The organism is Streptomyces sp. NPDC087428 (genome assembly GCF_044744085.1).
Taxonomy (GTDB): domain Bacteria; phylum Actinomycetota; class Actinomycetes; order Streptomycetales; family Streptomycetaceae; genus Streptomyces.
In genome coordinates, this window is record NZ_JBIUXR010000002.1 from 625050 (window position 1) to 681005 (window position 55956).

Here is a 55956-nt window from a genome sequence, read left to right on the forward strand (position 1 = left end):
CAGCCCCGCACCACGGTGCGCGCGGCGCCGAGCGCCCGGTGCACGTCCGCCTCGGTCAGCCCGGTGCCGCGCGCCCTGATGCCGAGCGCCGCCGCCCGCGCGTCCTGCGCCTGCACGGCGAGGCACCGCTCCAGCACCTCGGGCACCGATGCCGCGCGCCGGTCGCCCGCCACGCCCTGCGACCACGCGCGCAGCAGTCTTCCCTCCGACGGACCGAGTTCGCGCACGTTCCTTCCCTCCCCCTGCGTCATGGCTGCTGACGGTTCCGAACCGTAGCCGGTCACCGTCCCGCACGCACGGTGCGTGAGCGCTCAGCGAGTTGGGGCTCGGCGAGGGGACCTGAGCAGACAGGGAGGAGACAGGCCCCGAACCGCCGCGACCGCACAGCGTCCGGGCGACGCGGTGAAGCGACTGCGGGCAGCGGGGCTTCCGCCCCGGCCGGCGGAAACGGGGCCACACGGCTGATCACCGCTTCCGCCAGCGTGTACACCACGCGTCGCGGACCGGGGGCGTTCTATCGTTCCCCGGTGCGCTCTGTCCCCTGGTGGGTCCTGTTCTCCTCGGTATGCGCTCCGATCCTTCTCGTCGGGGGCTGGTCGGTCGCGGCGGAACTTCAGGGACCCGGATACGACCCGGATTCGACGACGATCAGCATCCTCGCCGCCGACGGTGCCGCCGGCTACTGGGTGATGACATCGGCCCTGCTGGCCCTCGGCGTGTGCCATATGGTCACCGCCTGCGGGCTGCGCCCGGCCGCGCCCTTCGGACGGGTGGCGCTGGCGGGCGGCGGGGTGTCGGCGATACTGCTCGCGCTGTTCCCGGCGCCGGCCAGCGGCGGCTCGTTCGCGCACGGTGCCGTGGTCGTGGTGGGATTCGCGCTGCTGGCGATGTGGCCGGTCCTGGCCGTGCGACGCGGCGCCCCCGCCGTGCGACTGCCGACCGAACGAGCGACCGCGTCGCTCCGGCGGGCGTCCGAGCCCCTCGGCAGGACCATGCCGTGGGGCCTGCGTCCCATGCCGTCCGCCGGAGCCACCGTGGTGATGTGGCTCGCGGGAGCGTGGTTCCTGCTCGCACTCCTGGCGTTCGGCTCGGCCGGGGCCGCCGAGCGCGTCGTCACGTTCGCGCAGTCGTTCTGGCCTCTCGTCGTGGTCGTCTCATGCGCCCGGTGGGCGGGCGAAGACGGACAGCCGGCCTGATCACCGCACGGAACAGCCCTTCAAATCGGTCACGGCGTCGACGGCCGGCTCGGTCACACCTCGCCGGCGGCAGGAGGCAGGGGCAGCCGGAGAGCCTCGCTCCAGGGCAAAGCCGCTGGTAGCGGCAGACGAGTCGGGCTGTACGCCGGGGTTCTGTCGCACTCAAGGAGCAATCACGCTCTGACCTGCACGTATACCGGCACCCGGTTGGCGTTCTTCGCCCTCTGGGACTTCTCAGGGACTTTCAGCCAAGATCCGCGAACCACGCCTCGATCGCGGACAGCCCACGAGAGCCGGCCTGCGGCATGAAGTGAGTGTAGGTCCGGAGTGTGAACGCCGGATCGGAGTGACCCAGCCACTTCGCGAGCGACACGCGGTGATCCTCGGGGCTCCGTAAGTGCCGTCCGATTCCTGGTGCACCGCCCGTATCCGGGCGGCCGGCCTCGCGTCGGCCGCCTCCCGGGCGGCCCGGTCCGCGGCTGTCCGGCGCCAGTGGTAGAAGCTCGAGCGGCTGACGCCGAGGATGCTGCACAGCCGCTTCACGCCGTAACGGCGCTGGAGGTCGGCGACACACTGGAAGCGGTTCACCGGCGCGTCTCCCTGGCGAAATACTTCGCCGCCTTCCGCAGGATCTCGCGTTCCTCCTCCAGCTCACGGACCTTCTTCCGCAAGGCCGCGTTCTCCGCCTCCAGCGGGCCCGGCGGCCGGGCCGCTTCCTGCGTCCTGCGTCCCCGCGGACGACTCGCTCCGGCCGCCCTCACCCAGTTCCGCAGGGTCTCCTGGTTGCTCCCCGGATCGGCGGCGCCCGACCTGATCGTCGCTTCGGGCCGCGACTCGTACAGCGCGACGGCGTCCGCCTTGAACTCCGGCGGGTAGTTCTTCATGACCACGAGATGTCCGTTCTCAGATCCGCAGGATCCAGTGTCCCGTGTGTCCAACATCAGGGGTCAAGGCCCCTCGCCGACACGGCCACTCAAGCGGCCACACCGGGCATTCCGCAGCCGGGTCGGCGACCTCGCGAGCGGAACCAGCGGGGTCCACTGCGGACCCTGGCCGGGTACGTCACGGGCAATGAGCGTGACCGTGCCGTCCCCGGCGGCGGTCACCAGCTCGCTCCAGCGCTTGCGGGTCTCCTCGATGCCGCCTGCTCCAGCTTCGCCCGGCCTTCACCGGTCGCCTCGGCCTCGACGGTGCCAGCCCGCTGAAACGCTTCTGCCGCAGCCAACCAGGGCGCCCACGCTTCTTCGGTGTACGGCCCGGCCGCCGGGGCAGCAGCTGGGCGGTGCCGGACTGCCGGTGGGTCCACTCGGTCGCCGTCAGCCGCCCGTGGCGGTGCGACCGCGCGCGCCGGGCACTCCGTCGTCCACGGCTGGCTTGGCCAGGACCACGTCGTGGTCGGGCGAAGTCCCAGAACGCTTTCTTCTCCTCGTGGGTGAGGACTCGCAGTCATCCGCGTGACCTGCCAAGCAGCGTGCGCCGCCGCAGCGGCCCGGCAGGCTGTGCCCGTAGCAATACCGGTCAGAGCGGCCACGGATCGGCCCGTCGGCCCATCACGGGCAGGGTCAGGGCGACTCCCGTCTGTTCGGCCTTGCGGGTCAGGAATCCCATGGTGGCCGTGAAGTCGTCCAGGAAACCGCGGAAGGGTCTCAGAGAGCGGTCGAGGGGGCGGAAGAAATCGTCCCAGTGGATGGGGACAACGCGCCGGGCGCCCGTGGCTGTGACCAGCCGGTGCCAGTATTCCTCCCGGAACGCTTCGTCCTGCTTGCCGAGCGCGCCGATCCCCAGGTACACGGTGTCGGCGAAGTGACCGTCGAGGGCGCCGGGCAGACTGTGCGCGCTGGCGTGGACCAGGAGTTCGCGTCCGCCGTGCCGCACGTGGAGGGTGTAGCAATCGCCGGTCCTGTAGTCCGTGGCGCGGACCGGCGGCCGCAGTGGCCGGTCGATCCGGCCGGGGGCAAGGTCGCCGGGGCTGTGCCGGGCGGGCAGGGCGGTGAGCGTGAAGCGCCCGATCGTGAACGGTTCGCCGGTGACGGCCGGTTGGAAGCGATCGTCGGGAAAGTCCTGCCCTCGGGCGATGTTACGGGTGGATGGTGAACCGATGAGCAGGGCGCCCGTGGCCGCGGCCACTTCGGGGGCGTCCAGAGCGTGGTCGTAGTGCGAGTGGACGACGAACACGGCATCGAGGCGATCGATGCCGGCCCGATGCAGGCCGGCGGCGATGCGCATGCGGTCCGGGCGCAGACGCCCGAACCGCATGCGCAGGAGGCCGGGGCGGCTGAAGAACCCGTCGGTGAGGATCGCGGTGTCACCGTCGTCGAGCAGGATCGTGGAAACGCCGAGGAACACGGTGCGCAGCGCTCCCGGCCGGGGCGGCGCCGGTGGCTCGCGCAGGTGCGTCCACGGCGCGAGGCTGGGCGCTCGCAGGCCCCGGAGCACGGCCGTCACGCGCGGGCGGTGGTATTCGGTGTCGGTGCCCATGCCTCGCCCTCGCTCAACTACCCATCCGGACGGTCTGAATGTCGCCTCGTCAGTATCACCGTGGGCGGGCCGGGCCGCAGCGGCCAAAAGGCGTCGATGCTCGGCAAGCGGCCGGCTGTCGATCTGAGGAAGGGCGGGTCGTCCCGAGCCTGGACCGCTACGGCCGCAGCCTCCAGGACCTCATCAACATGGGTCGCCGAACTGCGTGAGCGTGGGATCGGCTTCACCTCACTGCACGAGAACCTCGACACCACCACCCCCGGCCGTATGGCCTGGAACCGGACGGCACACCGACGTATCCATGGTAGTCGTCCGTGTCCGTAGCACGGAGGGAACACGGACCGCCGGGCCCGTCATAAGGATGCCGCCGTTTGCGGTGCGGCTGGTGACGATCCTGCTGGGTGACGAATAAGCCAGCAGGATCGGTGACAGCGTTCTTACCGGCACCCCGACCAGGAAGGGCACCGCCCCTCAGTTCGCTGCCACGCTGCGCACAGTCATCCAGGAGTGGGAGGAGCAGCACAATGGCACCGGCGCCTCGCGGCCGGACACTGCCTGAGACCGGCATTTCCCCCGCCCCATCCGGCAGGGAGCTGGCTGATCCTCCTGCTGACACGGTCTCAGCCCCCGTGACAGGGTGCGGTGATGGCATCAGCAGACGGAGGGTTACAGCTGCTGTGTCAGTCGGACGCCTTCTTCCATTTGGCGCCCTCTTTCTGCCACCGTTCGAGGGCGGGCGGGGAGAGAATCGCGCCTCCGTGCTGTTTTTCGTGAAGGCGCTGCGCCTCGCTCAGCTTGTTCGCAACGGCCTCCCAGTCGACAGCGGGCTCGTTCGCCAGACTGAGTGCTTCATTCAACTCGCTCGACCGTGGCGTCATCGCGCCCGAAAGCGCGTAGTTGAAGTCGGTTCCGGATCCCGGGTCGCCTTTCCTCGTGTCACTTGCCGGTCCCATTTCCAGATTGGCTGGCATGTTGTGCAGGGATTTTTTGTCCGCCGCGGTCGAGCTGAGTACCTCCCGTATCTTGTCCAGGAACTCGAACAGCGGTTTCGCGTTCGCCCTGTCCCTCTCGGCCGAGGCCAGTACCGCGTCCAACTCGCTACGGGAGATCTTATGATGGAGCGTTGTCCTGTCACCCCAGAATGGGTAGTCAGCCCGCATCGCATCATGTGCTGAAGTGACCGCGCTCGCTGCCCAGTCACTCTTGCCGCCGCCCATACCCGCGAAACCGGACGCGTGCTTCGCGATTTCGATCTCCGCAAGGAAATCGTTCAGTATTGACTCGTCTTTTTTTACGTCGTCGAGTGTGAAAAGCTCGCCTTCGGGTTCGATTCCGATTCTCCCGAGGATGTGCTCCTTCTCGTTCTGCTTTTTTGCTTTGAATTCTTCGCTGCATCCCTCGAAGTGCTCCATTATTTCCTCGAACGGGGTCTTCGAGGAAGCGGCTGCCGCTACGGGCGGGTTGCCCCCTGTCGTCGGTTTCTTTTTGGGCATGCGCTGTAGCTCGGCCGACGCCTCCACCGGCCGGTGCGCGGCGTTGGCGGTGTGGTCCGCGACTGAGCGATGGGTGTCCGCTCCGCCCCGCATCACCTGCTCCGCCTTGCGTTCGGCCGACTTTTCGAACCGGTCGGAAGGGTCGCTGATGCTCAGGCCGCTGCCGTCGCTGGTACCGGCCACAGCTCCTGCACGCTGCTGACGGACGTGCTCCAGTTCGTGCGCGAGGGTTTTCTTGTCGATCATGCTGCGGAACACGATGTGACGTGTGCTGGCGGTATACGCCTCGGCCCCGACCGCCTCGGCGGAACGCCGAGCAGCGGCGCCGGTGTGGATCGCAACGTCGGAGAAGTCCTCGCCCGAGAAGCGGGCTTCCATCTCCCGCTGCAGCGAGGCGGGCAGCCGACTGCCGGTGGACCGCAGCGCGGAGTTCACCGCGTCGGCGGCGCGTGGCTGTGCCGCGGCTTCCCGGCTCTGTTCCGCGCCGTGCTGATGCTTCGAGTGAGGCTCCTCGTGCACCCCGGCGTCCGGCTGCTCCTGGGCGGACGCCGGGCGGGCGCGGCGGGCGATCATGGCGGTGACCGCGGCGTTGCCCACGGTGCGCTGAGCCGCCCCGAGCGCGTCGGCGGTGAGTGGCAGCGGCGGCACGGCGGCGCCGCCTGCGGACGTCTCCGCACGGGCGGCGACCGAGCCGCGCCTGGTCTTCCGGTTTTCGGTCTGCTCTGCGTGCGTCCCGGACGTCCGCAATTCGCTGCCTCCTGGTCGGCCACACCCCTGCTGCGGCCCCCAGTGGAGCGCCCGAGCGATCGGGGTGTCCAGGACGGCAGGGGCAGTCAGAGGGCAGCGATCCTGCCCCTGGCCAGGCCAACGACCTCTGGCACAGCACGGCACCGCGCGTGCGTCGCCACGCCTACGGCACCATCAGACCCATGCACCTGCCCGGATGGACACCCCGCCCGGCCTGGATCACGGTTATGGGCTGGCAGTCCCTCCACACCCCGGGCTCCGCGTCGTCACCGGAGAACCCGCCCCCGGCTCGCACGAACCCGTCCTCCCCGACGTACCCGCCGAGCCTGGCGGGGGCTGACCGGTCAGCGCGGCCGGTTCTTCTGCGACAGGAGTGCCCGGCAGTCCGCGCACAGGGGGTTTCCGCCGTGCCCGTACCGGTGGGCGGGCTGCCGGCATCGGGTGCAGAGGCCGGTCTGGGGGCTCACTCTCCCGGCGTACGACCGGTACGAAACGATCCTGCGGAGCCCGGAACGCAGCAGTTGCGGCCCGGGGCGGGGTGGGGCAGCAGTCCCGTCATGGGCCACTTCCCCCAAACTGGCTGCCGGGTGCACGGTGCCGGACCAGACTGGGCTCCATGACGCAGGCGCCCCGGTTGTACGGCACCGAGCACGGCCTTCCAGCGACCGGGCCGCAGCCTGGCCGCAGCTACCGTTAGCTGACCGGCGGGCCACTGGACGGGCAGCTGATCGACGTCACCGGATGGACGGACGAGGAGATCACCACCGGCGCGTACCTGATCACCCCGCACAGCGCGTAGGGCCTGGCGGGCGCGCCTCGTACGCGCCGACCATCAGCTGCCCCGATGGCCCGCGGGTGGGAAGATGCGGGCGGGACGGTGACCGTGGGCCTCGACGGGGTGCTGGTGATCGCGCACTCGGACAAAGAGGAAGCCGCACCCACCTGGAAGCGGACCTCGGCCATCACCCGCTGATGGGGTTCGTCGACCACGGGCCGGGCGGCACGGGGGAACCGGTCGCGGCCCTGCTCAGAGCGGGGAACGCGGGCTCGAACGCGTCCGACCACATCACCCCCACCCGACTGGCCCTGGCCCAGCTGCCGAAGAAGTACCGGCGCGGGCGCCGGACCCTGATCCGCACCGACTCCGCGGGCGGCACCCACGACTTCGTCGCCTGGCTCGCCCGGCGGGGACGGCGGACGGCGGACATCGTGGCGCGGCCGTTCTGGCTGCACTGCCGGGAGGCCGGTGTTCGTCAGGGTGTCTTCGGGTGCGGGGCGTCTGCCGGCCTGCTGTGTGCTGTGTCGGTGGGTTCGGTCTGTGAGAGTGCGGCGAGGAGTTGCAGCTTCTCGCCGCTGTCGCTGTCCTTGTCGGGGTAGTAGACAACGAGGATGACGTCGTCGATGGGGAGTTTGTCGCGGTGGAGTCGCAGTTCACCGACTATGGGGTGGTGGACTGTGGTGGTGCCTCCGTCGAGGTTGCGGACGTCGTGTCGGGCCCACAGGGTGCGGAACCGCTGACTGGACAGTGCGAGCTCTCCGACGAGTTCGACGAACCGGGGGTTGTCGGTGTCGTCCCCGATGGTGGTGCGAAGAGCGGCGATGAAGCTGGCGGCGGCTTTGGCCCAGTCCTGGTGAAAGGCTTGTTCCTCGGGATCGAGGAAGAGGGAACGAATCCGGTTCTCACCGGGCCGCAGGCGCGGGGAGAGCGCGACGGCCATGGGGTTGGAAGCCAGGACATCGAACGCACGCCCTTCGACGAACGCGGGAATCTGAAGGTGGGCGAGGAGCTGGTGCACCCGTGCCGGTACGTGCTCGGGTCGCCTGCGGCGCGGAGCCCTGGGGCGTGCTGCCGTGAGGCCGAGCAGATACGTCCGCTCGACGTCGTCGAGGCGCAGGACACGGGCGAGTGATTCGAGGACCTGAGGTGAGGGGTTCTTGTCGCGGCCGCGTTCCAGTCGCAGGTAGTAGTCGGGGCTGATTCCGGCGAGCAGGGCGACTTCCTCACGGCGCAGGCCGGGCACGCGGCGGTTGCCGCCGGGCGGGATTCCTGCCTGCTCCGGGGAGATCAGCTCGCGCCGGGCGCGCAAGTAGCTGGCGAGCCGGTTGCCGGATTCCTCATCCTTCATACCGACACCGTAATGCGGTGTGCGTGACTCAGAGGGGCCCTGGCAGGACCAGGGAAGACGGGGGCGCTTTCCCGCTCAGCGGATTCCGCCAAGACTGCGAGAGCAGCGTTCCGCGAAGAACTACGGAACATCAACGAAGGCGCCGCGGGACAGAACATCCTCGCCCGCCCTGAACTGAAGGGAAGATCTCGTGGATCTCTCCAACCGCACCGTTCTCATCGTCGGCGGGACCTCGGGTATCGGGCGAGAGCTGGCCCGCCGGTTCGCCGCAGCGGGCAGCACCGTGGCCGTTGGCGGCCGCAGTCCGGAGGCACTCTCGGAACTCGCCGAAGAAGGCTTCGGCACCGCCAGGATTGACGTCACCGACAGTGCCTCCGTCGCATCTGCCCGTGACGCCGTGCTCGCCCGATACCCCGAGTTGGACACCGTGGTGACGATGCCTGGCGTCATGCTCCTTGAGGACCTGCGCGACCCCTCGCACTTCGAGGCGGCGCAGACGACGATCGACACCAACCTGGTGGGCACCATCCGGGTGATCGACGCCTTCACCCCGCACCTGGTCCAACGCGGCGAGGGCACCTTCATCACCGTTACCTCCGGCATCGCCTTCCTGCCCTTCCCGCCCATGCCCACCTATGCCGCCTCGAAGGCCGCGGTGCACGCCTACTCCGAGGCACTGCGCGCACAACTCGACGGCACCGGCGTCAGCGTCGTCGAACTCGTCCCGCCGGCCGTCGCCACAGCAGGCCAGGAAAAGGTGAACCCGCACGCGCTGCCGCTCGACGACTTCGCCACCGAGGTCATGCAACTGCTCTCAGAGGACCCCACCCCCCGCGAAATCCTGGTGAAGGGGGTCCTCATGCACCGCTGGGCCGAGCGCGACGGCACCTACGACGACCTCGTCGCACAGCGTTCCCGGGCCCTGGCCATGCTCCCCAGCCGCGAAGGCTGACCCCCTTCCCCCATCAGGGGCCGCATGGATCACCGCCCCCGGGCGCCAGCGAGCAGCCACGCGTCCTGGACACGAACCCCGTCACCCGAACGGCTCCGCAGAGCTGCAGGCCCGCATCCCGGTGCGCCAGGCCGTGCGCAACGCGTGGGCGGAGGGCATCGAGCACACCGTGCAGCTGCGGGTACTCGGCGACGCGGGCCTGCCCGACACCGCCTCGCTCGCGGCCGCCGACTGGGAGCCGGCGCTGCTCGCCGCGATCGACCGGGGCCAGGGCTGGGGTCGGCCCTCGAAGGCATTGAACGGCGCCGACTCCCCAAGGCCTTGGTGTCCCTTCCCGCCAATCCCTGGGCCACTTCTACTGCTTGAGGTACGCGTACAACGCTACCCACACCCCGATGGCCAGTCCGATTGCTGGTACCAGGCTGGGGTGCAGATACCCGATGTAGCAGACGAACGCAGCGGCCAGGGCGGCGATCACACCGACTTGGTTGTTGTTGGGCATTGGGCTGCTCCTGTTTTCGGGCGCACGGAACCAGGGGCCGGACGCTTCTGAGACGAATCCATCCGCAGGCAGCGGAGTTGGTTGCTGCTGCCATATCACCGTGGCGGTGCGCATTTATGATTTCGCGCGTGCCAGGTGACCCGCCGTGGGCGGCGAATCCTCCAGACGGTGGTAGACCGTGATCATCCCGTTGATGAGGACGCGTCCCTCGGCGGTCAGCAGGGCCGATCCGGCCAGTGCGGGGTCCCGGCCTGCGCATTCGTGCTCGCCGACCAGTGAACCGACCGGCTGAACCCCTACCTGATCGCGTGCGCCGGCGACCATGCCGCGGCGCTCGCGCTGTACGGGTGGAACAGCGACCTCACGGTGACCGTGACGCCCTGTACGTCCTTGTCCGGCTGATGTGCGAGACGGAGCGGATGCATGAAGCCCTGAAGGTGATCCAAGACATCGCCCCGGAGAACAAGTACGCACACCAGATTGTGGCCAGTGATTGCCGGCCCTAGGTGTCCGGCTATGGCCTTCTCGCGAAGATGCCGGTGTCGACCTCGGTGAGGATGTCGAGCTTGACCGGGCGTTTCAGCTTGGCGCGGGTGCCTTCGACGTTCTTCGGCAGCAGCTCGTGGCCGAGGGCTTGGCAGACGTCCCTCGCCCGTTGTGGTCCGGTCGCGTGGTTGAAGGCGCCACAGACCCGCCCTATCTCGCGGCAGTTGCAGAGCCCCAGAATGGGACAGCGGCGCCATGTCCCCTCGGTCCGGACCAGCTCAGAAGCATCGACAGCTCCTCCTCAGGGACTTTTCAGGGACTTTCAGCGCTGTCCGAGGGACTTCAGGGGGATTTTTCGCTGTCTAACGTGGCAAGCGCCAGAGAGGGCCTCCGGCACAGGTCAGAGACCCTCTCCAGAGCGAATCCGCAGGTAGCGGCAGACGAGTCGGGCTGTACGCCGGGTTCTGTCGCCCGGTCGCCTCGCGGCGGCCGGGGAGACGGCCATCCATCTAGGACCGGCATTGCTGCCGGTCTCGTGCGGTCTACCCGCGAACTCGGGCGGGCAGCCCTCGAACGTTCGCGCAGGGCCCTCTTGCGACGGCCCCTCTTGACCTTGCTCCGGGTGGGGTTTACCTAGCCGCCTGAGTCGCCTCAGGCGCTGGTGGTCTCTTACACCACCGTTTCACCCTTACCGAGGACCGAAGTCCAAGGCGGTCTGTTTTCTGTGGCACTGTCCCGCGAGTCACCCCGGGTGGCCGTTAGCCATCACCCTGCCCTGTGGAGCCCGGACGTTCCTCGGGAGGGTCCGAAGATCCTCACGCGGCCGTCCGCCCGGCTCGTCTGCCGTGGCGCCCATGCTACCTGCCCCGTGGGGGCGCGGAACCGCGCGGAGCTCTCAGGCGCGGGGCGCGCCGAAGGCCGCGGCGCGTTCCTCCGGGTCCGGCGGGAGGGGCGGACGGTGGTGGGGCGGCAGAGGCGGTGGCGGGGCGAGGGCGTGGGTCCGGTGGGCGGTGGCCAGGGCCGGGAAGCCGCCCGGGGCAGCGGTCTCGGCCGGGCCGCTTGACCTTGCCGCAGCGTCAGGGTTTCTACTGGCGCCATGCGCATCGGAGAGATCGCCGCGCTCGTCGGGGTCACCCCCCGGACCGTTCGGCACTACCACCACATCGGCCTGCTGGCCGAGCCCGCGCGCCGGGCCAACGGCTACCGCGCCTACGGCGTGCGCGACGCCGTGCTGCTGGCGCGCATCCGGCGGCTCACCGAGCTGGGGCTCGGCCTGGACGAGGTGCGCGAGGTCCTCGCCGGTGACGCCGGGCGCGACCTCGGTGACGTACTGCGTGAGCTGGATGCCGATCTGGCCCGGCAGGAGCGGGAGATCCGGGAGCGGCGGAAGCGGCTGGCCGGTCTGATGGACGGGCCGCTGGACGGTACGGAGTCCGTGTCGCCCGCGCTGGCCGAGCTGCTGGCCGCGGCGCCGGTCACCGGCTCGCCGGCCGCCGCCAAGGACCGTGAGCACCTGATGCTGCTGGACACGATCAGTGGCGGCAGCGAGATCTACGCCGCGCTGCGGCCGCTGGCGGGCGATCCGGCCGTGCTCGCCCTGTACGAACAACTGGACGCGCTCGCGGCGGCGTCCCCCGACGATCCCCGGATCGGACCGCTGGCCGACCGGATGGCCGCCCTCGCGCCCGATGAGGTACTGGACGCGATTCCGGCGGACGGACCGGCGATGACCGGCTTCGGGGAGGCCCTGCTCGCGGACTACACGCCCGCGCAGGCCGAGGTGGTGCGCCGGGTGATGGTCGCGCTGACCCTACGGAGCAGGGACAGGGACAGGGACAGGGACAGGGACGGGGACGGGGACGGGGACGGGAAGACGAAGGGGAAGGGGGCGCGGTGAGTGGGGTGCGAGGGGCGCGGCTGGTGGTCGCGGGGGTGGTGCCCGCCGAACTGGCGCTGGCGGTCTGTCTGTTGGCCGGGGTGCGGATACCGGCCGCCGTGCTGATCGGCGCCGAGGGGGCCGTTCTGGCCGCCCTGGTCCTGGAGGCCGTCGTGCTGGGGCGGCTCTGGCACGCGGGCCGGCGGGCGGGCGCGGGGCGGCGGGCGGCGATGGGTGCGGCGCTGCGTACGGTCGTACCGGAGAAGGCGCGCCGGCTCGTCGGGCACGAGACGCGCGCCCTGCACAGCCTGGGGCTGTGGGTGCTCCGGCGGCGGCACGCCGTGCCTGAGGGGGCGCTCGCCGCCCCGTACACCGGGCCGCAGACCGCGATGATGTACGGGCTGCTCTTCGTCTCCGTGGTGGAGACGGTGATGTTCGCGCTGCTGATCCCCTGGCCGGCCGTGCACCGGATTCTGCTCGTGGTGGATGTGTACGGGGTGCTGCTGGTGCTCGCGCTGCACGCCTCGTGCGTGGTCCGGCCGCATGTGGCGGGCGCGGACGGCTCGCTGCGGATTCGGTACGGGGCACTGTTCGACCTGCGGGTCCCGGCCGCCGCGATCAGCAGGGCCCGCGTCGAACGGCGTTACCCCGCAGGGAAGTTGGTGCAGCTGCACGCGGACGGCGTGCTGGATCTCGCCGTGGGCGGCCAGACGACGGTGACCGTGGAGCTGACCGCACCGCTCGGCTTCGTGCGCCCGCTCGGCGGACGCGGCGAGGCGCACACCGTCCGCTTCCACGCCGATGACCCGCGGTCCGTCGTCGCCGCGCTCACGCCGGTGCGAACAGCACCTTCGCCGAACCCGGATCCGCCTGTGTGAGCCGTACCCGCAGCCGTTCCCCGAGCGGGAGCCTCGTGGTGCCGCCCTCGATCCGGCCGACGATCGCCGGGTCGTCGATGTGGACGGTGCCGGTGGTCGGCTCCTGCTCCTTCACGTCCACCACGTATCCGTCGAAGACCGCGCCGATCCGGTCCTTGAGCAGCGCGGCCTCGACGAGGTCCACGCACTCGCGCTCCACCGTGCCGGCCCGCCGGGTCCCGTCCGCCATCTCCTTCGGCAGCGCGGGCAGTGCGGCCAGCACCCATGCGGGCGGCTCCCGGTCCGCGGCGGCGGCGACGCACAGTTCGGCCGCGTACCGGTCGACGAGGCGGCGCAGTGGCGCGGTGCAGTGGGTGTAGAGGTCGGCGACGGCGGCGTGGACGGCGGGGGTGGGCAGTTCGCCGTGCTCGAAGACGGTGTACCCGGCGCCGCGCAGCAGTGTGGTGCAGTCCTGGAGGAAGGCGGCGTGGCTGGTCTTCCTCGGGTCGAGCGAGCGGACGATCCGCGCGTACGGCACATGGTGCGGCCAGTCGATGCGCAGGGCCTCGGCCGAGCGCCGGAGGCGGGCGACGGCGCCGTCCGGGGCGACCGGGAGCGTACGCAGGATGCCGGTGCCGCTCTCGGTCATCAGCCGGGCGGCGGCCATGCCGGTGAGCAGTGAGATCTGGGCGTTCCAGCCGTCGGCGGGCAGCGGGGCCCGGTACTCGAGGCCGTAGGTGCCGTCGCGCTCGACGATCTCCTGCTCGGGCACGTTGAGGGAGATGCCGCCGCGGGCGAGCTCCTGCTCCTCGCGGAGGGTGCCGATGTCCCTGAGCAGCGCGAGGGACTCCTCGGCGGTGCCCGCGTCGATCCGCCGCTGCACGCCCGCGTGGTCGAGCTTGGCGCGGCTGCGTACGAGGGCCCGGCGCACCCGGGTGGCGACGGCGCGGCCCTCGGTGTCGAGGTCGATCTCCCACAGCACGGCGGGGCGGGTCTGCCCGGGGAGGAGGCTGGCGGCGCCCTCGGAGAGCGACGTGGGGTGCAGGGGCACCCTGCCGTCGGGGAGGTAGAGGGTCGTCACCCGGCGGTGGGCCTCGGTGTCGAGTGCGCCACCGGGGCGGACGAAGGCGGCGACATCGGCGATGGCGTAGTGCACGCGGTAGCCGTGGGCGCGGCGTTCGAGGTGCATCGCCTGGTCGAGGTCGGTGGAGGCGGGCGGGTCGATGGTGAGGAACGGCAGCTCCGTGGCGTCCTCGTGTCCGGCGACCGCCGGGTTCCTCGCCGCTTCGGCCGCTTCGGCGAGCACGTCGGGCGGGAAGTCGTCCGGGAGCCCGAGTTCGGTGCGCAGCCCGCGCAGGGCCGTCCGCAGCGGGGTGCCGGCTGCGCCGGTCATGTGGAGATGGCGGCGGGGCATGGACCGAGCGTATGGCCGGGCGGGGCGGGCGGCATCCCGGGTGGCGGGGATCGGGGGTGTGACTCCCCCGTACGCTGGCGCGAGGGGTTTTCACGGAGCCGGGCGACACCGCCGGGAGCCGCGGACCGGTCCGCAACGCCTGTCGCCCCCTTTCCGTACGTACGAAGGAGAACCGCCGTGCTCGTGCTGTTGCCGCCCTCCGAAGGAAAGGCCGCCTCGGGGCGGGGAGCACCCCTGAAGCCCGAGTCGCTGTCGCTGCCGGGCCTGGCCGCGGCGCGGGCCGCCGTGCTGGAGGCGCTCGTGGAGCTGTCCGCGGCGGACGAGGAGAAGGCCCGTGTGGTGCTGGGGCTGAGCGAGGGGCTGCGCGGCGAGATCGCGAAGAACGTCGAGCTGCGGACGGCGGGCACCCGCCCGGCCGGGGAGCTGTACACCGGGGTGCTGTACGACGCGCTGGACCTGGCGTCCCTGGACACCGCCGCCCGTCGCCGGGCCGGGAAGTCGCTGCTGGTGTTCTCCGGGCTGTGGGGCGCGGTGCGGGTGGGCGACCGGATTCCTCCGTACCGCTGCTCGATGGGGGTGAAGCTGCCGGGTCTCGGGGCTCTCGGGGCGTTCTGGCGCACGCCGATGGCGGAGGTCATGCCGGAGGCGGCCGGGGACGGTCTGGTGCTGGATCTGCGGTCGTCCGCGTACGCGGCGGCGTGGAAGCCGAAGGACGCGGTGGCGGAGCGCACGGCAAGCGTGCGGGTGCTGCACTCCCAGCTGGTGGCCGGGGTGGAGAAGCGGTCGGTGGTCAGTCACTTCAACAAGGCGACGAAGGGCCGGATGGTCCGCGATCTGCTGATGTCGGGTGCCGCGCCGAAGGGGCCCGCGGAGCTGGTGGGCGTCCTGCGGGATCTCGGGTACGTGGTGGAGGCAGAGGCGCCCGCGCGGGCCGGGCGGGCGTGGGAGCTCGATGTCGTGGTGACGGAGATCCACTGACCCCGGACCCGGCCTGCGTTGCAACATGCGCAACGGTCGTTGCGTGGAATGCTGTCTTCGCGGCAGGATGAGGTCATGACCTCCTCCGTGCTGGACCTTGCCCCCGTCGTGCCCGTCGTCGTCCTGGAGGACGCCGCCGACGCGGTGCCGCTCGCCCGTGCCCTGGTCGCGGGCGGGCTCCCGGCGATCGAGGTGACCCTGCGGACCGCCGCGGCCCTGGACACGATCAAGGCCATAGCGGCGGAGGTGCCGGACGCGGTGGTCGGCGCCGGCACGGTGATCTCCCCCCGGAACGTCTCCGACACCGTGGCCGCCGGGGCGCGGTTCCTGGTCAGCCCCGGCTGGACGGACGCCCTCCTGGACGCGATGAAGGCGTCGGGGGTGCCGTTCCTGCCGGGTGTGTCCACGACGTCCGAGGTGGTCGCGCTGCTGGAGCGCGGGGTCACCGAGATGAAGTTCTTCCCGGCCGAGGCGGCGGGCGGCACGGCCTATCTGAAGGCGCTCTCCGCCCCGCTCCCCCAGGCCCGGTTCTGCCCGACCGGCGGCATCTCGCTCGCCTCCGCTCCCTCCTACCTCGCCCTGCCGAACGTCGGCTGCGTGGGCGGCAGCTGGATGGTGCCCGCCGACGCGGTGGCGGCCGGGGACTGGGCCCGGGTGGAGCGGCTGGCGGCCGAGGCGGCGGCGCTGCGCGGCTGACCCCTGGACGATTCCCCCGGCTACCGTGCGGCCCGCCTACCGTGCGGCCGGCCGGTCGCGGCGAAATCCTTCCGTTCATGTGCATGCTCCCCGGCAACCGGGGCACGAGACCTTCAGGGACGTGACCCGGACTCCGGGTGACCCGGGTTCCGGCAGGTATCCCCCGCCTCGCCGGAACCGCCGGTGCCCCATCGGCCTCCCCCCGGCCGATGGGGCACTGTGCTGTCCGGGGCCGGTGCGCCCGGGGTGACTACCGCAGGTGGGACGTGTCGTTCAGGAGCCGTACGGAGGCGTTGCCGTCCGCGTAGTAGGCCACGGTCGACAGGGAAGCCGCCGAGAGCTCCATCCGGAACAGCGACTCCGGCGGTGCGCCCAGCGCGAGGCGGACCAGGGTCTTGATGGGCGTGACATGCGTGACCACGAGCACCGTGCGCCCCGCGTGGCGGGTGATGAGGCGGTCGCGGGCGGCCGAGACGCGCCGGGCGACCTCGGCGAAGCTCTCGCCGCCACCGGTGGGCGCCGCCTTCGCGGAGGCGAGCCAGGCGTCCATGTCCGCGCGGTGGCGCTCCCTGACCTCGCCGAACGTCAGCCCCTCCCAGGCACCGAAGTCCGTCTCGCGCAGGCCGTCCTCGATCCGGACCTCCAGGCCCAGCCGGGCCGCCACCGCGCCGGCCGTCTCGCGGCAGCGGCGCAGCGGGGAGCTGACGATCTCCTGCACCGTGCCGCGGGCGGCGAAGGCCTCGGCGGCGCACTCGGCCTGCCGGCGGCCGGTGGCGGAGAGTTCGGGGTCGGTGCCGCCGCTGCCGGAGAACCGCTTCTCCGGGGTGAGGGCGGTCTCGCCGTGCCGCAGCAGGAGGAAGGTGGCGGGCGCGCCCAGGTCGGGGGCGGCGGCCCAGCCGACCTGCGGGGTCCCGGCGGCGGGCCGGTTCAGCGCGGCCCTGGCCCGCGCGGCGCCGGCCGTCGCGTCACCCGGGGGGCCTGAGACGGGCGGCAGGGCGTCGGCCACCGAGGACCTGGGGGTGTCGAGGGCGGCCGTCGAGGCCGACGGCTCCCACTGCCTGCCCTGCTTGCCCGCGTCCATCGCCTCGTTCGCGAGCCGGTCCGCGTGCTTGTTCCTCTCGCGCGGGATCCACTCGTAGGTGACGTCGGAGGCCGGGAGGATGCGGGCGGCCTCGGCGGCGAGAGGCTTCATGTCCGGGTGCTTGATCTTCCAGCGGCCCGACATCTGCTCCACGACCAGCTTGGAGTCCATCCGGACGTGCACCCGCGGCCCGCCGCCGGCCGAGGCGTCCGGCACGAGGGCCTTCGCGGCCCGCAGACCGGCGATGAGGCCCTTGTACTCGGCGACGTTGTTCGTCGCGACGCCGATGTACTCGGCCGCCTCGGCCAGCGTCTCCCCCGTCACCGGGTCGATGACGACCGCGCCGTACCCGGCGGGCCCCGGGTTGCCCCGGGAGCCGCCGTCGGCCTCGATGACGAACTGGCGCGGCGGGGTCACTACAGACCCGAGTCCGCGGTGCGGACCAGGATGCGGTGGCAGTTCTCGCAGCGCAGGACCGTGTCGCGGGACGCGGCCTTCACGTCGTTGACCTCGGTGATGTTGAGCTCCAGCCGGCAGCCCTCGCAGCGGCGCTGGTAGAGGCGGGCGGCGCCCACCCCGCCCTGCTGGGCGCTGAGCTTGTCGTACAGCTTGAGCAGATCGGCGGGGACGGAACCGGCGACGACCTCGCGCTCCTTGGTGAGCGTCGCGGTCTCCTCGTCGATCCCGTTCGTCGCGGTGTCCCGGCGGGCGGTCGCGTCGTCGACCTTGGCCTGGACGGCGGAGACCCGGTCGGTCAGCTCGGCGACGCGCTCCTGCGCGGACTCCCGGCGCTCCATGACCTCGAGGACGACGTCCTCCAGGTCGCCCTGGCGCTTGGCCAGCGAGACGATCTCGCGCTGAAGGCTCTCCAGGTCCTTGGGCGAGGTGACACTGCCGGAGTCCATCCGCTGCTGGTCGCGGGCGGCGCGCTGGCGCACCTGGTCCACGTCCTGCTCGGCCTTGGTCTGCTCGCGGGCGGTGTCGCTCTCCTCGGTCGTGGAGGCGACGAGGAGGTCGCGGAGTTGGGCGAGGTCGGTCGTGAGCGACTCGATCTCGGCGTGCTCGGGAAGGGTGTTGCGCTTGTGCGCGAGCTGGGCGAGGCGCTGGTCGAGGGCCTGGACGTCGAGGAGTCGGATCTGGTCGGCGGGCGCGGCGTTCAGTTGGGGGCTCCAGAAGAGTGGTGGGTGGTCCAGGGGTCGGTGACCTGCTTCGAGACATGGACCCGCAGGTCCCATCCGTGGCGGTCGGAAATCGCGTCGAGCTGTGCGGCGGCCTGTTCGCACCACGGCCATTCGGTGGCCCAGTGCGCGGCGTCGACCAGGCCGAGCGACGAGTGCTGGACGGCCTCTGAGGCCGGGTGGTGGCGCAGGTCCGCGGTGAGGAAGGCGTCCACCCCCGCGGCGCGCACGGCGTCGAAGAGGCTGTCACCGGATCCGCCGCTCACCGCGACGGTGCGCACGAGGGTGTCCGGGTCGCCGGCCAGCCGGATGCCCTGCGCGGTGGCGGGCAGCCGGGCGGCGGCTCGGGCGGCGAATTCGCCGAGGGTCTGCGGGTGGTCGAGCGTGCAGATCCGGCCGAGGCCCCGGCGGCCCGAGGGGTCCGTCGGGTCCGGTACGAGGGGCCGCTCGACGCGCAGGTCGAGGGCGCCGGCGAGGGCGTCGGAGACGCCGGGATCCGCGGAGTCGGCGTTGGTGTGGGCCACGTGCAGCGCGACGTCGTGCTTGATGAGCGTGTGCACGACGCGGCCCTTGAAGGTGCCGGCCGCGACCGTCGTCGTACCGCGCAGATAGAGCGGGTGGTGGGTGACGATCAGCTGGGCGCCGAGCTTCAGTGCCTCGTCGACGACGTCCTGGACGGGATCGACGGCGAAGAGCACCCGGTCGACCTCGGCGTCCGGATCACCGCAGACGGTGCCGACCGCGTCCCATCCTTCGGCCCGCTCGGGCGGCCAGAGGGCGTCGAGCTCGGCGATGACTTCAGACAGACGGGGCACGGAGGAAAGGCTACCTGTCCTCCGTGCCCCGCGGTCCCTGGCCGCCGCCCCCGTACGGGCGGGGCGGCGGCCAGTCATGAATCGTTACTTCACGAGGTCGGCGCGGAGGTCGTCGAGGACCAGGTTCGCGGCCGTGACGCCGAGGCCGAGGTACCAGGTCTCGTCGGAGACGTTCTTGGCGCGCCCTTCCTTGACCGCCGTGAGGTTCTTCCACAGCGGGTTGGACTGGGCGGTGTCGCGCTTGGTGGCCTTCACGTCGCCGTACACGCCGGTGAAGATCCAGTCGGCGTCCGCCTCGTCGATCTTCTCCGGGCTGATCTCCGCGGCCAGCTCGTCGATCTGCTGGTTCTTGGGCCGCGGCAGGCCTGCGTCGTCGAGGATCGTGCCGATGAAGGAGGCCTTGGCGTAGAGGCGGATCTTGTCCGGCAGGTAGCGGACCATGGAGATGGTCGGCTTCTTCGGGCCGATGTCCTCGCCCAGCTTCTTCGCGTTCGCCTCGTAGGTGCCCAGCTGCGACTTGGCCTTGGCGGTCCTGTCCAGCGCCGCGGCGTTGAGGAGGTAGTTCTCCTTCCAGGTGAAGCCCGGACGGATGGAGAACACGGTCGGCGCGATCTTGGACAGCTCGTCGTACTTGTCGGCCGCGCGCAGCTGGCTGCCGAGGATCAGGTCGGGCTTGAGGCCCGCGATCGCCTCAAGGTTGAGGTTGTTGATCGTGCCGACGTTCTTCGGGTCACCGGCGTCCTTCTTGAGGTACGAGGGAATGGCCGCGTCGCCCTCGGAGGGGGCGTAGCCGACCGGCTTCACCCCCAGGGACACGACGTTGTCGAACTCACCGACGTCGAGCACGACGACGCGCTTCGGGGCGGCCTTGAGCTCGGTCCTGCCCATGGCGTGGGTGAGCGTGCGGGGGAACTGACCCGCCGGGGCGTCGGTGCCGTACCCGGCCGTCTTCTTCGCCGCGTCGCCGAAGTCCTTGCCGCCCGTCGCGACCGCGGCCTTCTTCTCGCCACCGGCCTCGGACTTGCCCGAGCCGCCCGACGCGCCGTCGTCGCTTCCGCAGGCGGAGAGGGACAGGGCGGCGACTACGGCCAGGCCGACTGCGGCGGTGCCGCGGCGTCGAAGGGACATCACTTGCTCCAGTTGTGGATCACACAGGCAACACTTAGGAATGCCTAACCTTAGCCACGCGTTGATCGCGAAGCACAACCACCCCCTCCCTCTCAGGTGAATACGGGCATCGCCACCCATATGTGTGAAGTGGGGGGTCTCGTGTTGTTCGGCAGGAAGTGCGAAAACTAGCTTCGGTGGCCGGAGGTGACGAGTCGATGACTGCCTGTGCCATCGAGGACGGGACCGCGGCGGCTGCCGAAGCCGGCGAGACGGTGGAGCCGGGGTCCGAGAACCCGGAGGGGGCCGCGGAGCCCCCGGATCCGGCGACGGAAGCGACCTGCCCGACGGAGGGCGCCGGGGCGGACGCGGGGACCGATGCGGCTGAACCGCCGGTTCCGCCCGCGCGGGTGGAGCTGCCGGTGCCGACGCCGGGTGCTGTCGAAACGGTCCTGCCGAGCGCTCCGCCCGCGTTCACGATCACGGCGGACGGCGCCTACGCGGCGCGGCTCACGGCCGCCCGCGGCGAGGCGTACGGAACCGGCGGGCCGGGCACCGCCGGCGCCCCCGACACGGCCTGGTTCCCGGAGCGCTGGACGCTGGACGGGCCGGAGCCGTACGCCGTGCCGCTCCCGCTCAACCAGCCGGAGGAGGCCGACTCGCAGGTGCTGCCGCTCGCCGACGGGCGGGTGCTCATCCGCCGCCGGGTCGCGGACCGGCACGCCCTCTCGCTGCTCTACCCGACCGGCCCCGGCACCGGCGAACTGCCGCTGGGCGCGGTCGAGTGCGCGGAGCTGACCCTGCTGCCGCCCTCGCCGGACGGCGTCAGCGCGTACGCCCTCGCGGCGGGTGAGCACTCCACCGGGCTCTGGCTGGTGGCGGGCGGTCCGTCGGGGCCCGAGCGGATCGCGGAACTGCCGGGGCGCTGCTCCGGCGGGGTCTGGCTGGACCGGGCCGGCCGGCTGCTGGCCCTGGACCGGGAGCCGGCGGAGGGCGGTCCGGTGAAGGCGGTCGCGGTGGACCTGGGGCGGGGCGCCGAGATGACCCCGCTGCTCCAGATCGCGCCGGACAGCGACGACCGGCTGCTGCTCGCCGACCCGGACAGCGGTCTCCTGCTGATCCGCTCGGACGCGCCGGGGCACGACCGGCTCGGCTGGGGGGTGCTGGGCAGCTGTCTGCCGGTCAGGTTCCCGGAGTGCCTGCGGCTGCCGGATGCCGCGGTGACGCCCTTCGCCGTGCAGCCGGGACAGATGCTGATGCCGGAGGACTGCGCGGTCGCCCTGCGGATCGACGGGGCGGCGGGCAGCTGGGTGGGGGTGTGGCGTCCCTCGGGCCGCCGGCTGCACCAGCTCCCGGTGCCCGAGGGCTGGCTGGCGGGCAGCGGTGTCTGGTCCCGCGAGGGCGTACTCGGACTTCCGTACGCGAACGCGGAGACGGCCTGCGCGGTGGCGTTCCTGGCGGCACCGGACGACGGGGAGCCGGCCGCGGGACGGTGCCCGGCCGGACATCCGGAAAGCGGTATGCAACCGTCCGCGGCCGCGGCGCCTCCTTCTGTGTGCAGGCCGGTCCCCTTGGGGCAGGCTCCTCTCGTGGGGCGTACCGCTCCGCGTGAGACCTACCGGTCTAAAGTTGGACCGGGGCTCACGTATGCGGGCACCGCGGTCGCCGACGGTGGCCGTTGCCCGGGTGACGGTGGCGTGATGGCCTCGGAGACAAGCACGTAAGCGATCACAACGGGGTGACTTCCCAGATGTCTGAAGCCCGAACCGACACGACCCAGACCCATCCGCCGGGGGCGGACGGGGACCGGGCCGAAGCCGGCGGCGCCGGAAAGCACCGAGGGGGTGTGGCGCCGGACGACTCGGCAGCACAACCGCTGGGCCGCCACCGCCGCACCCCCGAAGGGGGCAGCAGGGCGGCCTGACCGCTCAGGACGGCAAACGAGGGAAACGAGCGAGGGAGGGCCCCCGCGGCCGGTCGGCTGCGGGGGCCCTCCTGTGCGCGGTGCGCGGCGGTGGTCAGCCCCGTTTCAGCCCGAGCACCTCCGCCGCCGCGAACGTCTCGTTCGGCGGGCGGTCGGCGTAGTACGGGGAGATCAGCTCGTCCAGCTCGTCGAAGGAGAACGTCTCCTTCGCCGCGTCGAACTTCGCCGCCACCTTGGGACGTTCGACGATCGCGACCATCCCGCCGTGCACGACGAGCAGCTGCCCGTTGATCTTGGCTGCCGCCGGGGAGGCCAGATAGCCGACGAGCGGCGAGACGTGCTCGGGTGCGAGCGCGTCGAGCCGGCCGTCCTGCGGTTCCTCGAAGCCCGCGAAGACGTCCTCGGTCATCCGGGTCCGGGCGCGCGGGCAGATGACGTTGGCGGTGACGCCGTACTTGGCCAGGGCCAGCGCGGTGGAGGTGGTCAGCCCGACGATGCCGCCCTTGGCCGCCGCGTAGTTGGGCTGGCCCGCGGAACCGGCCAGGAACGCCTCCGACGAGGTGTTGATGATCCGGCCGTAGACCGGACCGCCGGACGCCTTGGACCGGGACCGCCAGTGCGCGGCGGCGAAGTGCGTGGTGTTGAAGTGGCCCTTGAGGTGCACCCGTATGACCGAGTCCCATTCGTCCTCGGTCATCGAGAAGATCATCCGGTCGCGCAGGATGCCCGCGTTGTTGACCAGGATGTCGAGCTGTCCGTACGTCTCGACGGCCAGTTCCACCAGGGCGCGGGCCTGCTCGTGGTCGGACACGTCGCCGAGGTGCGCGACCGCCCGGCCACCGGCCGCCTCGATCTCCTGCGCGACCTGCTCGGCGGGGGCGGCGGACGCCTCGCCCGAGCCGTCGCGGCCCGGCTGTCCGTAGTCGTTGACGACGACGGCCGCGCCGAGCCGCGCCAGTTCCAGCGCTTCGGCGCGCCCGAGGCCGCGGCCGGCGCCGGTGACGATCGCGGACAGTCCGTCCAGGGGTAGTGACATCGGATCTCGGGGTCCTCTCGGGAGGGGGCGGGGCGGTGGTTCAGAGTTCGATGCAGGTACGCAGCGACTCGCCGGTCCGCATCTGGTCGAGGGCGTCGTTGATGCCGTCGAGCCGCACCCGGTGGGTGATCATCGATTCGAGGTCGATGCGGCCGGCCCGCCAGAGCGCGATGGCCCGCTCGTACGACCGGAGCACGTCCCCTCCTCCGTACATGGAGGGCAGGATCCGCTTCTCGTCGAAGAACAGCTCGAACATGTTGACCTGGAAGTTGTCGTCCATGGCGCCCGCGCCGACGATGCACAGGGTGCCGCCGCGCCGGGTGTTCTCGTACGCGGTGCGGGCCGTGACCGACTTGCCGACGACCTCGAAGACGTAGTCGAAGCCCTCGCCCGCGGTGATCCGCTGCTTGGCGTCGGCGAACTCGTCGGGCGAGACGGCCTCGGTCGCGCCGAACCGCAGCGCGGCCTCGCGGCGGGAGGCCACCGGGTCCACGGCGACGATCTGGGCGGCGCCCTGCACCCTGGCGCCCTGGATGGTGGAGATGCCGACGCCGCCGCAGCCGATCACGGCGACCGAGGAACCGGCCTCCACCTTCGCGGTGTTGATGGCCGCGCCGAGGCCGGTGGTGACCCCGCAGCCGATCAGCGCGGCGATCTCGAACGGCACGTCGTCGGGGATCGGCACCGCGCAGCCCGCGCCGACGACGACCTCCTCGGTGAAGGTGCCGGTGCCGGCGAAGCCGAAGACGTCCCCGCCGGGGCGCTTGAAGTTGGGGGTGCCCGCGTTCATGAACCCGGCCAGGCAGAGCTGGGTCTGGCCGCGCTTGCAGGAGGGACACTCCCCGCACGCGGGCAGCCAGCAGACCAGCACCCGGTCCCCCGCGCTCAGCCCGGTCACCCCGTCGCCGACGTCGATGACCTCACCGGCGCCCTCGTGGCCGGGGATGAACGGCGCGGGCTGCGGCAGCACCCCGCTCATGGCGGAGACATCGGAGTGGCAGAGCCCGGTGGCCCGGATGCGGAGCCTGACCTTGCCGGGGCCGAAGCCCACCGCCTCGACGTCGTCGAGGACTTCGAGCTTGTCCTGGCCTATCTCGTGCAGTACGGCTGCGCGCATGGTGCGGCTCCCCTCGGGGTCGGTACGTGCGGTACATGCGATGCGTGCGGTGCGTGCGGTGCGCGTTTCAGGAGTGTTCGACGAGCGTGTCGGCGAGGACCGGTGCGTCGTCGCGTTCGACGGCGGTCACCACCACCTGGACCCGGCCGTCACCGGCCCACATCCGGATACGGAGGGTCTCGCCGGGGAAGACGATCCCGGCGAACCGGGTCCGGTAGGAGGCGATGCGGGACACATCGCCCTCCAGCAGGGTGTCGGCCACCGCCTTGAGCGTCATCCCGTACGTGCAGAGCCCGTGCAGGATCGGCCGGTCGAAGCCGGCCAGCTTGGCGAACTCCGGGTCGGCGTGCAGCGGGTTCCAGTCCCCGGAGAGCCGGTAGAGCAACGCCTGCTCCGGCCGGACCGGCCGCTCCACCACCCGGTCGGGGGCGCGGTCGGGCAGGGCGAGCCGTTCCGACGGACCCCGGTCGCCGCCGAAACCGCCCTCGCCGCGCACGAAGATCTGGGCGTCGTTGGTCCACAGCGGGCCGTCGTCGTCGGAGGCCTCGGTACGCAGCACGAGGACCGCCGCCTTGCCCTTGTCGTACACCGCGGCGACCTTCGAGGTCTGAACGGCGTTGCCCCGCACCGGAATCGGCCGGTGCAGACGTACGGACTGGCCGCCGTGCAGCACGGCCGCGAGGTCGACGTCGACCCCGGGCGACGCGAGGCCGCCGCCCATCGCCAGGCCGGCGCCCGCGACGGTGGAGAAGCTCGGCAGGACGTGGAGCCGGGACTCCAGGGTGTAGCGGAGCTCGTCCGGGTCGGTGGCGTCGTCGGGCCGGCCGGGGGCCGTCCCCGCGCCGAGGCCCAGGTGGTAGAGCTGGATGTCCTTGTGGTCCCAGCTGATCGAGGTCGAGCGGGGTTCGGCGGCAACCGCCTCTGCGGCATCAATGGGCATGGGAGAGCTGCTCCTTGATGGTGGGAAGACCTCGGCGCGGCCGTCCGCACCGTCGGCCGCACCGAGGTCGTGCGGGACCGGAAGCCGCGTCCGTTCTAGAACGCGTTCTAGCCGGTGGCCCTATGTATAACGCAGCGCCCAGCAGTTGTGAAGTCTCCTGACGCAACGTCAGATTCCGTTGTGGATCGCGATCCGGCCCAGTTCCCGTACAGCTGCGGCCCCAGGCAAGTAACACTGAGCAATCAGCCGGCCTCGGTCGGGATTTCTTCGTTCCACTGCCTCTGGTCGGTCGCCACGATGTGGCGACCGACTGACTGGGCGAAGGAGCAAAGGGTGCGGCAGGACTGGGAGCCGGACGACCTCATTGAGGTCTGGATGCCGAGGGAGGGCGCGTTCTTCGACGCGGCGGAAGCCGTGCCGCTGGAGGGTGTGGTGCCCCATCAGTGGCGGGCGGCGGCGGACGACAAGGGCCGCGCAGAGCGCATCCCACGGGCTGTGCGTGCTGGTCAGCCCGCGTGAAGCGTTGCGGCGCCGGGAGATATGGGGCGAAGGAACCTCTCATGCACGTGCGGTTGCCAACACACCGGCTCCCAGCAACACCAGGACGCCTGAACTTATCCGCTCGATGGTCCGTGTGACTTTCGGCTTCTGGAGCCAGACAACGGCCTTGGCAACTGTCACGGCCAGGAGCACCAGCCAGGCAATGGCAACCATGCCGTCGATCAACCCGAGAACCATGATCGAGCCGAATCCGGCGGTGCCGGCGGGCAGGAACTGCGGTACGACAGCGAGGAAGAACAGTCCTACCTTGGGGTTCAGTACGCACGAGAACAGCCCGGCATACAGGGCTGCCCGAGTGCTGGGCCGAGTTGGTGCGCCACTCGGCGGTGAATCATTTCCGGAAGCGCCGCCGCGGCGGATGAACCCGGTGACTCCGAGATAGAGAAGGTACAGCCCGCCAACGACCTTGACGACGACGAAGGCGGATGCGGACCTTTCGAGGACGGCTCCCAGACCGAGCGCTACGGTCGCAGCCCAGAGCAGCGAGCCGATACCTGAGCCGACCGCGGCGGCGATGCCGTGGCGGGCCCCGGAGAGGCTGTACCTGATGGTCAGGAACGTGTCCGGCCCCGGTGTGATCGCCAGGAGCAGGCAGAGTCCCGCGAACCCTGCCAACAAGGTGATACTCATGGCCGGGGAATCCCTTCTGTCAGCCGCCGACCGTGATGCCGAGTTGTTTTCCGTAGTCGCGCACTTCGGCCCTGGCCCCAGCGAGATCGTCGAGAGCGAGGCCCGGCATCACCGACTCCACGTAGTCTGCCATGGCCTCCTCCCGGTCGATGATGTCCTTGCCCCGCCACTTCCTGGCACGCAGTTCGTGCTCGTGCCGGCTGGGCAGCGACAGCTTGAGCTCATCGGCGTTCACACGGGCCAGTTCCGGGTCAAGCAGCATCTTGAAGTCCAGCGATCCGGGCTCGGGGGACAGCACCTCGACGTCAAGGGAGGCGATGGCAGCGGCCCCTGAGGTCAGCAGGTTCTTCATCGAGTCGATGTTCTCCCGCATCAGTTCGGCGTCCATGCCGAGGTGGCCAATGACGAAGCCGACTTTGAGCAGGAGCCCGTTGTTCCTGGCCGACTGCAACGCCTTCACGTTGTGGTCGAACATTTTCTCGGCCCGGAACGCGGAGTCATGCTCCCGGATCGATACCAGGGGCTTCCGCATCGCCCGCAGGGAGACGGGAGTGCCCGCATCGAGACCGACCATGAGTTGTCGCACGCCCAGTGCACGCAAGGTGGCCGCGTGCCGTTCGTCGGACAGACCGTCCGCCCGCGCGTAACCCACCATCACCGGTCGGTCGTCCTCGGGGAGATCCGCCCACCATCGGGGCGGTTCAGCGGCCATCTCCCTGAGCAGCCTACCGAAGGTCAGGGGCAGTTCGTCGGCGGTCAGGTAGAGGTAGTCGTAGCCCGACGAGTGCGCCGCGCGGATCACTTCCCAGGCTGATTCCGCGTCGGGCACGGAGTTGCGCCACATGCCGCCGAACTGGATCGAGCAGAAGGAGCAGGCGTCGTTGCGGGCAAACTTAATGCAACCTCGACCTATTTCCACGGGCATTCCCGCGCTCACCCTGCGGCCCGTCAGGTTCTCGAAGGTCGGCACGACCCGGCTGCGGAAGTTGTTCCCGTACAGGGACGAATGATCGAAGGCACGATCGATCAGCGAGTAGTCGATCTGACTGTGGACAGGCTCGCTGCGTTGCGCTTGCACCGTCACATCCGTGCCGTCAAACCAAGCGAGGCCGGGATAGACGCCACCTGAGGCTGTGCCGCCACGGCTGAGGGTGGCTATGAGGTCTACGAGGCCGCCGACGACCTCGTTCCCGACGAACGCGTAGTCGATCACTCCTCGCCGAGACGACAGGCACTCACGAGTAAGCGCCGTCACGTGGTCGTTTCCTACGATCGTGACGATCTCGCTGTTCGCACGCTTGGCGGCAGCGCACAAGTGCAAGCCGGCCTCGTACGTCGCGGTCAGGGCGCTGATACACAGTGCGAGGATGTCGCCCGCGTACTCCTCGACGTAGGCGAGGACCTCCGGCCAGGGCGTCACGGTCCCGTCGATGTACACCGGTTCAACGCCGGGGACGGATAACAAAGCGGAGCTCAGGGTGAGGATCCCGAGGTTGGGGAAGTCAGACCAGTCGGTGTGCTCCTCCGGCCGCGTGACAGTGCAAGCAACGCCGTCTAACACGGTGTTGGAGTTCGGTGGGCTCACGACAAGCACCTGCATCCTGCATCCTTCTTCCTCATAGCCGTGCATGGATCATCGGTCCCGCACAGGCGCTGCTGGAGGCGACACAGGCGAGTTGACGCCTCCCCGGGCCGACGAGTGCCACACCGGATCACTGCCCGCAGACGGCAACCGCCCTGTCATGCCTCCTGGAGAAGGAGCTTTGAGAACGTTACGGACGGCAGACCGTGTGCTCCACAGACATTTCGGCCACCTAAGAGCTGTCCCGACCGCGCGATGACATTTGTCATCACGGAGTCCGTACATGCGCCTCTGCCGGGGCCCGGCCCCGACTCCGTAGCGTCATGGACATGAGAGAGACAACGGGGAACGGGGCCGCGGTGGTCTTCACCGGGGCGGTGAAGACCTTCGGCCGGGCCGGGCGGAGCGTGCGGGCCGTGGACGGGATCGGACTGACCGTCGAACGGGGGGAGACGGTCGCGCTGCTCGGCCGCAACGGCGCGGGGAAGTCCACCGCCATCAGCCTGCTGCTCGGCCTGGACGAGCCGGACTCCGGCAGTGTGCGGGTACTGGACCGCTCCCCCGGACAAGCGGTCCGGGCCGGTCTCGTCGGCGCGATGCTCCAGGACGGGCGGCCCATCCAGCGGGTGACCGTCCGCGAGCTGATCACCTTCGTCGCCTCCACCTACCCGCACCCGATGCCGGTCACCGAGGCGCTGGACCTGGCGGGCGTCGCGGAGTACGCGAACCGGCGGATCGACAAGCTCTCCGGCGGCCAGATCCAGCGGGTCCGGTTCGCCGTCGCACTGGCCGGAAATCCGGAACTGATCGTGCTGGACGAGCCGACCGCGGCCCTGGACGTGGAGGGACGCCGCGGCTTCTGGGACTCGATGCGCGCCTACGCCCGGCGCGGCAACACGGTGATCTTCTCCACCCACTACCTGGAGGAGGCCGACGAGAACGCCGACCGGATCGTCGTCATCGACCGGGGCCGGATCGTCGCGGACGGCAGCGGCGAATCCATCAAGGGCGCCGCCGGTCACCACCAGGTCTCCTTCGACCTGGCGGGCCGGCCCACCGAGGGCCTTGAGCTGCTGCCAGGCGTCGCCACCGTCGAGGTGACCGGGGACCGCGCGCTGCTGCACACGGACGACTCGGACGCCACCGTCGTGGAGCTGGCCCGCCTCGGCCTGGTCCGGGGCCTGGCGGTCTCCCACGCCACGCTGGAGACCGCCTTCCTCTCCCTCACCTCTACGGCCGCGGCTCCGGAGAGCCGGACCGGCCGGAAGGAGACCGTCTGATGTTCCAGTACATCGTGCTCGAAATCCGCCGGACCCTGCGCGACGGCTTCTTCCTGATCTTCGGCACCGGGATGCCGGTGATGATGTATCTGCTCTTCACCAACATCGGGGGCGGCGAGGGCGTCGACGGCTGGAAGACCACCGCGATGGTCGGCATGGCCGCGTACGGGGCGCTGGGCTCCGCGATGTCGATCGGTACGGGGGTCGCCTCCGACAAGTCGCTGGGCTGGCTCCAGCAGTTGCGGGTCACCCCGCTCTCCCCGTCGCAGGCGGTCGTGGGACGCGCGGTCAGCGGTTCGGTGACGGTGCTCCCGACGATCCTCACCGTGCTGCTGGCCGGCGGGCTGCTCAACGGGGTACGGCTGGGCGCCTGGCAGTGGGCCGCGCTCGTCCTGCTGCTGTGGATCGGCGCCCTGCCCTTCACCCTGCTCGGGATCGGCAACGGCTACCGGCTGACCCCGCAGGGCACCGGCGTGGTCAACGTCGCGTGCCTGATGGGCTTCGCCGTCGTCGGCGGACTGTGGTTCCCGCTGGAACTGCTCCCCGGCCGGCTGCGCTCCGTCGGCGGGTTCACCCCCGCCAACCGGTTCGCGGAACTGGGCTGGGCCGCCACCGACGGCCACGCGCCCGGCGCCACGACCATCGGTGTACTCGCCGCGTGGCTGCTGCTGTTCGGCACGTACGCCGTGGTCTCGTACCGTCGGTCCGCGAGGACCGTGTGACGGGAGCGAGCATGTTCGGGAACGGATCACAAGCGCGCGAGGTACGGCGAAGGCGGCGTGCGGAGCGACGGCAGTGGCGGAGGGAGCACCGGCGTCCGGGACCTCCCGGGCCCTACGTCCTGCTCCCCTGGCTGCTGCTGGGCCTGGGCGCCTTCTCCAATCTGTTCCAGGGCGATGCCCCCAACCCCTGGATCGGCGGCATCGGCCTGTTCACCTTCAACTCCCTCTACATCTCGGTGGTGTTCCGGGGCTTCGACAAGAGGGCGCGCGAGAGCCCGTTGACGTACGTGCTGCTGGCCGCGCTGACCGCCGTCACGCTGGGGCTCGCGGGCGGGTACGGCGGCAGCTGGCTGCTGTTCTTCCCGCTGCTCTCGCTGGCCTGCGGGACCGTCCTGCGCCGACGCTGGCTGGCGGTCTGTCTGCTCGTGCTCGCCGTGGTCGCCTGCCTCGTCTCTGTGTGGCACAAGGACAGCACCTCGACGCCGTGGACGCTGGCCTACGGCACGTTCATCTCCGGTGCGGTGACGGCCGCGCTGCTCACCCTGTCGGAGACCGTGATGGAGCTGCGCTCCACCCGGCAGGAACTGGCCCGCGCCGCCGTCGAACGGGAGCGGCTGCGCTTCTCGCGCGATCTGCACGATCTGCTCGGCCACACGATCTCCGTGATCGTCGTCAAGTCGGAGGCCGCGCGCAGGCTCGCGCCGCACGACATGGACCAGGCACTCCAGCAGGTCGCCGACATCGAGTCGGTCGGCCGGCAGGCTCTCACCGAGATCCGGGAGGCGGTCACCGGCTACCGCGAGGGGAGCCTCGCCACCGAGCTCGACCGGGCCAGGTCCGCGCTGACCGCCGCCGGCATCGAACCGACGGTCCGCCGCTCGGGCCCGCCACTCGCACCGCAGACGGAGGCGCTGCTCGGCTGGGTGGCCCGGGAGGCCGTGACGAACGTCCTGCGTCACTCCACCGCCACCGCCTGCACGTTCGTGATCGACGGCACCGCGGACCGGGTCCGGCTGACGGTCACCGACGACGGCACCGGCCCGCCGGCCGGGGCAACGGCCACCCCGGGCATCGGCGGCACAGGCCTGAAGGGCCTCACCGAACGCCTGGCGACGGCGGGCGGCTCCCTGGACGCGGGCCCGGGACCGGGGGGCGGCTTCGTGGTGACGGCGGAACTCCCGGCGGACGCGCCGGGCGAGTCCGGTTCCGTTCCCGCCCCGTGACGCCGCGGAACAACCCCATACAGGCCCCAGGGCCGGGCCCGGAACCGGACTCCAGCACCGAGGACTACGGCGTACGACCGACGCCGGTCCCGGCGTAGTACCTGCGAGGGACCCGGACCCGCCTCGCGTAGCTCCTGCGCGGCCCTCGGGGTCGTCCGCGCAGGTGACGACGCCGATCACCGCCGCCGCTTAGCGTGCTGAAGGTAGTCGGAGCCCTCCGACGGCTGTCAGGGGTTCCGGTCGCCTCCCCCTTCACGCCGAGCCGGAGCTTCGCCATGCCCAAAACAACACTCGCGGCCGGTCCCGCGGCCCTCAGCCTCTTACTCGGGCTGTGGGGGATCACCCGCGAGAACAGCATGTGGCGTGACGAGGCGGCGACGTGGCAGGTGGCCCACAGGAGCATCCCCGAGATCTGGCACCTGCTGGACACGGCCGAGGTCGTCCACGGCCTCTACTACCTGTTCGCGCACGGCGTCTTCGCCGTCTTCGGAGACGGCCTCCTCGCCCTGCGGCTGCCCTCCGTCCTCGCGATGGCCGGCGCCGCCGCCGTGATCACCCTCCTGGGCGCCCGGCTGGCCGACCCGTGCACGGGACTGGCCGCGGGCCTGGCCTTCTCCTTGATCCCCGCGGTCCAGCAGTACGCGCAGGAGGGGCGTTCGTACGCCCTGGTGACAGCCTGTGCGGCAGTGGCCTGCCTGCTGCTGGTCGAGGCGATCGACCGGCCGGGCGCGGGACGCTGGGCGGCGTACGGCACGGTTGTGCTGCTGGCCGCGCTGCTCAACTGGTTCTCGCTGCTCCTGCTGTTCGCGCACGCCGTGACACTGGCCCTGTCCCGTCCGCCCCGCGCGACCGTACTGCGCTGGGCAGCCGCCTCGTCCGCCGCCGTGATCGGCGCGCTCCCCCTCATCCTGGCGAGCAGGACCCAGACGGGGCAGGTCGCCTGGATCCCTCCGGTCCGCCCGAGCACACTGCTCGGCCTGCTGCTGACCCTTCTCGCGGGCGGCCTCTGCTCCTGGCTCGCCCGGCCGGGAACGGACCTCCGCACGCCCCGCCGCACCCGGGTCCCGCTCACGGCGATGGCCGCGCCCCTGCTCGCCGTCCCCCAACTCCTGTTACTGGCGGCCTCGCTGGCCCATCCCGTCTACCTCACCCGCTACGTCCTGTTCAGCTACCTCGGGCTCGCCCTGCTCATCGGCGCGGCGTGCCGCGCGCTCACGTTCCGTCTGCGCACACCGCCACACCGGCTGATCGTCGCGGTCATGGCCCTCGCCTTCCTCGGGCTGATCCCCGTCCAGCTGTCACTGCGCGATCCGGCCGGCCGGATCGACGACGTGCTCGCCACGGCGGAAGACGTCGCCGCGGTCCACGAGGCGGGTGACGCGGTGCTGTACATCCCTGCGGCGCGCCGTGACACCGCCCTTGTCTCGCCCGCCGCGTTCACCGGGATCAGGGATCTGGCACTGGTCCGGGACGCGCCGGAATCCGGCACCATGAACGGCGTGGAGGGCACCCCGGCACAGATAGCCGAGGCCATGCCGACGGTGAGCCGCATTCTGGTCGTCAGCGACGACGGTGCGCCATCCGCCAGCACGGATCGCGACCGGGCCAAATGGCGTGTCCTCAAGGAGCACTTCGTCCGCTGCTCCGAGGTCAGCGAGCACGGCCGCCGGGTCACGGTGTACCGGGCGCGGCCGGTACGGGGCCGGTGACGGCCGAGCGGTCGTTCAGCAACCGTCGATGTGTGCCGGGGTCCCTCGCTTGTCCAACCTTCGATCCGAAAGCTACTGACGGGCTATTTGATAGGTGAATCGCCGCTCGTCAACGGCACCCCAAGGGCGTCCGAGTGCGCTGGGGGTACTGATGGCTGTAGCGGCACGAGCAAGCAGTCCGGGGCGATCTTCGAGTTGTCGTACATGGACGCAGTCATCGGAAAATGAGTCGTGCAGGCGAGCGCATTCTCCTATATTTCCCGAATGCAGATCGTCGTGACGCTGGACTGTGTTGATACCGAGGCGCAAGCGAGGTTCTGGCTCGCCGCGCTCGCACCGCTGGAATACCGGCGCGCCCTCGACGCACCTCCTTACCTCAGCCTGACCGGGCCCGCGCCGGCGCCAATTCTGCTCTTGCAGCATGTCCCAGAGCAGAAGCACGGCAAGAACCGAATGCATCTCGACCTCGACTTCGGCACCGCCGATCTGGCCGTCGAGGTCGACCGACTCGAACGGCTCGGTGCCCAACAATCCTCTGGAGAGCAGACTGAACACGGATTCCGGTGGGTCGTACTCACCGACCCGGAAGGCAACGAGTTCTGCGTGTTCTCGCCGCCGTCAGGCGCCAGTACGGCGAAGTAGTCCACGCCCCCGCCTCTCATCACGGAAAGCCACAGAACATCGGATCTGGCACAGATTCTGACCCCGAATGACGCATAAGACAGACCGCCCGTCTCATCGAACTGAGTCCAGACGACTCACTCCGCACAGGTCAGTCAGTGACGATCGACTTCGCTGAGACAGAACAGCGGCACTCGGAAGGCGTGGTGTACAAGGAGGCGCCTGACATGTTTCCATCACGCTGTGACACGGGGTCTGCTACCGGTGACCAACGGAGGAATATGGACTGGGCCCACGCCGCTGGGTACGGCGCTCTGGGCGGCTTACTGGTAGAAGCCGTCACCACCTTTGGCCGCTTGATTGATTGGCAGGAAGCGCGACGCCGCGCCCGTGTAGCTCGACGACGCAGACTGCCACCGATCTCCAGGTTCATGGATCCGATCGCGGACCCCCTAGTCGCCGTGAGCCGGGTTCTTCTTGGCGCGGCCGCCGGCTGGGCGCTCCACAGTCAGGTTGTCGGCGTAGGCGCCGCCATCGCGGCTGGGGCCTCCGCGCCCGCCCTCCTGAGACAGCTCGCGACCAGTCACAGAATTCGCGACACGATCGCAGGGCGTGCCGCGGAGGCCGAGAACGCCGATTTCGCTGCGGCGCTCATGGGCTCCGTACCAACTTCGGCAGGACAGCAAACCGAACGTCGGACCGAGGGGAAGACATCATGAGCGGGCTGGCCAACGGCCTGTGGCACCCGCTGCGAGGAATCAGCAGAGCACCTTTGCCAACCGAACGTTGCTGGCGCGGGCAACCGCTCGGACGCCGCTACCTCGCCTCACTGCTGGACTTCCCCCTACCCAGGCCGGCCTCGCCCGCAACGTCGGCCGCACCGCGCCCCCTCAAGGTAGAAGCCCATGAGACCCGACCGGTCACAGGCGTCGCCATCGTCAGCGTGTTCCTGGTCCGAGCAGGACTCACCGCGCTGATCAATGCCATGCAGAGTGGTCTGCACGTGGTCACCGACGTCGACGAACCGGCAGACCTCCCCGCTCCCTCTCTGTACGACCTTCTGGTCCTCGACCTGGACAGGCTCGATCATCCCTTCGAGGTCATCGAGCAGCTCGCCTCGGAGGTAAGGATCATCGCCCTGTCCGGCTCCCTGGAGTGGGACGATGCGGCCGATGCGCTCCAGGCCGGAGCCCTCGGTTACTTGACCAAACACGATCCGCCGGAAGAGTTCGTCTCCGCGGTGGAAGCAGTCAGGTCCGGCCAGCTCGTTACCTCCAAAGCATTGCGAACTGGCGTGGGCTCAGCCCAGTGAACGGACCTATCCAAGACGACTCTGACGCCGTGATCACACCAGCCACATCTTGATCATTCCATCCGGTACCGACCGGACGGAAGAGCCGTCAGACCTCTGGGATGAAGGACGGCTCGATACCCATCGCAGCGGCTCCCTCACGCACGGAACGGCCGAACCGCTTGATCTCCACCAGAAGAACATCCCAAGCAACGGGCGACGTCCAGAAGCCGGGCGTGAAGTCGGAGCCGATTCGCCAGCCTCCATCGGAGCCAACGATGCGGATCAGTCCCACATCCGCTTGCATCGAGTCGAACTCGAAACCCTCCCGGCCTGCGGCCCGGCTCTGGAACCAGAGCGCCAGATGGTACGCAAGCTCAGCAACGGGAAAAGCCGCCTCGGACCACACCGCCCTCCCCTCTTCCCAGATGGACAGCTCTGCCTCGATGTCAAGGAGAAGCACCTCCAGGGGAGCCTCGTGTGCGGCGGGACCGCGCCGCGGCAGATCCGACAGTCCAAAGTTCCGGCAGACGAACCGCACCGCTCGGCCTCCAGGAAATCCGAGGCCCACTACACCTACCCGCCATCCAAATGTAGAAGACCGTACCAAGTCATGCCGGACACCCTGCTTGGCGAACCATTTGCGGGACAAGCCTTTAGGGTGGCGTCAATCTTGCTCGCTTGGAGGCAAAGGCAACCAGCGGCCCCTGGTAACGACAGGTCCATTGCAAGGGTTCGTTGCGGTGATTGCCCCGGGGCAAGGACAACAGCGGCGAGAAGCACCTGCCTCGGCCCGGTGTACTGACACCCCGTCGACTCTCTAGAGTCGAAGCCTGGACCATATCGAGGGAGGGCAGAGAATGGACGCGGAGATGACCCTATTAGCGGGTACAGCCGGGACGACGATCGCGACGCTGCTGGCGACCGACGCGTGGGCCGGCACGCGAAACGGGGTAATCGCGCTGTGGCGACGTGCCCGGCCGGACCACGAGGAGAACGTCGCTGCCCAGCTCGACGCGTCGCGCCAGGACCTCCTCGATGCGCAGGCTGACGGTGAAGAGGGGACCGAGCGTGAAGTCGCGGCAGAGTGGCGAGGCCGTATCCGCCGTCTCCTCGTCGCCCACCCCGAGCTGACGGCGGAACTGCGCTCCCTGCTGGCTGAACTCACGCCTCATACACACACCACCGCGTCCGTCACCCAACGCGCGACCGCTTCTGGCAGCTCACGCGTGTACCAGGCCGGCCGCGACCTGAACGTCGACGAGCGGTGACCGGCCGCAACGACGGCCAGGCCACCGACCAGGGGCGCGTCTACCAGTCAGCGGGCGACCAGCACATCATCGAGCACCATCATCACGGCCCCGCCTGGACCGGCCCGGACTCGGTGCGGCGTCCGCCCATCGGCCGAGCACCGGCCATCCTCCGGGATCGCCACGAACTCCTTGGGCGCCTGAAGGAGGCGACGACCGGGGACGCCGGAAACACCGTGTTTGTCCTGCACGGCCTGGGAGGATGCGGCAAGACGTCTGTGGCGTGTGCAGTCTTCGAACACGCCACACGGGAACGCGGACGCCTGGGCCTGTGGGTCAACGCTTCGGATCAGGCATCCCTGCGGGCCGGGATGCTCGCGGTGGCCGCCGACCGAGGTGCCGGAGACGGCGAGCTGCTGGCCGCACGTAACGGCCTGCGCGCGGCTGCGGACTTGGTCTGGGACTATCTCGACCGGTCCGACCTGCCATGGTTGCTGGTGTTGGACAATGCCGACGACCCCGCGGTGCTGCGGGACGGTGGGTGGCTGCGTACCAGCCCGCGCGGAACCGTCCTCGTGACCACACGGCAGGCCGCCGGCCACTGGTGGCCCGCCGCCGAGTTGCTGCATGTAGGTGTCCTGCCACGTGACGAGGCGGCCCAGGTTCTGCGCGATCTGGCCCCCGGCACGGGTTCCGCCGACGACGCGGCCGCCATTGCCGACCGCCTCGGCCGCCTGCCACTTGCTCTGACCCTGGCCGGCGGGTTCCTGGCACACCAGGTCATCACCCCCTGGACGATGGAGGAGTACGGGCGTCGTCTGCAGGAGCGTCAGGATCCCATCGAGCTGATCGACCAAGGCGCCACCGACGCGAGCAGCGATTCACGTCACCTGGTGAGCGGAACGTGGCAGCTCTCGCTGAACTCCCTGGTCGGGCAGAACCTGCCCGAGGCTGTCACCCTGCTCCGCCTACTGGCCTGCTGGTCGAGCGACCCGCTGCCTCTGTCGCTGCTGGCCGACGTCCGGCTCGACCTGCCGCTGCCTGCAGACAGGGTGGAACTGGCGCTTCGGGGACTGCTCGACCACTCGCTCACCGAACTCGTTCCCGGCGACATCCGCTGCCTGCGCACGCACGGGGTGCTTCTCGACAGCGTCGCGCGCGTCACCCCGGCCGGTGAACGCGACCGAACCGCTTCAGCAGCGGCCGGACTTCTGCTGCGTTGCCTGCCCGCGTCACCGGAACGGGGTTTGCGCGACGGCCGACTCACGGTTCTCGCGCCACACGTCCTGGGGTTGCTTCGCCGCGTGATCACCTGGCCCGAGATCGCGGTCGGCACCGTCGAGACTGCGGCCACCTGCGCACTGCTCCTGGTGACGGCCCAGCATCGTTCCGGCGACTACGCCTCTGCGCTGGCCGCGGCCGAACAGGCGACGGATCTCGTGCGCCGACGACTGGGCGCTGATCACCTCCTGGTACTGCGTCTGCGGCAGCGGATCGGGAAGGCGACCGATCGTCTGGGACGCCTTGAGGAGGCGGCGAATGTCCACCGCAGGCTGCTCGACGACCTCGAACGGGTCTGCGGGCCCGAGGCTCCGGCTACCCTGACCACCTGCCTCCACCTGTCCCGTCCGCTGACGTGGCTCGACCGGCCCGCGGAAGCGGTGCAGTTGATGCATCGGGCGGCGGCCGGGCGAGCCTCCCTGCTGGGCCCGTGGCACCCGCTGACGCTGGAGGCGAGGGCATGTCTGCTCGAACTGCCGCCCGGACCGGATCTGGAGCGCGAGGCACCGTTGGGACCAGCCCTGGTCGCCGACTGCCTGCGTGAACTCGGCGCAGACCATCCCATCACTCTGTCGGCCGAACTCAACTGCGCGGGGGCGCTGTTCAGTATCGGACACCACGCCGAAGCGCTGCCGTTGGCCCGCCGTGCGCTGGCTGCGCACGAACACCGCTTCGGAGCCGACTACCCCATCACGCTAGCGGCACGAAGCCTGCTCAGTAGTGTCCTGCACGCCGTGGGCGAGCACCGGGAGGCAGTCGAACAGGCGACGGTCGTCAGGGAATGGCGCGAGCGAGTACTCGGTCCGGAGCACCCGTGGACGACGGTGATCAGAGACAAGCTCACGCGGTTCCGCCGTGCTCTGACTCAGGCAACGCCGCCCGACCCGACCTGACATGCGGCGGTTTCGGTATCCGTTCAGGATTCAGAGTCCGCCACGGGTACGGACTCCGTGATCCACACGGGCCCGTCCCCGCACATCATCTTGATTCCGTCCGCCGGCTGCAACGACGTGCGTACAACCCGCAGCCTGCGGTCAGCAACCGTGGCAACCGGGCCGGATTTTCCCGAACTGCCGAACCTGATGGCACGCACCTGGTTGTGGATCTCCTCCCTGGCGGCGCCCCAGTCGATGCACGAGAACTCGGGTTCCATCCATCCCGCGTACGTGGCGGACTCCTCGTCCTGCGCCGTACCGGGGAAACCTGTTACGGCCCGCGAGAGCGCGAGGGGCAGAAGCCGCTCGATATATCGGTCGACTTCTCCCCACAACAACCCGGGGACAACATCGTCACGCAAGACGATCCCGGACTCCTGGGCCAGGATTCCCCCGGAGTCGAACTCACTCTCCATCCAGTGAATACTGACGCCGATTTCCCGATCACCGTTCCTGATCGCCCAATTGATCGGAATAGGACCTCGATACTTCGGCAGCATGGACGTGTGCACATTGATCGCGCCCAGATTCGCAGACTGAAGGATCGCCGATGACAGCTTCCACGGGAAGCCATAGCAGACGATGAGATCGGCCCGATACCCCTCGACGATGTGCGGCAACGCGTTCTTCCGGCCCGGGATCAGCAGATCCATCCCGTCCGGCAGCGCCTCGACGATCCCGCGCACGACGTCGCCGGCACCGCTGCGCGTTGGCCCGCTCGGGCGCAGCGATCGCGCATGCAGATAGGCGACGGGCAGGTGCCCGGCCTGCTCGCAAACCCTGCGCAAGAGGGCGAACCCTTCCGCAGAGTATGAAATCAGGATGATGCGCACATATAGCCTTTAAGTCGTGATTGACATTCGACTGAACCCCTCAAGCCCCAAACCCAGAAGCTCTGTCGCATTCCGAGCACAACGTCTCAGACCTGCTCATCGATCACGTTCGGCGGAGGCAACCGGGCGACGTGACCGCTGAAGAAGTCGCCCAAGGGCTCACCAAATCGATGCATCTCCTGGATCGCCTGCCGACACTCGGAGATGACACACGGATCGTCGAAGCGGATGCCGCCGGCGAGTTTCCCTTCATCGTCGTAGAGCACCTCATACATCACCGAGGAACCAAGGACGACGATCTCAGAAAGTGAACCTCGCCCTTCGTACAAGCGGATTCCATCCCCGGTAAGGACTTTCGTGTCCTCCCCGTACTGGGCCTTGAGGTGCAGCAGATGGAGTTCCCACTGGAGGTACGGGGAGATGGGCTCCTCTACGCAACGAACACGGTGGAGGGAGAATCCGCATCCGGCGATTCGCCGGAAGTACTTCTCGTAGTGACTCCGCTGTCCCTCGATCAGCGTCAGGGACTCGTCCCAGTGCCCACGACGGAACGCTTCCCAGCTTTCCACCCCGGGTTCCCGGAATTCTTGTTGCCGTTCGAGCTTCCAGAACCCCTCGGGGCCGGAGCGCCAGAAATAGCGGTCGAAGTCCTCCATGTAGGCGTCCAGCCCGAGACGCCGACCAGGGCCGTCGGCCCGTGGGCTACGCATCAGGGATGTCCGCCTTCGCCGCAACGGCTGTCCTGCGCGGGATGACAACGATCCGCTCGTCCGGGGCAACGACAAGACCCGGAGGAAGGCGGGTCAGGTAGGAGTCGGTGAGATCACGGCCCACGACGGCGATGTCACCGTTCTCCAGTTCCCAGATGTCCGGGCATCCCTGCTCACCGCCCGTGGTCCCGAGTTCTGCGGGAGATTTCCCCAGGCGACGCGCCAGTGGCGAAGAGGGATCGGCTTCCCAGCCCCGTGTCATCAAGGGTCGTCCATTCGATCCCTGCGAGGGTAACCGAGATCACACCTGACACAAGATCGGATAGCGACTTCCGGCCACCGGACGGAGGCGGTCCGGGCCGCGCGGCAGCAAGGGCGGCTCCGAGGACACCCATTTTGTGCAGGTCATCAGGAACAGCTCCCCACCGACGGCAGCGATCGAACCGGCCTTGGTCTCAGCGCCATTGGGTGAACTCGCGTCGCAGCGCAGCCCCATCGTGCGCTGCACGGTGGGGCTGCGCTGAATCGATTGCTCAGACGGTGCCGAAGTCTCCGGCCTTGACGCCCGCCACGAAGGAGGCGAACGCGTCGGCACGAAGACCCAGAGTGGAACCACTCAGATCCTTGGAGTCGCGGACAGGGACGACGCCGGTAACGGACGCGCGCGCCGGCGCCCACTCGACGCAGGAACCGCCGTTGCTGCTGTAGGAGGACTTGAGCCAGCGGAGGGATTCAGTCGTCACGAGGTACCCCTTCTTATCTTCTGGATCATGGCCACGGATGTCGCTTAGGACAGCGCTCCGACATGTAAACGATGGCAGGGCTGTCAACAGAGCCGCAAGAAGCAGCTATCGCGCTCCCACGTCCCCACACTGAACGGACTCGGCATATGCAAGACAGAAAGAACCCCGCCATGCTCCCGGCTCGGGACTGTGACGGGGTTTTCACTGTTGCGACGCGTACGAAAGGGGCGGTGTACGCCTGCCGTGCAGTCAGATGATGCCGAGGTGACCGGCCTTGACGCCCGCGACGAACGAGGCGAACGACGCGGCCGGGAAGTACAGCGTGGGGCCGCTCAGATCCTTGGAGTCGCGGACGGGGACGGCGCCGGTAGCGGACGCGTGTGCCGGCGCCCACTCGACGCATGTGCCGCCGTTGTTGCTGTAGGAAGACTTGAACCACTGGAGGGATTCGGTCGTCACGGGGTGCCCTTTCGTGCCTCGTTGATCATGGCCACGGACGCTGCCTGGGACAGCGCTTCGGCCTGTAGTTGATGGTAGGCCGTCAACAACGGAACGACCGATGCGATTTCTCGGTCGAGGTGCCCCTGCGTCTGCGACTCGACATAGGCAAGCACCGCACGGTCCGCGAGCGTGAGCAGATTGGTCGGTCGGTCGAGGGTCCTGTGCTCCCCCATGCCATACGGTGCAATCTGCAACACAGTATGAGGAAGCGCCGCGAAATCGACCAGGCGACGCAGCTGGGCCTCCATGACCTCAGCGCCACCCACGATGCGACGAATACAGCTCTCGTCTATCACCACGAGAACCATGGGAGCACGGGGCCGCACCAGGGCAGCTTGACGCTCCGCCAGGAACGAGACACGTTCATCTGCCAGTTCGGGCGTGATGGCCTCTCGCCGCACGGCACTGTCCGCCAACACCCGGGCGTACTGGGGCGTCTGAAGCAGACCGGGAATGATCCCGACCTCGAACACCCGGATCTCCACGGCTCGACCCTCGTGTTTGACGTACTCCGGGAATCCCTCCAGCAGACTGCCGTATTTGATCTCCCGCCATTCACGCTCGAACGACTCTGCGGTGTTCAGCGTGCCTAATGCAATGTCAACCTTGCGGCTGAACGGCAGAGTTGGCGACTTCCGGCTGGTTTCGAGCGCCGAGATGTGCCTGCCGGTACACCCGACCAGCGTGGCGAAGTGATCCTGAGTCCAGCCGCGAGCCTCACGCGTCCTGCGCAGACGAGCACCAAAGGCCGCTTGCGGGCTCGCCTCAGGGTTCAGCTCCTTGCGGTTTACCAATGTGCCCTCCAATAAAGCGACGTTGCAGACAACGCGACTCCAGGTCAATGCCGGCCGCCTTGGTAGTGGAATGACTACGGAGAGGCACGATCGTGTGCGCAGAAAACGGCTCCTTGAGCGGACACGCTCACCACGCACCCACCCCCGGCACACTCATGGTGGACATGGCCCGCGCGAACAGGATCGGGGAGTTCCGAGGGCTCGCCGGCCCGTACTGGTCACTGCGACCGATCTGCGGCGGGCAGGAGTGGGAGGCCGAGCCCGAGCACGTACGTCCCGCGGACTCGATAGAGCGGCTGCGCGCCCAGAACACGCGGTGCAACGCGCGGAGTCGGGGTGAGGTGCTGTGAGCGCCTCGGCGCACGACCTGGCCGCCGAGTTGGACCGTATCGCGTCGGACCCCGAAACCCGCGCACTGTTCCGCGCCGAGCTGGACCGCGCGATTGCCCAACGCCTGGCGGGTTCAGCCGAGTCGGCGGCCTTCATGGAGGCGGCAGCCGAAGCGCTGCAAGCGGGGCTCAGGCTCCCGACCGGGGAGCGCCCCGCGTGAACGGCGTCCCCTACATGGCGGAGATCACCGCGACGACCGGGGGGAGGGCCGTCTCGCTCGGCAGGGCCATCCTCCCGAACCGCCGGCTCGCGCTCCGGTGGCTGCGACGGCAAGCACATCGGCTCGCGGACGGGGGCAGCGCGCCCGAGCCCCAACAGCCGTCCGGCACGCGGGACGTCCGGCGGATCGACTTTCGGAGCCCCGCCGTCCCGAACGGGCTTCGGGCGTGGGCGCACGACCCGGGTCAGCAGGACCACGCGATGGCGCGGCTGGAGGCCGGGGGGCCCGATGTGCTCACCGTGCTCGACCCGGCTGCCGGCCTGCTGGTGACGCTCGCCGGGTGGCCCGTCCGGTCCCGTCGTGCCGTGGCCGGGTACGGCGCTCCCGAGCCCCCTCCCCGTCCGTGTGCTGTCGCGCGCCGCACGGACCGGGTTCCACGTCCCCTCAACCGGAGGCTCAACGGTGATCCACTGCAATTCCCACGCTCTTCCACCCTGGTTCGACACCGCGCAGGCGCATCAGCAGGCGGGTAGTGCGGGACTGCCCCACTCGCTTGTCTGCGAACTGGCCAAGGGGCATACCGACGAGCACGCCGGTCATCTGGAGGACATGGGGCGCGGCACCTTCGACGTATGGGTGCGTTGGGACGACGACCACTTCACGTACGTCTGTGCCGAGCCGTGCGAACGGGTCGACCCCGCCCTTGCCCCGCTACGGCAGCAGGCCTGCACCCTGTTCGTGGACCACGCGCCGGGGCACTCCTGGGAGTTCGAGGACTTCCTGCAGGACTGATGTTCCTGGGCGGATAGCGTCGGATCATGAGACCGCAGACCGATACCGCCGCCGATCAGGCGCCGACCGATCAGGCACCGGCCGATCCGGCCGCCACCGACGACATGCTGGCCACCCAGCCCGTCGGGTACTGGAGTGGCCTCGCCCATACGGTCGTCACCCGGCATCTGCGTGACGCCATGGCCAGGATCGACGTCACGCAACCGCAGTACTGGGTGTTGAACCGCGTGAACGGCGGGTCCGCGGCGCCGCCGAGCCGGGAGGAGCTCGTCATCCAGCTGACGCCGCTCGCGGACGGGCCGGATGAGATGGGGCGGGTCGTCGACCAACTGGTCCACCGCGGCTGGCTGCGGATCGACGCCGGGCACCGCCTGCACCTCACTGATGCGGGGGAGGCTGCCAGGGTGCGGTTGCGCGAGCTGGTGACCGAGCTGCGCACCGTGGTCCACGAGGGCATCAGCGACGCGGAGTACGTGACCGCGCTCAAGGTCCTGCGGAGGATGGTCGCCAACATCGAGAACGACGGGGACTCCTGACAGAGCGGGGGCGCGTGAGACGTGACTCCTCAAGGCACCCGGACCACCAAGGACGTGCCCGGTCGGGCTCGTCCGTGGTGGGTCACGGGACCGTGGGTCCGCCGGTCAGCCCGTCCGGGGCTTCGAAACGCCCGGATGAGGCGTCACCCTCGACTTCGAAACACTCGGCAGAGGAGCCTTCCGCGGAGCCGAAACGCCCGGATGAGGGGTCACCGCAGGCTTCGAGACGCCCGGCCGCGGGTCCTTCGGCGGATCCGAAACACCCGGATGAGGCGTCACCGCAGGCTTCGAATCGCCCGGCCAAGGACTCTCCCCCGGCTTCGAGACACCTGGGCTGGGCAGCTCGGCCGGCGCCGAAATACCGGGCTGAGCACCTCCCGTCGGCTTCGGAATGCTCGCTTTGCTTCCCCCGTGCTTCACCATGTCGTCCGACGGGTCTCCGCTGCCGCCGCCGCTCGACCCGCAGCTGGAGCCGGCGAGGGAACAGACTTGTGCCTCGATACGGCTGGCGATGCTGCCGCCGACTCCGCTCATGGTCAGGGCCAGCACGATCACGGCGACAACAGTGATCAGCCCCAGATACTCCACAGCCGTCTGTCCCCGGTCGCGCAGTAACTTCCGCCGCGCCCCACCTGGCGCGGGAGCGGGTATCTCGTGCGTCAGTGTTTCGGGCTCGGTTCCGGACAAGTGAAACACCCAGCAATCCCTGTAGGAGAGCGCAGCCATCCGGCATGCCGCGCTCATACTGTTACCGCCACACGCCTGGAGTGCGCTCAGTATACGTAGTACTTAATGAGTTCAGCCCCAACGGCAGTATCCAAAGGCCCAGTTCAGGCGCTCGCCTGCCGGTTCGCCTTGTCAGATGGCAATTACACGAACACGGTTCCCGTCGGCGGCGAAGCCATGGTCCGCCGGTTCGCCGTCGGCCTCACGCCCCGGCACGGTGCGTGGATTGGATCGATCCGGCGACGCTCGCGACACTCGCTCGTCCGTAGGGGTACTGCTTCCTGGGAACCGCTCCATCGTCTCGGCGCGGGCGGGCCGTGACGTCAGCCGCAGCTCCCGTTCCGACGGGCGACTCCGGTCGCACGGCGCGGAGCCGGGTCAGCCCTGGGGATGACAACGGACCCTGAGGGAAGGCGAGTTCGCGTCCGAAGCGGCAACACGCGGATCTTCTACGGCTCACCACGGGCACTCGGCATCCCGCCAGATCAACGGAATTGACGATCGATCTGCGGCTTCGGGCAGATGCCCGGATTCACAGGCTGGGACCCGGTGTCCGGGAAGCCGAGGGCGGGACGGCCCGCGTCATGCCGCCTGGAGCACTTCGCAGGGGCAGTGGTGGAATTCCAGGCCGAGTTCGTGGTCCACGACCTCGCTCGAACGCGTGGCGGCCTCGGTGACCTTCTCCCAGGAGCCGTACTTCAGGTAGAGCTGGTCCGGCGTCGGGCCGAGCGGGTTGCCGTACTTCTTCTGGTTGCGCGCCTCCAGTTCCGCGACCTGTTCGGGGGTCATGCCGGCGCGCACGACATCCTTGGCCTCATTGCGCATCCGGCTCAGGGTCCGGGCGATGTCCTCCTCCGAGCGCCCTTCGGCACGCATGGCGCACTCCTTGCGCTCCATGTCCTCAAGGAGGCGGTGGTAGCGCATCCGCTGGTCGCGGGCTACCTCGCGTTCCTGCGGAGTCTCGCTCCGGATCAGGCACACGACGGGTTCGGGGCTGGTGCAGGGACCGTGGTCCGGGGACGCCTGGGAGACAGGGGCGACGACCACCGAACCACAGCCGGCCGACGACCGGCACGGGTGCGCCGAGTGCTCGTCAGCAGAGGCGGACTGGAGGGGAAGGAACGCGGCCTGGGCGAGCAGCAGCGCGGGAACCACGCGACCGGCCAGCAGACGCAGACTGGGTAGTGACATGCGCTCATCGTTGCGGTGGACCACGACGAGACCGAAGCATGGCGGGGCCGAAGTACCCCTGACCGGGGCCAACTCCACCCCGCAGGGTGAAGCGAAGCACAGAAGTACCAACGAACCCGTGACCGAAGCCCGCAGCCCGCACCCCCGCACCCCCGCACCCCCGCACCCCCGCACCCCCGCACCGAATGCGACCCTTCCGTCACCGAGCGCGACGAGTCACGTCCGCGCGCTTCCAGCGGGTGTTATACAGGTAGCAATCAGAGGGGTATCTTGCAGCAGCTCAAGCTCGGAATCATGTCGCAGGCTCGCAAAGAGAACGAGCACCGCCTGCCGATCCACCCGGCGCACTTCGAACGCATCGACGCCGACCTCCGCTCCGGCATCTATCTGCAGACCGATTACGGAGAGCACTTCGGTGTCCCGGACCAGCAGCTCGCACCGCACGTCGCCGGTTTCCGCTCGCGCGACGAACTGATCGCGGAGTGTGACGTCATCCTGCTGGCCAAACCGCTGCACCAGGATCTGGCGGAGCTGCGGGACGGGCAGGTGCTGTGGGGGTGGCCGCACTGCGTGCAGGACGAGAAGGTCACGCAGGCAGCCATCGACCGCAGGCTCACGGTCATCGCCTTCGAGGCGATGCACCACTGGAACCGGAAGGGCGGATTCAGCCTGCACGTGTTCCACAAGAACAACGAGCTGGCCGGCTACTCGTCGGTGCTGCACGCCATGCAGCTCACCGGGGCGACCGGTGACTACGGGCGCCGTCGGCGTGCGGCGGTGATCGGCTTCGGCGCCACCGCCCGCGGCGCGGTGACCGCGCTCAGCGCGCTCGGCGTGCACGACGTGGACGTGCTGACCGCCCGCGGCACCACCGCCGTCAGCTCACCGATCCACTCGGCACGGATCGTGCGCTTCGACCACGACGTGGCCGACGACACCCTCGACCCGCGGCGCAGCATCGCGCTCACCGAGGACGGCCCGGAGCCGCTGGCCGAGTTCCTCGCCGGGCACGACATCATCGTCAACTGCGTCCTCCAGGACACCGCGGCGCCGCTGATGTTCCTGATACAGGAGGATCTGGCGAAGCTCGCGCCCGGCACCCTCGTCATCGACGTCTCCTGCGACGAGGGCATGGGGTTCGCCTGGGCCCGGCCCACGACCTTCGACGAGCCGATGTTCACCGTCGGCGACAACGTCCACTACTACGCCGTGGACCACAGCCCCTCCTACCTGTGGGACGCGGCCACCTGGGAGAACAGCGAGGCGCTGATCCCGTTCCTGCGGCCGGTTCTCGAAGGGCCGGCCGGCTGGGACGGTGACCGCACCCTCAGCCGGGCGATCGAGATCCGCGACGGCGTCGTCCAGAACCCCGCGGTGCTGGCCTTCCAGCACCGCGCCGAGCAGTACCCGCACGCACTGCTCTGAGCAGTACCCGCACGCACTGCGCTGAGCCGACGCCACCCGGCCGGCGGCAGACCCACCCCGGGTCGCGCCGTCGGCCGGGCGTCCCGGGCCCGGTAACGCGCCCCGACGCCCCGCCCGCCATACCCTGTCCCCCGTGAACGAGATGCCGCAGAACCACCGGCCGGTCAAGTCCGTACGCGTGCTGCTCGCCGAGGACCAGGGGATGATGCGGGGCGCGCTCGCCCTGTTGCTCGGTCTTGAGGCGGACATCGAGGTGGTGGCCCAAGTGGGGGCCGGGGACGAGATCGTGGCGGCGGCCGTCGCCACGCGGCCCGATGTCGCGTTGCTGGACATCGAGCTGCCGGGGCGCAGCGGTCTGGACGCGGCCGCCGATCTGCGGGACGAGGTGCCGGACTGCCGGGTGCTGATCCTCACCACGTTCGGGCGGCCCGGCTATCTGCGGCGTGCGATGGAGGCCGGGGCGGCGGGGTTCCTGGTGAAGGACGGGCCGGTCGAGGAGCTCGCGGTGGCGATCCGGCGGGTGCTGACCGGGGAGACCGTCATCGATCCCGCGCTGGCCGCCGCCGCGCTGAGCGCGGGGCCGAGTCCGCTGACCGCCCGGGAGCGCGACGCGCTGATGGCGTCGGTGGACGGGGCGACGGTCGCGGACATCGCGGTGAAGCTGCACCTGTCGGAGTCGACGGTGCGCAATTACCTGTCGTCCGCGATCGGCAAGACGTCCACCCGTAACCGGATGGAGGCGGTCCGGGCCGCGCGGCAGCAGGGGTGGCTCTGAGGGCGGTGCCGGTGTCCCTCATCGGCCGGAACACCGCTTTCGGCCCAATGCGTCGATCTCATAACCGATTTGGTCGAGCATCAGTTTCAGCGCCGCCGATCCGGCGACAATGTGGTCGTGTCCACACCACCTGACATAGAACTCGACGACGGCACTCCCGTCCGCTTCCTGCTCACGCCCGTGCCCGGGACCGCTCCCGCGGCACCTGAGGCGCGGCAGGACGACAGCGACCTTCCCGAAGGCATGGGGAGGGCCGTCCCCGTGGCCGCCGGGGGCCGGTCCGTCGCCAGTTTCGCGGTCGGGTCGCTGCGCGGCGCGCTGAAGCCCGTCGGTCCGCTGCTCCAGGAAGTCCATGACGCGGTGGTGGCCGCTCCCGAGCCACCCACGGAGCTGAGTGTGACGTTCGGCGTCCAGGTCGGACAGGACCTGAAGTTCGGAATCGTGGGCGGCAGCGGCCAGGCCCACCTCACGGTCACCGCCAGCTGGCGGCCGGTTCCGTCCCGGAGGGCCGACGCGACGCCGGCCTCCGAGTGACGCATGGGGTGGTTCGGAGTCACGGGCGCCGCGCACCACGACGATCCGTCCCACCTCGTGGTGACGGTGCGGCGGGCCGATGACAGCGGTACGGCGGGCGCGGGGTTCGTTCTGGGCCCCGACACCATCCTGACCTGCGCACACGTCGTCAACGACGCGCTCGGCCGGCCCATGCTCGAAGCCAGGCCGCCGAGGCTGGAGGAGATCCCGGTCGTGGTGCGCGGCACGAGTGCGGAGCAGTACTCCGCGCGCCTGCTCCACTGGGTCGCCCCGCGGGCCAGGAACGGTGGCGCGGTGCGCGAGGGCGACAACGAGTGGCTCGGTGACCTGGCCGTGTTACGCGTCGACGGACCGGCGGGCGGTCTGCCCGCCGCCCCCGACCGGGCCGACATGTCGACCGACCAGGAACTGAGTGCCTGGCACGGCGGCGGCGCGGGCTCGACGCTGGCCCGGCTCACCGTCGCCTCGCTCCACGCCTCGCTGGGCTATCTGGACGGCGAGGCCACGGGCATGGCGGTCGGCCCGGGATACAGCGGCGGTCCGCTGTGGTGCCGGCGCGAGGGTGCCGTGGTCGGCCTGGTCGTGGCCCATTTCATGCCGCCCCGGGACGCGGCCACCGGGCTGCCCCTTCCGCACACCCCGCAGCACCTCATCCGCCGCAGCTGGGCGATCCCCTGGCAGCGGGTCAGGAGCGAACTGGACGCCGTGGGCCTGCACGGCGTCCTGCCTCCGCGGCTGCCGGAGTCCGAGGATCCCGCGCTCCTCCTGCTGACCGAGGCTGTCGGGGACATGCTGTACTCGCCGAGTGAGCGCTCGGACTGCGCCAAGCGGCTGGCCCAGGCCTGCGGTGTCGGGTGCGGGAGCGACGTCGTACCGCCCACGCCCGAGGATTTCGCCCTGTTCCTGCTCTCTCATCCGCGGGCCCTGGCCGCCTTCTCGGGGATTCTGCGGCGCTCCAGCGACCCGGCGCGTGCCGACCGGGTGCTGGCCGCGGGTTCCCTCTGCGACGCCCCCCGGATGCTGACACCGCAGGAGTACGCGGGACTGCTCAGGCTCCTGCGGCCCATGGGCCGCGACGTGCTCGCCCGGATTCCCGAGGCCGCTCGGGCCGCCCTGCCCCATGTCGCGGCGTCCCCCGGCGGGGAGTCCATGGACGCGCTGCTGAACCGGCTGGAGGCACTGCCCGGGGACGGCCGCTCCACGAACGGGGAGCGCAGGGTCCCGGCGCTGCTGCGGGTCATGGAGTACGTCGGCGCGCTCTCCCCGCCGGCGAAGCGGGCGGAACTGCGCATGTGGGCCGACGGGGTGGCCCAGCGCCTCGGTATCGCCCGGCCCGCCCTGAGCGAGCGGCGGTCGGACGCGCAGGCCTGGGGGCGCTCGGTCCGCGACCGTTCCACCCGGATGCGGGTCCTGGTCCAGGTGACGCTTGCCGAGCGGGGCCGCCACCGGCTGCGGATCTGGTGCGACGAGGGCGCGGGCCCCCGTCAGGTCTCCACGGACAGTCTCGTGTCCTACTCGGCGACGGACGGGGCCCGCGAGGTGCTGCGCGTGCTCGACTCCCTGACGCCGCCGGCGGACGACGAGCGGCCGCCCCTGGTCGAGGTGCTCGTCGACCGGGCGAGCCTCAACCTCCCGGTCGACGAGTGGGCGGCGCACGAGCCCGGCGAGATCGTGCCGGGTGTGCTCGGCGTGGAGTTCCCCCTGGTCGTGCACTGCCCCGAACTCCTGCGCAGGCACGGGAGGTTCGTATCGCACTGGCGCAGCCGGTGGAACCGGCTGGACTCGGGGAAGACCCTGGTCGTCTCGGAGTCCATGGACCCCGATTCCCTCTATTTCAAACTGGTCAACCAACTCGACACGGTGCGCGTCTCCGTGGATGTACCGCCCGGGTCACGGGACGGCATCGTGCAGACATGTCTCGCTGTGGGCATTCCTGTGGTGGTGTGGGACCGCGGCCGGGACGGGGCTTCGCACCTCGTACAGCACATGGCGGCCCTGGCCACCCGGGAGCTGCCCGACGGCGTACGCGACTACCGGGCGAACGCCAAGGCGAGTCCGCCCGAGTTCCCCGGCCGTCCGGTCCTCGCCTGGGCCGACGCCGACCGCACCGTGCCCCGGCTCCACCTGACCGAACCACAGGAGAGCTCATGACATCCGCTCCAGGGGCCGACTGGCGCCTCTTCCGCGGCGACGGGGAACCCAGGGCCGTGTCCCTGCCTCCGGCCCCGCCCTGGCGTCAGTTCACCCCGGGCCGGTCGGCCCATCCCGGCAAGCCCTATGTGATCGAGGAACAGCACGCGAACATCGTGAACGCGGCGCTGCACCTGCGGCGCCCGCTCCTGGTCACCGGACCGGCCGGCACCGGCAAGTCCTCGCTCGCCCACGCGGTCACCCATGAACTCCGGCTGGGCGAGCTGCTGCGCTGGCCGGTCAACAGCCGTTCCACGGTGAAGGACGCCCTCTACCAGTACGACGCGATCGGCCGGCTGCGCGAGACGACGCTGAGCCGGGACCGCGGCGAACGCGAGCCGTCCATCGGCACGTTCGTACGGCTCGGGCCGCTCGGGACCGCTCTCGTGCCGTCGGCGACGCCGCGGGCGCTGCTCATCGACGAGATGGACAAGGGCGATGTCGACCTGCCCAACGATCTGCTGACGGTCTTCGAGGACGGTGTCTACGACATTCCGGAGCTGACCCGGCTCCCGGAGGACATGTCCGACGTGGAGGTGCAGACCCTCGACCACCGGGAGACGGTCCACGTGCACCAAGGGGTCGTCCAGTGCGCGGAGTTCCCGGTCGTCGTGATCACCAGCAACGGTGAGCGCGACTTCCCGCCCGCGTTCCTGCGCCGCTGTGTACGGCTGGATCTGCCCGTACCCGACGAGGAGCGGCTGCGGTCCATCGTCGCGGCCCACCTCGGGGAGGCGGCGCTCGGGGCGGCCGACGATCTCATCGAGGCCTTCCTCCGGCGCCGCGCCCCGGGAGAGCTGGCCACCGACCAGCTGCTCAACGCCGTGTTCCTGCGTACCGGCGGAGTCGACCTGGACGCGGAGGGCCTGCTGGACGCCGTACTCCACCAGCTGACCGGGGCGATGTGACCATGGCCGGCGGCGGTGCACGGCTGGCCGAGGCGCTGCGGGTGCTGTCGGCCTCCGGCCACGAGCTGGACGCGGATCAGCTCCTGGACGTGCTGTGGCTGGCCCGCAGCCTGCCCGCCGGCCCCGGCGCACCGATCAGCCGGGAACTGCCCGAGACGGGTCCGCCCGCCGATGACACCGGTCCCGAGCCCGGGACGGCCCCGGGGTCGGCTCCCCGGCCGGTGCCGGAACCCGACGACCGGGATCTGCCCGACCTGACCGCGCCCTCCCTGTACGCGGCGGCCCGGCAGCCGCCTCCTGTGCCGGAGCCGGCGCCCGCACTCCCCGGCCGCGACTCCCGCAAGGCGATGCCCGTACGGGTCCCGGAGGAGAAGGCCCTCGCCGACGAGCTCGAACTCGGGCGCGCCCTGAGGCCGTTGCGCCGCCGCAGGGACAGCCGCCACCGCACGGAGATCGACGAGGAGCTCACCGCCGCCGAGTTCGCGCAGACCGGACTGGTCGACGTGGTGCAGCGCCCCGTGCGGGAACGCTGGCTGAACCTGGTGCTGCTCGTCGACGACGGTCTGTCCATGCTGTTGTGGCACCGGCTCGGGGCCGAACTGCGCACCCTGCTGGAGCGTCTGGGCGCCTTCTCCACCACCCGCGTTCTGGGGCTCGACACGGGTGACGTACGGCCGCGCCTGCACGCGCGGCCGTTCCGGTCCGACGGCCCCGGACTGCCGCTGAGCACGGTCAACGACTCCTCGGGCCGGACGCTGCTGCTGGCGGTGAGCGACGGGATGGGCGCCGCGTGGCGGTCCGGCGCGATGCACGACCTGCTCGCCGAGCGGGCCGCCCGCGGCCCGGTCGCGGTGCTGCACACGCTGCCTTCCGAGATGTGGGAGGCGTCGGGGATCTCCGCCGAGCCCTGGCAGGCGACCACCCGGCGGATCGGGGGTGCCAACTCCTCCTGGCGGGTCGTCGATCCGGTGCTGCCGCCGGGCATTGCCCGTTTCGAGGGCGTGCCGGTACCGGTGCTGGCGCCGGATCCCTCGTCGCTGGGCGCCTGGGCACGGCTGCTCGCCTCGCCCGGCACGACCATCGAGCTGCCCCTGCTGGTCCGCCCGGGACGGTACGGGGCGGTGGCGCCGGCCCGGAATCCGGGCAGCACCCAGCACTTCCGGGACGCGGCCACTCCGGAGGCGTACCGTCTCGCGGCCCATCTCGCGGCGGTCTCCCCGCTGTCGGTTCCGGTGATGCGGCTGGTGCAGTCCGCGGTGCCCTGGCGGGCCAGCACCTCCCATCTCGCCGAGGTGTTCCTCGGCGGTCTCATCCGGCCCCACCCGGCCCCGGTGCCGGGGCCACTGCCGGCCAAGCACCGGGTCTTCGACTTCTCCGAGGAGTCCAAGACCGTGCTGCTCGACGCGATTCCCCCGGCCGAGCTCCTGCGGACGAGCCGCCGGATCGGCCGCCGCCTCGATGAGCTGGCCGGCAATTCACCCGATTTCCCCGCATGGCTGTCCCACCCGGACGGCTCCGCCCAACTCCCTGGCGCCCAGCAGCCGTTCACGAGCGTGGAGCGGCGGCTGCTCACCCGGTTCGGGGTGTCGTTCGGCGAGCCCTCGCCCGGTCTCGGCCCGGACCCCGAACGCGAGGTCCCCGATGTCCACGGCTGGGGTCCGCTGCTGCCCGAGGATCCCGACCGGCTCGGCGACTTCGTGCTGCGCGGCCGGCGCCGCGGACGCCGCACCGTGGTGTACCGGGGCTTCGACCGGCAGGGCACCGAGGTCGCGCTGCGTGTCCCGCGCCCCGGTCTGCCCCCGGGCACCGGTCGGCTGATCGACGTGGAGGCGGAGGTCCTGACCCGGCTCCAGGGGCAGTACGCGCCCACCCTCCTCGCCACCGGGACACGGGAGTCCGCACCCTGGCTGGCCATGACCACCATCGCGGACGGGCCCGCCGGAGACACCGAGCCCCCGCGGCTCGACGAGATCTTCAGCCAGGCGCTCATGGAGGCCGTGGCCCCGTTCGACACGCTGCGCGGGCTCCTCGTCTCCTTCTACCTCGCGAACGCGCTGGCGCTCTGCCACGTCAACGGGGTGGTGCCGGCGGACTTCGGCGCCGACAGCGTCTTCGTGCTGCGCCGTACGGTGGTGCTGGCCAACCTCTCGGACTGCGTCGTGGACGGGGAGTACCTGGAGCCGGGCCCGGTGCCGACGCGCGAGGACAACGTGCGCTCCCTCGGAGGACTCCTCCAGCTCATCAGCAGCAAGGCCGGCCTGGACATGCCGAACATGCCGGAGGGAATGCACCTGTGGCAGGGCGACACCTGGGAGCAGTTGCACCGTCTGGTGCTCCGCTGTCTTGACGCGGACCCGGCCCGGCGCCCCACGGCGAGCGAGGTCGCGGAGGTTCTCGGCAAGTACATCGCCCGTACGCGCACCCAGCGGGGGGACGCCGGGGCATCGCCCCCGCCCGCCGTCCTCCGCCGCCTGCCGCCCGCTCCACTCGACCTGCCACCGCGCGGCGAAGCCTCCCCGGCCGGCGGCCCCGGGCCGCGTCTCGCCCGGTTCGGGTCCGCCCGCCGGAAGGCGGAGGGGCAACTGAGGCGTCTGCGGGTCCCGATGTCGCACAGCCGGCGGCTGGCCCTGACGGGCCCCTACCACTACAGCGGCCGGGCCACCACGACGATGGTGCTCGGCAACCTGCTGGCCGCGGTGCGGGGCGAACCCGTCCTCGCTCTTGACGCCGCCGCGTCCGTGGGGGCCCTCGACCCGTTCCTCACCGTCCGCAACCGGGCCGTCCTCCGCAACGTGGCGGCGCTGCCGCACTCCGCCTCGTACGAGGACATCCGCGCACGCACGACACGGCTGCCCTCGGGCCTGGAGGTGGTCGCCCATCGCCGAGGTCACATCAGTACGAATCCCACGCACGCACAGGACTACGCGCAGTTGCTGGCGCGGACGGCGCCGTACTACTCCTTCGTACTGAGCGACTGGGCCCCCCTTCACCTGAACCGGCGGGCGGACGTGCTCCTCGAACACGCCGACACCCTGATCATCTGCTGCAGCACCACCGAGGTCTCCCTGGCCGCGGCGGTGAACTCGCTGGCGGGCGTGCGGGCGGAGCGGGCGCACCTGGCGGACCGGGCGGTCGTGGTGGTGACCGAGGTCGACGGTCCCAGAGGACGGCGGATGCCGGCCGGTCTGGCCGACCGTCTGCGGGTCGATCCGGCCCATGTGGTGCGCGTCCCGTTCGACTCCGTGCTCCAGTCACCCGACTGGGACCTGGGCCGGCTGCGGCCGGCCACCACGGAAGCCTTTCTGGACCTCGCGGAGCTGGTCATGCCTCCGGTGGCGGAGCCGTCGTCCTGACCGTCCCCGCCGGTCTCAGTCCTGCACGGAACGGTGGCGCGGCAGCCAGAGGATCATCAGCAGCAGGCCGCCCAGCAGCACCGAGCCCGACGTGCGGAAGGCCAGGGCGTAGCCGGCCGTGAGGTCCGCCGGGCCCGTCCCGCCGGCCGTGCGGGCCGCTGCGACGGTGGAGAGCACGGCCAGGCCGAGTGCGCCGCCCATCGTGCGGGAGGTGTTGACGAGTCCGGAGACGAGGCCGGACTCGCCGGGGGCCGCGCCCGAGGTGGCCAGGGAGGCGAGCGGGGTGGCCGCGAGGCCGGTGCCGGTCATCATCAGTACGCCGGGCAGGCAGATCGAGGTGAGGTAGGAGCCGTCGGCGGTCATCGTGGACTGCCAGCCGAAGCCCGCGGCGGCGACCACCGTGCCGACGAGCGCCAGGTTCTTCGCTCCGACGCGGGCCATCAGCCGCGGGGCGCACTTGGAGCCGACGACGATGGCCACCGAGGTGGGCATCAGGGCGAGTCCGGCCTCCAGCGCGGTGTAGCCCAGCACGTTCTGCGCGTACACGGTCATGAAGTACCACATGGAGAACGTCGCCGAGCCGGTCAGGAACATCGCCACGTTCGCCGAGGCGACCGCCCGCGCGCCGAGCACCCTCAGTGGCATCAGCGGCTTCGCCGTGCGGGCCTCCACCAGGACGAACAGGGCGAGCAGGGCCAGTCCGCCCAGCAGCGGGACGAGGGTGGCGGCCGCGGTCCAGCCCGACTCCTCGGTCTGCACGATGCCGTACGCGGCGGAGGCGAGGCCCGCCGTGACGAGCAGCGCGCCCGGAAGGTCGATACGGCTCCGCTCGCCCGTCCGGCCCTCGGCGAGCCAGATCGCGGCGCCGGTGAGGACGAGGACGCCGACCGGCACGTTGATCAGCAGGACCCACCGCCAGGAGAGCGTGTCGGTGAGTGCCCCGCCGATGAGTCCGCCGGTGGCGCCGCCGCCCGCGCCGACCGCCATCCAGGTGCCTATGGCCTTCGTCCTGGCGGGCCCCTCGGGGACGGCGGCGGTGAGCAGGGTGAGGGTCGCGGGGGCGAGTACGGCGGCGCCGAGCCCCTGTGCGGCGCGGGCGGCGAGCAACTGCCAGCCCTCCTGGGCGAGTCCGCCGGCCAGGGAGGCGGCGGTGAACAGGCCGAGGCCGACCAGGAACATCCGCTTGCGGCCGTAGATGTCGGCGGCCCGCCCGCCGAGCAGCATGAATCCGGCGAAGGCGATCGAGTAGGCGTTGAGCACCCATTGGAGTCCGGCGGTGCTCAGCCCCAGGTCGGTGCGCATCGACGGGAG

The 55956-nt window shown here is 70.3% G+C and carries 51 protein-coding genes, 1 other RNA gene and 2 pseudogenes (2 of these 54 running past the window's edge); 27 read left to right on the top strand and 27 right to left on the bottom strand.

The annotated features are described in order from the left end of the window. Positions 1 to 251: the beginning of a winged helix DNA-binding domain-containing protein gene (locus ACIO3R_RS06470; protein WP_402103869.1), read on the bottom strand. 931 nt of this gene lie to the left of the window's left edge; the window shows 251 of its 1182 coding nt (coding positions 1-251); the start codon lies at positions 249 to 251; its stop codon lies beyond the left edge, outside the window. A 276-nt stretch (positions 252 to 527) separates the two neighbouring features. Between ACIO3R_RS06470 and ACIO3R_RS06475 the strand changes: the two genes are divergently transcribed. After that, the gene (locus tag ACIO3R_RS06475) at positions 528 to 1196 is read left to right on the top strand and encodes a DUF998 domain-containing protein (protein WP_385025543.1); all 669 of its coding nucleotides are present in this window, start codon (positions 528 to 530) and stop codon (positions 1194 to 1196) included. A 584-nt stretch (positions 1197 to 1780) separates the two neighbouring features. Here the strand turns inward: ACIO3R_RS06475 and ACIO3R_RS06480 are convergent. The 3 genes from ACIO3R_RS06480 to ACIO3R_RS06490 form a co-directional block, all read right to left on the bottom strand. Further along, positions 1781 to 2080, bottom strand: coding sequence for a transposase (locus ACIO3R_RS06480; RefSeq protein WP_402103872.1), 300 nt, complete (start codon positions 2078 to 2080; stop codon positions 1781 to 1783). Between the two features lie 634 nt (positions 2081 to 2714). Beyond that, positions 2715 to 3674, bottom strand: a complete 960-nt coding sequence (locus ACIO3R_RS06485) for an MBL fold metallo-hydrolase (RefSeq protein ID WP_402103875.1) — start codon at positions 3672 to 3674, stop codon at positions 2715 to 2717. 680 nt (positions 3675 to 4354) lie between these two features. After that, the gene (locus ACIO3R_RS06490; protein WP_402103878.1) at positions 4355 to 5914 is read right to left on the bottom strand and encodes a DUF4157 domain-containing protein; all 1560 of its coding nucleotides are present in this window, start codon (positions 5912 to 5914) and stop codon (positions 4355 to 4357) included. 862 nt (positions 5915 to 6776) lie between these two features. On the opposite strand from ACIO3R_RS06490, the pseudogene ACIO3R_RS06495 reads away from it, so the two are divergent. Beyond that, positions 6777 to 7108, top strand: a pseudogene (locus ACIO3R_RS06495) (transposase); the annotation flags it as partial. A 59-nt stretch (positions 7109 to 7167) separates the two neighbouring features. Here ACIO3R_RS06495 and ACIO3R_RS06500 read toward each other — a convergent pair. Beyond that, entirely contained in the window at positions 7168 to 8040 is an 873-nt protein-coding gene (locus ACIO3R_RS06500) for a helix-turn-helix transcriptional regulator (protein ID WP_385025561.1), read from the bottom strand. 190 nt (positions 8041 to 8230) lie between these two features. Between ACIO3R_RS06500 and ACIO3R_RS06505 the strand changes: the two genes are divergently transcribed. Beyond that, on the top strand, positions 8231 to 8992 hold the full coding sequence (locus ACIO3R_RS06505; RefSeq protein ID WP_385346480.1) for an SDR family oxidoreductase: 762 nt from the start codon (positions 8231 to 8233) through the stop codon (positions 8990 to 8992). A gap of 355 nt (positions 8993 to 9347) precedes the next feature. Here the strand turns inward: ACIO3R_RS06505 and ACIO3R_RS06510 are convergent, their stop codons facing one another. Both ACIO3R_RS06510 and rnpB read right to left on the bottom strand, forming a co-directional pair. Further along, entirely contained in the window at positions 9348 to 9494 is a 147-nt protein-coding gene (locus tag ACIO3R_RS06510) for a hypothetical protein (RefSeq protein ID WP_385025567.1), read from the bottom strand. Between the two features lie 923 nt (positions 9495 to 10417). Beyond that, positions 10418 to 10819: RNase P RNA component class A (gene rnpB, locus ACIO3R_RS06515), an RNA gene on the bottom strand. Positions 10820 to 11076: 257 nt separating this feature from the next. Between rnpB and ACIO3R_RS06520 the strand changes: the two genes are divergently transcribed. Then, the gene (locus ACIO3R_RS06520) at positions 11077 to 11877 is read left to right on the top strand and encodes a MerR family transcriptional regulator (protein ID WP_402103882.1); all 801 of its coding nucleotides are present in this window, start codon (positions 11077 to 11079) and stop codon (positions 11875 to 11877) included. After that, the gene (locus tag ACIO3R_RS06525) at positions 11874 to 12734 is read left to right on the top strand and encodes a hypothetical protein (protein WP_402103887.1); all 861 of its coding nucleotides are present in this window, start codon (positions 11874 to 11876) and stop codon (positions 12732 to 12734) included. Before ACIO3R_RS06520 ends, ACIO3R_RS06525 begins: the two co-directional genes overlap by 4 nt. Here the strand turns inward: ACIO3R_RS06525 and ACIO3R_RS06530 are convergent. Further along, on the bottom strand, positions 12685 to 14127 hold the full coding sequence (locus tag ACIO3R_RS06530) for an RNB domain-containing ribonuclease (RefSeq protein WP_402103890.1): 1443 nt from the start codon (positions 14125 to 14127) through the stop codon (positions 12685 to 12687). The two genes, ACIO3R_RS06525 and ACIO3R_RS06530, sit on opposite strands and share 50 nt — an antisense overlap. A 177-nt stretch (positions 14128 to 14304) precedes the next feature. Between ACIO3R_RS06530 and yaaA the strand changes: the two genes are divergently transcribed. Both yaaA and eda read left to right on the top strand, forming a co-directional pair. Then, entirely contained in the window at positions 14305 to 15105 is an 801-nt protein-coding gene (gene yaaA, locus ACIO3R_RS06535; RefSeq protein WP_402103893.1) for a peroxide stress protein YaaA, read from the top strand. A gap of 75 nt (positions 15106 to 15180) precedes the next feature. Further along, a complete protein-coding gene (gene eda, locus ACIO3R_RS06540; protein WP_402103896.1) occupies positions 15181 to 15801 on the top strand; it encodes a bifunctional 4-hydroxy-2-oxoglutarate aldolase/2-dehydro-3-deoxy-phosphogluconate aldolase in 621 nt (206 codons plus the stop codon). Positions 15802 to 16051: 250 nt separating this feature from the next. Here the strand turns inward: eda and ACIO3R_RS06545 are convergent, their stop codons facing one another. The 4 genes from ACIO3R_RS06545 to ACIO3R_RS06560 all read right to left on the bottom strand — a co-directional run bounded on the left by ACIO3R_RS06545 (position 16052) and on the right by ACIO3R_RS06560 (position 20003). Continuing rightward, on the bottom strand, positions 16052 to 17299 hold the full coding sequence (locus ACIO3R_RS06545; RefSeq protein ID WP_402103898.1) for a bifunctional RNase H/acid phosphatase: 1248 nt from the start codon (positions 17297 to 17299) through the stop codon (positions 16052 to 16054). Continuing rightward, on the bottom strand, positions 17299 to 18042 hold the full coding sequence (locus tag ACIO3R_RS06550; RefSeq protein ID WP_385025683.1) for a zinc ribbon domain-containing protein: 744 nt from the start codon (positions 18040 to 18042) through the stop codon (positions 17299 to 17301). The genes ACIO3R_RS06545 and ACIO3R_RS06550 overlap by 1 nt, the downstream gene beginning before the upstream one ends. Continuing rightward, on the bottom strand, positions 18039 to 18875 hold the full coding sequence (locus ACIO3R_RS06555) for a Nif3-like dinuclear metal center hexameric protein (RefSeq protein WP_401281778.1): 837 nt from the start codon (positions 18873 to 18875) through the stop codon (positions 18039 to 18041). Before ACIO3R_RS06555 ends, ACIO3R_RS06550 begins: the two co-directional genes overlap by 4 nt. An 84-nt stretch (positions 18876 to 18959) precedes the next feature. Next, a complete protein-coding gene (locus tag ACIO3R_RS06560; protein ID WP_402103903.1) occupies positions 18960 to 20003 on the bottom strand; it encodes an ABC transporter substrate-binding protein in 1044 nt (347 codons plus the stop codon). 197 nt (positions 20004 to 20200) lie between these two features. Between ACIO3R_RS06560 and ACIO3R_RS06565 the strand changes: the two genes are divergently transcribed. Next, complete coding sequence (locus tag ACIO3R_RS06565) at positions 20201 to 21706, top strand: hypothetical protein (RefSeq protein ID WP_402103906.1); 1506 nt, start codon at positions 20201 to 20203, stop codon at positions 21704 to 21706. Between the two features lie 294 nt (positions 21707 to 22000). Here the strand turns inward: ACIO3R_RS06565 and ACIO3R_RS06570 are convergent, their stop codons facing one another. The 3 genes from ACIO3R_RS06570 to ACIO3R_RS06580 all read right to left on the bottom strand — a co-directional run bounded on the left by ACIO3R_RS06570 (position 22001) and on the right by ACIO3R_RS06580 (position 24999). Continuing rightward, a complete protein-coding gene (locus ACIO3R_RS06570; protein ID WP_402103909.1) occupies positions 22001 to 22942 on the bottom strand; it encodes a 3-oxoacyl-ACP reductase in 942 nt (313 codons plus the stop codon). Between the two features lie 40 nt (positions 22943 to 22982). Then, the gene (locus ACIO3R_RS06575; protein ID WP_385025598.1) at positions 22983 to 24059 is read right to left on the bottom strand and encodes a Zn-dependent alcohol dehydrogenase; all 1077 of its coding nucleotides are present in this window, start codon (positions 24057 to 24059) and stop codon (positions 22983 to 22985) included. A gap of 67 nt (positions 24060 to 24126) precedes the next feature. Further along, on the bottom strand, positions 24127 to 24999 hold the full coding sequence (locus ACIO3R_RS06580; protein ID WP_402103912.1) for a MaoC/PaaZ C-terminal domain-containing protein: 873 nt from the start codon (positions 24997 to 24999) through the stop codon (positions 24127 to 24129). A 333-nt stretch (positions 25000 to 25332) separates the two neighbouring features. On the opposite strand from ACIO3R_RS06580, the gene ACIO3R_RS06585 reads away from it, so the two are divergent. Beyond that, entirely contained in the window at positions 25333 to 25518 is a 186-nt protein-coding gene (locus ACIO3R_RS06585) for a hypothetical protein (RefSeq protein WP_402103915.1), read from the top strand. 39 nt (positions 25519 to 25557) lie between these two features. Here ACIO3R_RS06585 and ACIO3R_RS06590 read toward each other — a convergent pair whose 3' ends face one another. Together ACIO3R_RS06590 and ACIO3R_RS06595 are read right to left on the bottom strand one after the other, a co-directional pair. Further along, positions 25558 to 26190, bottom strand: coding sequence for a LysE family translocator (locus ACIO3R_RS06590; RefSeq protein ID WP_402103917.1), 633 nt, complete (start codon positions 26188 to 26190; stop codon positions 25558 to 25560). Between the two features lie 19 nt (positions 26191 to 26209). Continuing rightward, positions 26210 to 27790, bottom strand: a complete 1581-nt coding sequence (locus tag ACIO3R_RS06595) for a B12-binding domain-containing radical SAM protein (protein WP_402103920.1) — start codon at positions 27788 to 27790, stop codon at positions 26210 to 26212. 311 nt (positions 27791 to 28101) lie between these two features. Between ACIO3R_RS06595 and ACIO3R_RS06600 the strand changes: the two genes are divergently transcribed. The 6 genes from ACIO3R_RS06600 (at position 28102) to ACIO3R_RS06625 (ending at position 34639) form a co-directional block, all read left to right on the top strand. After that, positions 28102 to 29052: an ABC transporter ATP-binding protein gene (locus tag ACIO3R_RS06600; RefSeq protein WP_385346451.1), complete on the top strand. Its 951-nt coding sequence runs from the start codon at positions 28102 to 28104 to the stop codon at positions 29050 to 29052. Beyond that, complete coding sequence (locus tag ACIO3R_RS06605) at positions 29052 to 29774, top strand: ABC transporter permease (protein WP_402103924.1); 723 nt, start codon at positions 29052 to 29054, stop codon at positions 29772 to 29774. Before ACIO3R_RS06600 ends, ACIO3R_RS06605 begins: the two co-directional genes overlap by 1 nt. 11 nt (positions 29775 to 29785) lie before the next feature. After that, positions 29786 to 30997, top strand: coding sequence for a sensor histidine kinase (locus ACIO3R_RS06610; RefSeq protein WP_402103927.1), 1212 nt, complete (start codon positions 29786 to 29788; stop codon positions 30995 to 30997). A 275-nt stretch (positions 30998 to 31272) separates the two neighbouring features. Then, positions 31273 to 32706, top strand: a complete 1434-nt coding sequence (locus ACIO3R_RS06615; protein WP_402103930.1) for a glycosyltransferase family 39 protein — start codon at positions 31273 to 31275, stop codon at positions 32704 to 32706. Positions 32707 to 32970: 264 nt separating this feature from the next. Next, positions 32971 to 33348 carry a VOC family protein gene (locus ACIO3R_RS06620; protein ID WP_385025623.1) on the top strand — a complete coding sequence of 126 codons (378 nt, stop codon included), beginning with the start codon at positions 32971 to 32973 and terminating at the stop codon, positions 33346 to 33348. Between the two features lie 694 nt (positions 33349 to 34042). After that, positions 34043 to 34639: a hypothetical protein gene (locus ACIO3R_RS06625; protein ID WP_385025626.1), complete on the top strand. Its 597-nt coding sequence runs from the start codon at positions 34043 to 34045 to the stop codon at positions 34637 to 34639. Here ACIO3R_RS06625 and ACIO3R_RS06630 read toward each other — a convergent pair. Next, positions 34605 to 34685, bottom strand: a pseudogene (locus tag ACIO3R_RS06630) (IS5/IS1182 family transposase); the annotation flags it as partial. The gene ACIO3R_RS06625 and the pseudogene ACIO3R_RS06630 overlap by 35 nt on opposite strands. A gap of 42 nt (positions 34686 to 34727) precedes the next feature. Further along, the gene (locus tag ACIO3R_RS06635) at positions 34728 to 35159 is read right to left on the bottom strand and encodes a hypothetical protein (RefSeq protein ID WP_385025629.1); all 432 of its coding nucleotides are present in this window, start codon (positions 35157 to 35159) and stop codon (positions 34728 to 34730) included. A gap of 319 nt (positions 35160 to 35478) precedes the next feature. Between ACIO3R_RS06635 and ACIO3R_RS06640 the strand changes: the two genes are divergently transcribed. Next, the gene (locus ACIO3R_RS06640; RefSeq protein ID WP_385025632.1) at positions 35479 to 35889 is read left to right on the top strand and encodes a hypothetical protein; all 411 of its coding nucleotides are present in this window, start codon (positions 35479 to 35481) and stop codon (positions 35887 to 35889) included. Further along, positions 35886 to 38042, top strand: coding sequence for a tetratricopeptide repeat protein (locus ACIO3R_RS06645; RefSeq protein ID WP_385025635.1), 2157 nt, complete (start codon positions 35886 to 35888; stop codon positions 38040 to 38042). Before ACIO3R_RS06640 ends, ACIO3R_RS06645 begins: the two co-directional genes overlap by 4 nt. A 23-nt stretch (positions 38043 to 38065) precedes the next feature. Here the strand turns inward: ACIO3R_RS06645 and ACIO3R_RS06650 are convergent, their stop codons facing one another. From ACIO3R_RS06650 to ACIO3R_RS06675, 6 genes are all read right to left on the bottom strand, one after another. Further along, positions 38066 to 38917 carry a methionyl-tRNA formyltransferase gene (locus tag ACIO3R_RS06650; protein ID WP_385025638.1) on the bottom strand — a complete coding sequence of 284 codons (852 nt, stop codon included), beginning with the start codon at positions 38915 to 38917 and terminating at the stop codon, positions 38066 to 38068. Between the two features lie 86 nt (positions 38918 to 39003). After that, positions 39004 to 39573 (bottom strand): DUF6879 family protein, encoded by a 570-nt coding sequence (locus ACIO3R_RS06655; RefSeq protein WP_385025641.1) that lies wholly within the window; start codon positions 39571 to 39573, stop codon positions 39004 to 39006. 46 nt (positions 39574 to 39619) lie between these two features. Beyond that, positions 39620 to 39889, bottom strand: a complete 270-nt coding sequence (locus ACIO3R_RS06660; RefSeq protein ID WP_385025644.1) for a hypothetical protein — start codon at positions 39887 to 39889, stop codon at positions 39620 to 39622. Positions 39890 to 40160: 271 nt separating this feature from the next. After that, positions 40161 to 40370: a DUF397 domain-containing protein gene (locus ACIO3R_RS06665; protein WP_402103938.1), complete on the bottom strand. Its 210-nt coding sequence runs from the start codon at positions 40368 to 40370 to the stop codon at positions 40161 to 40163. Between the two features lie 249 nt (positions 40371 to 40619). Then, positions 40620 to 40829, bottom strand: coding sequence for a DUF397 domain-containing protein (locus tag ACIO3R_RS06670; RefSeq protein ID WP_385025650.1), 210 nt, complete (start codon positions 40827 to 40829; stop codon positions 40620 to 40622). Next, entirely contained in the window at positions 40826 to 41665 is an 840-nt protein-coding gene (locus tag ACIO3R_RS06675; RefSeq protein WP_385025686.1) for a helix-turn-helix domain-containing protein, read from the bottom strand. The genes ACIO3R_RS06670 and ACIO3R_RS06675 overlap by 4 nt, the downstream gene beginning before the upstream one ends. Before the next feature lie 155 nt (positions 41666 to 41820). Between ACIO3R_RS06675 and ACIO3R_RS06680 the strand changes: the two genes are divergently transcribed. The 4 genes from ACIO3R_RS06680 (at position 41821) to ACIO3R_RS06695 (ending at position 43543) form a co-directional block, all read left to right on the top strand. Further along, positions 41821 to 42015, top strand: a complete 195-nt coding sequence (locus ACIO3R_RS06680) for a hypothetical protein (RefSeq protein WP_385025689.1) — start codon at positions 41821 to 41823, stop codon at positions 42013 to 42015. Next, positions 42012 to 42215: a hypothetical protein gene (locus ACIO3R_RS06685; RefSeq protein ID WP_402103942.1), complete on the top strand. Its 204-nt coding sequence runs from the start codon at positions 42012 to 42014 to the stop codon at positions 42213 to 42215. Before ACIO3R_RS06680 ends, ACIO3R_RS06685 begins: the two co-directional genes overlap by 4 nt. 462 nt (positions 42216 to 42677) lie before the next feature. Then, the gene (locus ACIO3R_RS06690) at positions 42678 to 43007 is read left to right on the top strand and encodes a hypothetical protein (RefSeq protein WP_385025656.1); all 330 of its coding nucleotides are present in this window, start codon (positions 42678 to 42680) and stop codon (positions 43005 to 43007) included. Positions 43008 to 43033: 26 nt separating this feature from the next. After that, on the top strand, positions 43034 to 43543 hold the full coding sequence (locus ACIO3R_RS06695; protein WP_402103944.1) for a MarR family winged helix-turn-helix transcriptional regulator: 510 nt from the start codon (positions 43034 to 43036) through the stop codon (positions 43541 to 43543). 1308 nt (positions 43544 to 44851) lie between these two features. Here ACIO3R_RS06695 and ACIO3R_RS06700 read toward each other — a convergent pair. Beyond that, positions 44852 to 45460: a hypothetical protein gene (locus ACIO3R_RS06700; protein ID WP_385025662.1), complete on the bottom strand. Its 609-nt coding sequence runs from the start codon at positions 45458 to 45460 to the stop codon at positions 44852 to 44854. Between the two features lie 270 nt (positions 45461 to 45730). Between ACIO3R_RS06700 and ACIO3R_RS06705 the strand changes: the two genes are divergently transcribed. The 6 genes from ACIO3R_RS06705 to ACIO3R_RS06730 all read left to right on the top strand — a co-directional run bounded on the left by ACIO3R_RS06705 (position 45731) and on the right by ACIO3R_RS06730 (position 54645). Further along, positions 45731 to 46885 carry a N(5)-(carboxyethyl)ornithine synthase gene (locus ACIO3R_RS06705; protein WP_385025665.1) on the top strand — a complete coding sequence of 385 codons (1155 nt, stop codon included), beginning with the start codon at positions 45731 to 45733 and terminating at the stop codon, positions 46883 to 46885. A gap of 142 nt (positions 46886 to 47027) precedes the next feature. Further along, positions 47028 to 47660, top strand: a complete 633-nt coding sequence (locus tag ACIO3R_RS06710) for a response regulator (protein ID WP_385025692.1) — start codon at positions 47028 to 47030, stop codon at positions 47658 to 47660. A gap of 117 nt (positions 47661 to 47777) precedes the next feature. Then, on the top strand, positions 47778 to 48194 hold the full coding sequence (locus ACIO3R_RS06715) for a CU044_2847 family protein (RefSeq protein ID WP_385025668.1): 417 nt from the start codon (positions 47778 to 47780) through the stop codon (positions 48192 to 48194). A gap of 3 nt (positions 48195 to 48197) precedes the next feature. Further along, positions 48198 to 50345: a trypsin-like peptidase domain-containing protein gene (locus ACIO3R_RS06720; RefSeq protein WP_402103948.1), complete on the top strand. Its 2148-nt coding sequence runs from the start codon at positions 48198 to 48200 to the stop codon at positions 50343 to 50345. Next, positions 50342 to 51292 (top strand): AAA family ATPase, encoded by a 951-nt coding sequence (locus ACIO3R_RS06725; RefSeq protein ID WP_385025674.1) that lies wholly within the window; start codon positions 50342 to 50344, stop codon positions 51290 to 51292. The genes ACIO3R_RS06720 and ACIO3R_RS06725 overlap by 4 nt, the downstream gene beginning before the upstream one ends. A 2-nt stretch (positions 51293 to 51294) precedes the next feature. Then, a complete protein-coding gene (locus ACIO3R_RS06730; protein WP_402103951.1) occupies positions 51295 to 54645 on the top strand; it encodes an SAV_2336 N-terminal domain-related protein in 3351 nt (1116 codons plus the stop codon). 15 nt (positions 54646 to 54660) lie between these two features. Here the strand turns inward: ACIO3R_RS06730 and ACIO3R_RS06735 are convergent, their stop codons facing one another. After that, positions 54661 to 55956, bottom strand: partial view of an MFS transporter gene (locus ACIO3R_RS06735; protein WP_402103954.1) — the 3' portion only. Its footprint extends 126 nt past the window's final position; the window shows 1296 of its 1422 coding nt (coding positions 127-1422); its start codon lies beyond the right edge, outside the window; its stop codon occupies positions 54661 to 54663.

Bases quoted from the DNA above. Each gene is read 5' to 3' on its own strand.
- ACIO3R_RS06520 (WP_402103882.1), top strand. From the start codon at position 11,077: ATGCGCATCGGAGAGATCGCCGCGCTCGTCGGGGTCACCCCCCGGACC.
- ACIO3R_RS06570 (WP_402103909.1), bottom strand. From the start codon at position 22,942: ATGTCACTACCCCTGGACGGACTGTCCGCGATCGTCACCGGCGCCGGC.
- ACIO3R_RS06480 (WP_402103872.1), bottom strand. From the start codon at position 2,080: ATGAAGAACTACCCGCCGGAGTTCAAGGCGGACGCCGTCGCGCTGTAC.
- ACIO3R_RS06510 (WP_385025567.1), bottom strand. From the start codon at position 9,494: ATGCCCAACAACAACCAAGTCGGTGTGATCGCCGCCCTGGCCGCTGCG.
- ACIO3R_RS06565 (WP_402103906.1), top strand. From the start codon at position 20,201: ATGACTGCCTGTGCCATCGAGGACGGGACCGCGGCGGCTGCCGAAGCC.
- ACIO3R_RS06485 (WP_402103875.1), bottom strand. From the start codon at position 3,674: ATGGGCACCGACACCGAATACCACCGCCCGCGCGTGACGGCCGTGCTC.
- ACIO3R_RS06625 (WP_385025626.1), top strand. From the start codon at position 34,043: ATGAGCGGGCTGGCCAACGGCCTGTGGCACCCGCTGCGAGGAATCAGC.
- ACIO3R_RS06575 (WP_385025598.1), bottom strand. From the start codon at position 24,059: ATGCGCGCAGCCGTACTGCACGAGATAGGCCAGGACAAGCTCGAAGTC.
- ACIO3R_RS06695 (WP_402103944.1), top strand. From the start codon at position 43,034: ATGAGACCGCAGACCGATACCGCCGCCGATCAGGCGCCGACCGATCAG.
- ACIO3R_RS06620 (WP_385025623.1), top strand. From the start codon at position 32,971: ATGCAGATCGTCGTGACGCTGGACTGTGTTGATACCGAGGCGCAAGCG.
- ACIO3R_RS06595 (WP_402103920.1), bottom strand. From the start codon at position 27,790: ATGCAGGTGCTTGTCGTGAGCCCACCGAACTCCAACACCGTGTTAGAC.
- ACIO3R_RS06730 (WP_402103951.1), top strand. From the start codon at position 51,295: ATGGCCGGCGGCGGTGCACGGCTGGCCGAGGCGCTGCGGGTGCTGTCG.
- eda (WP_402103896.1), top strand. From the start codon at position 15,181: ATGACCTCCTCCGTGCTGGACCTTGCCCCCGTCGTGCCCGTCGTCGTC.
- ACIO3R_RS06725 (WP_385025674.1), top strand. From the start codon at position 50,342: ATGACATCCGCTCCAGGGGCCGACTGGCGCCTCTTCCGCGGCGACGGG.
- ACIO3R_RS06680 (WP_385025689.1), top strand. From the start codon at position 41,821: ATGGTGGACATGGCCCGCGCGAACAGGATCGGGGAGTTCCGAGGGCTC.
- ACIO3R_RS06640 (WP_385025632.1), top strand. From the start codon at position 35,479: ATGGACGCGGAGATGACCCTATTAGCGGGTACAGCCGGGACGACGATC.
- ACIO3R_RS06580 (WP_402103912.1), bottom strand. From the start codon at position 24,999: ATGCCCATTGATGCCGCAGAGGCGGTTGCCGCCGAACCCCGCTCGACC.
- ACIO3R_RS06600 (WP_385346451.1), top strand. From the start codon at position 28,102: ATGAGAGAGACAACGGGGAACGGGGCCGCGGTGGTCTTCACCGGGGCG.
- ACIO3R_RS06655 (WP_385025641.1), bottom strand. From the start codon at position 39,573: ATGGAGGACTTCGACCGCTATTTCTGGCGCTCCGGCCCCGAGGGGTTC.
- ACIO3R_RS06700 (WP_385025662.1), bottom strand. From the start codon at position 45,460: ATGTCACTACCCAGTCTGCGTCTGCTGGCCGGTCGCGTGGTTCCCGCG.
- ACIO3R_RS06530 (WP_402103890.1), bottom strand. From the start codon at position 14,127: ATGCCCCGCCGCCATCTCCACATGACCGGCGCAGCCGGCACCCCGCTG.
- ACIO3R_RS06590 (WP_402103917.1), bottom strand. From the start codon at position 26,190: ATGAGTATCACCTTGTTGGCAGGGTTCGCGGGACTCTGCCTGCTCCTG.
- ACIO3R_RS06500 (WP_385025561.1), bottom strand. From the start codon at position 8,040: ATGAAGGATGAGGAATCCGGCAACCGGCTCGCCAGCTACTTGCGCGCC.
- ACIO3R_RS06660 (WP_385025644.1), bottom strand. From the start codon at position 39,889: ATGACACGGGGCTGGGAAGCCGATCCCTCTTCGCCACTGGCGCGTCGC.
- ACIO3R_RS06610 (WP_402103927.1), top strand. From the start codon at position 29,786: ATGTTCGGGAACGGATCACAAGCGCGCGAGGTACGGCGAAGGCGGCGT.
- ACIO3R_RS06605 (WP_402103924.1), top strand. From the start codon at position 29,052: ATGTTCCAGTACATCGTGCTCGAAATCCGCCGGACCCTGCGCGACGGC.
- ACIO3R_RS06710 (WP_385025692.1), top strand. From the start codon at position 47,028: ATGCCGCAGAACCACCGGCCGGTCAAGTCCGTACGCGTGCTGCTCGCC.
- ACIO3R_RS06560 (WP_402103903.1), bottom strand. From the start codon at position 20,003: ATGTCCCTTCGACGCCGCGGCACCGCCGCAGTCGGCCTGGCCGTAGTC.
- ACIO3R_RS06615 (WP_402103930.1), top strand. From the start codon at position 31,273: ATGCCCAAAACAACACTCGCGGCCGGTCCCGCGGCCCTCAGCCTCTTA.
- ACIO3R_RS06720 (WP_402103948.1), top strand. From the start codon at position 48,198: ATGGGGTGGTTCGGAGTCACGGGCGCCGCGCACCACGACGATCCGTCC.